This is a genomic window from Candidatus Pseudomonas adelgestsugas (assembly GCF_004124255.1).
In the GTDB taxonomy this organism is placed as follows: Bacteria; Pseudomonadota; Gammaproteobacteria; order Pseudomonadales; family Pseudomonadaceae; genus Aquipseudomonas; species Aquipseudomonas adelgestsugas.
The window spans coordinates 807402-865072 of the sequence record NZ_CP026512.1 but is presented as its reverse complement, the minus strand read 5'-3'; the positions used below and the strand labels follow the sequence as shown (position 1 = coordinate 865072).

The window sequence follows — 57671 nt, the reverse complement described above, 5'->3', positions numbered from 1 at the left end:
CGCGAATAAAGCATCGATGAAAATGCAGTACGCCCGTATCCAAGCGCTGATCAGCACTCTACGTAAGGCACTGTAACCTATAATTGCTATAGTGTTGACTAGCCTTACGCAGTCATAAGGCCGTACTCGTCTGTCTATCTCAAAATCAAAATTTTCAGGTGCACAAGCGAAAACGAATGCTAGATTACGATGTCTGAGTTTTTTGTCATTCCTATAAGGTTCTTAATATGGTCAAACCTACTTCCATTATCCGACTTAATGCTGATGACTCTGATTTTACGCATCATCTAGCCCATCTACTGAGGCGGGAAAGCGTATCTGACGACTTAATCAATCAGCGAGTACTTAATATTATTAAGGCTGTGCGTGAATGCGGTGATAAGGCGCTAATAGATTTCACCAGTCAGTTTGATAAACTTGACGTCAAGTCTATGTCGGACCTTATTATACTTCACGAACGCTTAGAGCTAGCTTTAATGCGTATTACTGCTCCTCAGCGCGACGCCTTGATGATAGCGGCAGCACGAGTGCGTAGCTACCACGAAAAACAAAAACAAAATTCTTGGAGTTATACTGAAGCGGACGGTACTATACTTGGCCAAAAGGTAACGCCGCTAGATAGCGCTGGACTATACGTACCAGGCGGTAAAGCGTCTTATCCTTCGTCAGTACTTATGAATGCGATCCCAGCCAAAGTAGCTGGCGTTGCCGAAGTAATCATGGTAGTACCGACGCCGCATGGTGAGATCAATGAGCTGATGCTAGCTGCCGCCTGCATCGCAGGTGTTGATCGTGTGTTTACGATCGGTGGTGCGCAAGCTATTGCAGCAATGGCTTACGGCACAGAAAGTGTGCCTAAGGTTGACAAGGTAGTGGGTCCTGGCAACATCTACGTCACTACCGCTAAGCGTCATGTATTCGGCCAGGTTGGTATTGATATGATCGCAGGACCTTCAGAAATCCTCGTGGTATGCGACGGCCAAACCAACCCGGCATGGATTGTCATGGATCTATTTTCTCAAGCTGAGCACGACGAAGACGCTCAAGCTATTCTAATCAGTCCAGACGCAGAGTTCCTAGATAAAGTTACTGCCATTATTAATGAGTTGTTGCCGACTATGGATCGCGCCGCAATTATCGAAAAGTCGATAAATGATCGTAGTGCGTTAATTTTAGTGCGTGACATAGAACAAGCTATTGAAGTGGTAAACTTGATCGCACCGGAGCATTTAGAGCTGTCCATTACTAATCCACAAACCTGGCTACCGCACATTCGCCATGCTGGTGCGATCTTCATGGGTCGTCACACTAGTGAAGCTTTAGGTGACTATTGTGCAGGCCCGAACCATGTGCTGCCAACGTCTGGCACTGCGCGTTTCTCGTCACCGCTTAGTGTTTATGACTTCCAGAAACGTTCGTCTATTATCTTCTGCTCACCACAAGGTGCTTCTGAACTAGGCAAAACAGCCTCTGTGCTAGCTCGTGGTGAATCTCTCAGCGCTCACGCACGTAGTGCTGAGTATCGTATACTTGATCTTCTTGACTCCAACAGCAAGGGAACTGAAATATGAGTAAATTTTGGAGTCAATTTGTCTATGACCTAGTACCCTACGTACCTGGTGAGCAACCGAAATTGACAAAACTCATCAAACTTAACACTAATGAAAACCCCTATGGCCCATCGCCCAAGGCACTTGCTGCGATGCATGCAGAGTTGAGCGATAACTTGCGCCTGTACCCTGACCCTAATGGTGATTTACTTAAGCAGGCAGTAGCTAAGCACTACGGAATAGATGCTAGCAAAATTTTTCTCGGTAATGGTTCCGACGAAGTTCTTGCGCATATTTTCCACAGCCTATTCCAGCATGACTTACCACTGCTATTTCCGGATATTAGCTATAGCTTCTATCCGGTTTATTGCGGCCTTTACGGTATCAAGTTCACTCTGGTGCCGCTAGACACGCAATTCCAGATTCGTGTAGCGGACTATACTACGCCTAATGGCGGGATCATTTTCCCCAATCCAAACTCGCCTACCGGCTGCGTGCTAGCCTTGGATGCAGTGGAGCAAATTCTTAAGGCTAGCCCTGATTCAGTAGTAGTAGTCGATGAAGCCTATATTGATTTCGGTGGTAAAACTGCCATTAGTTTAGCAGATTGCTACCCAAACTTACTGGTTACCCAAACTCTATCTAAATCACGCTCACTAGCTGGTTTACGTGTAGGGTTAGCCATAGGCCATCCTGACCTAATCAGAGCGCTAGAGCTGGTTAAGAATAGCTTCAATTCTTATCCACTGGATAGTCTGGCGATTGCTGGGGCAGCAGCTTCATTTAAAGACCGTGAATACTTTGAGAAAACCTGCCAACTAGTGATTAAAAGCCGTAACAAGATGGTTACACAGCTTGAAGGTAAAGGCTTTGAAGTATTACCAACAGCAGCTAACTTTATTTTTGCTCGTCATTTAAAATATGACGCAGCATGGCTAGTAACTAAGTTACGTGAGAGAGAGGTTATTGTACGGCACTTTAAGCAAGAGCGGATTGCCCAATTCTTACGGATTAGCATTGGTACACCAGAGCAGAATCAGGCATTAATTGATGCGCTAGAAGAGCTATAAAGATTTGCGTGATTTATTATCTGACAACCGTAGGTTTAAACCAATCACCAACACTACATAAAATCTAACCTCTCATTGAAAATATAATCATCTGGGCTGGTTACCAGTACCAGCCTGGAAACAACTAATTTAAAACACCATGGTTAATGATACGATTTACTAAGATTATATACCTTACCAAGGTCATCTCTAAGATAAGATGTTCCTATCTATATTTACAATTAAAACTAAAAAATAAAAACAAAATCTAGACTATCAATAGTCAATTAATGCCTTGTAGAAATTCGCTAAAGCAGACTCTTGACAAGATAAATTCTAATAAAATACAAGGTTTGACGCCAGAAGAACCTGTACTAGTTGTACTGTAATTACCTAAAGTAGCAATATAGCTAGACAGCAATTAATAGTGCAATGTTTACATAAATATCCATAACCAAAGGTTGTCAAACCTAATCAGTAAAATGCTATAGAAAGCATTTAGATATCTAAAGAAATCTAGCGTCAAGATAGTTAGTTAAATGAACTGAACAGGTTCGTATATCTTTCTATGTTAGCACTAAAGACCTTACTACCAGTATCGCTAAAATCCTGGATTACCGATTATGGATTATGATTTTTTGGTAGACGCTCTTTCAGCCTAGAATGTATATAGGCTTTAGACTGTTCTTGCGGCATGTACAAAAAAAATTTTGTATCCATAATCGGTAGTTTATTGTATATCACGCTAATCTAGCTGACCAGATTTCGTATAATGCCGGTCATAAACAATATTTTTAGTATAATCGACCTGTTAGAAGGTACTCATTAATAGTTGTAGTTGACAACTACGATACTTCACCTTGAACTCTAATGAAGCACTAGAAGCTCTGCAAGAGTCCTTAGCTACTATCGTTCAGGCTGTAAGGAGCGTTCTAGAGCAATCACCTTCTGAACTGGCTTCTGATATCGCTGAGCGTGGTTTAGTACTGACCGGTGGTTGGTGGCCTTACTGCGTGACCTAGACAAGCTTTTAGCCCAAGAAACCAGCCTACCAGTGATTGTCGCCGAAGACCCGCTGACATGCGTAGCTCGTGGCGGTGGTCGTGCACTCGAGATGATGGATAAACACACTATGGACCTGCTCTCTAGCGAATAAAATCGCTCAATATGCAAGTGTTTCGCACGTAGGTTGCACTTTACAAAGCAGCTTATTTAGTGCTTATCCTATTGAATGAAAAATATTGGCCCAGGAGGAAGCGACTTATTAATTTGCTTTTTGCTAAAAACTCGTCATTGAGCATACGTTTATTAGTGCTGGTAATGCTTTTAATCACACTAATGTTTATCGATGCCCGCTTTACACTGCTTAAGCCAGTACGCAACCAAATGGCGCTGGTGCTTATGCAAACTTACTGGATAACTGACCTACCGCAACGTCTCTACCACAGCGTGGCTAACTAGTTTAGCAGTCGTACTGAGCTGGTTGCTGAAAATGCAAAACTCAAGACAGAAAACCTGCTACTACAGGGGCGTATACAAAAGCTTGCAGCCATTACCGAGCAGAACGTTCAGCTGCTCGAGTTGATTAAATCCTCCGCACTCGTCAACAAAAAAAGTCGAAGTGGCCGAGTTAATTGGGATAGATCCGAATCCATTCACCCATTGCATTATGCATTAATAATGGTGAACAAAATAGTGTAGTGCTTGGGCAGCCGGTGCTCGATGCTCGTGGCCTAATAGGCCAAGTAGTTGAGTTGATGCCTTATACTTCACTGGTGCTATTGCTGACGGATACTACTCATAGTATTCCAGTACAAGTTAATCGCAATGGTTTGCGTGCGATTGCTAGCGGTACCGGTAATCCGGAACGCCTAGAGCTACGACATGTAGCTGACACTGCCGACACCCAGGAAGGCGACCTGCTAGTTAGCTCGAGTTTAGGTCAACAATTCCCGGCTAGCAACCCAGTTGCAACTGTCAATGAAGTAATCCACTATTCCAGTCAGCCATTCGCTATTATTCGCGCTATACTAACTGCCGTCATAAACAGTAGCCGTTACCTGTTACTAGTATACAGTGACAACTGTACTATAGAAAAACGCATCAACTACGCATCCTAGGTAAATGGAATAGAAGACCAGCCAAATAACACTTGCGCAAAACATTCCGATCATAGCGCTGCAACCGATATTGGTTGGCCCGCCTGCATCTACTATCATACCGACAGCTCGGCCAGCTGCGGTAACCCAAGCAACTAAACAGTTGAGGGAAAGTTAATGGCATATACTAATGCGCGAAACAGCTACATTGTCTGGCTAAACTTTGTCATTGGATTATTGCTCAGCGTGTCACCGCTACCGCAATTTATGGAAATCCTACGACCACTTTGGCTTGCTTTGTTGTTGGCTTTCTGGTCTTTGATTATGCCGCATACAGTCGGATTAATTACAGCAATGTGCCTAGGCTTAGCTGAAGACATACTCTACGGCACGCTTCTTGGTCAAAATGCATTACTTCTTACCATAGCTATTTTCTTGATGCAGTCGTTACAGCAGCGCTTACGTATGTTCTTTATGTGGCAGCAGTGTTTAATGATTTTAGTAATCTTCGGTTTGATGCAGTTAGTGCAATTTTGGCTCAGTGCCTTAACTGGTAATCGCCAGCCAACCTTGGCGCTGATGTTGCCAGCATTAATCAGTGCATTGCTATGGCCATGCATAAGTTTTAGTTTGCGTGGATTACGCCGTCGATATAAATTCAATTGAATTGATTGCGAGGCTTTGCCTGATTATATCGAACTCTACAAAAAGTCTGTAATTAATTTACTTGATCTGATCTTGGCGCTACTTAAATAGCACAAACCGCTTATACAAGATAGGTGTGCCTTGTACCGTTATTAGCATAACCATTCATGAAACTTCCTATGACCAATAAACTGCCATTGCCTGTGTCGAACGCCTAGCGTGCGATAAGGCAAAAGCTGGTTTTACTTGTATACACAAACATAGCGTGATAACTGTGTGCTGAGTACAGATATGGCTTTAATCATAGGCGGTCAACTCTTTAGTAAATTGATAATTTAAGTGAACGTTTTAGCGATGTTTCTGTCTAGCATGGCTATACCTAATGGACAATAGCAAACCCCTGAACAAGGCAAAAAACTATGCTATCTATAGGTTTAGTTATGTGTTTATCTTTGAGCTCAATAACGGCTGTTATGCTGCAAGTAATAGGTTTGTCTGTATGCAAGACCGCACAATCGCTTTATTAATTGATTCGTCATACCCCTGCTTGGTAACAGTTGACTAATTTTGTAGACTAGTTACTGTGTGCAATACAGAACTATAAATTTAGATATTATAGGTTGTGACTAATAATCTTTTATAAGACAATAACACTGTAGCTCTAGAAATTTAGCCAAAGCAATAAGTCGATAGTCACCTATAAGATTAAATCATAACAGCCAGTATAGGTAATTAGAATCACTACTGCTTAGTAGTGGAATTAGTGTGTATGGGCTAGGCAGTTAGTTATGGCCATTACATTACTATATACTAACATGCTACTATTACCAATAAAACAATAAGTAGACTGCACAGTAGAGTGAGATTATTAGTTTTGATATAGGCAAGCGATTTATATCGATGTGTAAGCCTATGCCTGCGCACCATAAGTTATATCAACTATACTAGTGTTAACTACCACATCAATTAACTGAATATTCTATAATTCAAGAAAAAATATTTCTCTTGCGCCGGTAAGAGTTTTTATTAAAATCTCATTTAAGATAAATATAGAGGTTGCACCGCAAGACTGTTAACTGTTAAAGATTAAGCTTATGAATAGCATTATTAGTGCATTGTTATAAGTGATGCTATCATTCTTTTTTGTTTAACTAAAAATCTATAGCTGTCACACAAGTAGTAGATAACCGATTACAACTAATGATCTATGTCAAGAATGGAGCTTTGAATCAGGTCGTAAACATCCGCTATAAGCAGTGCTTTATTTTACCGCGTAAAGTAAAAGTTTAAATAAACTAGTATTTAACAAAAACAATAAAATCTAGATTATGTCTTATCGGATCACACCACAATACTCCATTGTCGACTTATTGTGTGATGATATTGGAAATACGTAGTTCTGCAGTTATATCAAAGGATATGTTATGGATAATTGACGTATAAATGCCGTTTAGGCACAACAGTATAAACATAGAATGGCTAAATATAAAAGCTAGCCTGCCTGATTATACTGCTAACTCGGTCTGTTAATAACACTAAAAAATACCATCCAGGCAAGCTAGCTTTTATATTACACTTATATAGCTTTCAAAGCTAGTACTACGCAGGAAAATACGTTTTTTATATAAATATCTATTCTCTGGAGTTAGTCATGCGTAAAGATAAAAAACAGGTTATTGGCGACAAGATTCACGATAATCAAATTAAGTTATTCCTGAATTTTGAGCCAGCCGATATGACTTCGCCGTCCTTGCATAAGCTGATCAAGGCCTACCGCGGCCTTCGTGTCGACGATTTCGAGCGGTTTTTAGTTTTTTTCAAAGAGAACGGTTTAGACCTAGACGGCAAAAATAAGTATAACCAGACCTTCGTTGAGTTAGTCAAAGATCAACGCAACGCTGCAGCATACATTAAGTTGATTGACAATGCTCGCGATTGATAAGTTGTTTTGTTAAGAACCTTAATGTTTCTTGGATTAAGTAGCGCTATTACGCTTTATGCGTGTAACATGCTTAATGTACTTGACTAAAAGCATTGATTACACTAAATCAGTTACAGTAGCAGTGAGTTAGCTAATACAGTAAATAATGTCAGTACCATTTCATTATGATGGCAGTGAAACTGTTTCGTTAGGTCAGTATGGCCAGCATAATTAATAGTATCTGCTCGATCATCTTATTATGTCCTTTCCAAGAATCTTACATGCTAACCAAGTGTTATAAAATGCTTCCTAAAGGAAAGAAATACTTTTATAGCTCTGTACACAAAGTTAAGGTATAGCACTATGCTGATTAAAGCTCATGATACGCCTAAAGTACTTTTTTAGTTAGGCATACTAAAACGTATATCAATACCTAGTCATAAGTATTGATTGGCACAGTTTATTGTGCCAATCAAGGCTACAGCTAACCACAGCATGTAATTAACTTACACATTCTTGTGTAACCAGTACTAACATTACTTTACTGATTAGTATTTTTTCTGTGACATTATAATCTATAAAGCCCAACAACTGCTAGTTTGTTGCTTCGATCAGGTTCCTTAAAAAGAGTTTTGACAACACTCCATAATTCCTTCTCATGCCAGTAATACTTTAGCTGCCTCATTATGAGGAGGTATTTAATGCGCCTACAAAAATCTACAGCACTAAATTGATAACATGACTACCAGCAACTACTCGGTCCTTACGTACTTATGCTGGGTTGTCCATGGCTATGGTTACCATTTCTAAATATGTAATTCTTATAATTTCAATACATAACTCTTACCTAGCTAATTTGTTGATAAACGTATCCATAAACGCTTACAGTAATTAAACTTACAGGCACAGCGTGTACTAACATGCAACTAATTAATAACAAACAAGTTCAGCCCTATAGTATTTGGTGGAGGGTACTTTATCTTGCGTGTTGAGACTGCTCTTATAAACAGTAACAATACTTTTATAAACACTAAATTTTTTAATTACTTGCTATAACTGTTATGAAGTTATAAGCATTAGTTCTTTCGCGCTACCTTAAAGAAGTAAACCTCAAAAAAATATTATACTCAGTCTAGTAACTATCTAACTAATAAATTTCATTTAAAACTTGGAAAGTTTAGCAAAACTACTTAGGTGGTTAACGTAATAATAACTTCGCTAATTCAATCAGAAAAAAAATAACTAGCAAGTTTTCCTTAAAGCTGCATAAATGTCCACATTTATAATGGATGTATTTATGGGGGGGTAATATTAAGATATTAAAGATTGCTATAAAATATAATTAGAAGATCATTTATATGATCTGTAAAGATCTTAAAGAATATCAAGAATATGAGTATATCTCATAACTGTTATTAATGCTTCAGTCAAGCAAAAAGCACATACTAGAAATATGTGCATAACACTACTAATGTTACTATAAAGCTCCTCATTTGGTCATTATGCTAACCAAGTTACAGTATCGGTCACCTAAAGAAAGCTTTTATATACTGGAAGCTTCAATGGCACAACCTTTCAGTTTAGGCGCCTAAGTGCTGGTGCGCGTAATTATCGTGCATCTATAAAGTCAGCGCTTTAGTACATCAATATACCAGAAGGCCATGAATAGCCTGATCGCCACAAACAAAAAACCACACCATTAGAAAGCTGATGTTATTTTTAGCCAAACAAGTTATTTTTTTTGGCTTAGAATTCAACTAAGAACACTAAAGAACTAATGCATTGGACTTACAAAGGAATTCCCGCTTTAATCCGATACTGATTCTTCACCGGTGTTGCATACTGCGCAACTAAAAATGGCCGGTGCTCATTAGGACACTCACTCAAACGAAACTCCCATTCCGCTTTTGCCTTAGCCAACTCATCAGCAGGAAAGACCTCAGCAGCTGTTGGTACCTGCAATTGCGGATCGGCATCACGCCACTGCGCATACGCTAAATAATGTACTGGGAATAACCAATAACCGCCAAGAATCCGCCGATCTATCTCTATAGCTAATAACTTAGTATCTTCAAATTTCTCAATAATGGATGGTGCAAAGTTTACATGTACGCGACCTTTGTAGCCAGTAATACCCAATGCGATACTTACATCGTCTTCGCCATATGCTTTTCTGTATGTGCCAGTAGTGGCGCGAATATACAGCTCACGAGCCTTAGCAATGTCGCAAGGGTCATATTCATAGCTAATAGATACTGGCGTCAGGTTCAATGACTGTATAACTTCAGCAAACGGCTCATCTTTACGGCTAACGTGGAACATCTTGAGGATTGCTGACTCAGTACGATCATCCCCATCCTTTGCTCTACCTTCAGCCTGGGCGATCCAGATTGACTGGCAGTCGTTACGAATCGAATGATTGATATAAGTTGATAGAAGAATATAAGCCGCCATCTTCTCTTTTCGCCCAGTTATTGATCGGTGTACAATAAAGCTCTTATTTAGTCGCATAAGGTCGCTAACAAACGGTTTCTGTAGCAGATTATCACCTATAGCAATACGCGGTGTAGGCAGACCAAGGTGGTAAACACCATAGTTCACAAAAGCTGGGTCCATTACAATATCGCGGTGGTTAGCCAAAAACAAGTAAGCAGTGCCAAATTTTAGTTGTTCGACACCGGTATAAATTACACCATCAGTCGCTCGGTCAATGGTGTGGTCAACGTAATACTCTACTTTGTCTTGCAGCGTGGCTACAGTAGTTACGCCAGCAAATTCACGACGCAATTTACGGGCGATCATTGATTTAAGTAGCCAGCCTAAGGTACCGGCAAAGCGCGGAAAGCGAAAGTGAGTTAGAATATCTAGAAAGGCTTTATCACTGAACAGACGTGCTAACACTGCTGGAACTTCGCTATCGTTGTAAGGTCGAATGGTATCGAATTCGCCCATCATGCTCTCTTGTTAAAAAAATTATGGTAAGTAAAAGAAGTATTATTGGTAAGGTCACAATATTGGTTGTGTCATAAATGGTCATGCACATATACTAGTAATTATTATACGCACAAATCACCACGGATGCCGCGATAGTAACAACCACGTCATACAATATCTTTATAGTGACAAACAGGCTAAAGCAGCTCTAAATCTTTCTAATAGTTATTAATACTTAATTGCAACTACTAGGTGTGTTACCGGCTAATGATTTTTACCATGCACATATGATATTTATGACGCAGTACTAGATATCAGTGCCAAGAATAAATGATAAATATAATCATACAGCGAATGTAAGAACTAGAAAACCTGCTAACAAAAATCTTGAAGCGCTATCTGTTAGTAGCGGTATTTGTTCAGTTGTATAGGTAAACTACCAATTTTACTTGCTAGCTATGTCCACAAGCTAATTATAGCCACTATCAGCATGCACGCATTTCTAAGTGATGAATTAGATATTTTCACGACGTAATAGCCTGTCATGCTTCAGCTTAGTCAATATTAAATAATAATAGCGACTCTATTTACCCATATTCTATATCGTTGATGTAGCGTATTCCACTTACTTGCTAGATATGTGAGTCTGTTTATGAGCATAAAGTAAGCAGACGACTTTTGACTAAGTCAACTAGGATGTTTAGTGCTAGCTACTAAACGAATATTACTTTATAGATCAGTGCCAGATCCATTAATACTATTGAGTATTTTTTTGTGGGTCACGTATAGTGACGCATATCATGAATGAAGTACATCGATATGTAAGTGACAGCAATACCTTAGAAGACATATCAATCATGATTGATTTAATCAAGCTATACCAGGATATCTATCGCATTGTTGATTATATAATATCATGAGCTAATAACCCACATGGTTTTGCTCTGTTTTTATAGACACAGGTAATATTTGCTACGACTTATTTTGATAGATAGAATGCTTTGGCTATTGATGTTGATTGACTTATTCAAAGCCTTAAGGTTGTCGATCGGCATTACGGTTCTATTAGTAACAAACCAATAAATAACTATCTACGTTTACACTGATAATTAGGCTAATGAAGTAAATGGGTATAGTTATCATGAATCGCATCAAGGTATAAATTAATGTAGAAATTAAAATTTAAGTGTGCTCTAAGATGTTGTGCAGCAGATTAATGAAATGCTTATAGCTAATCTGCAGAGTGGGTCAACTTTTTTGTATCTTTGTGTGGCACTACCGTTAGTGGTGAAGTACAAAAATACATATTCAGCATGCTATTGAGCCAGAAAGTTTACATATGTTATCCAGTTTTACTAGTAAACACTTGATGAAATGAATAGTTAAGTTTTTTAAGGGTGGTAAACTAACATGGTCATGACATATGATAGCTTGCTGGCCTAAACTAAAAAGTAGAGCATTATAGATCTTATTAAATATTTAATCATGATCCGCTTATACACACTCTTGGGCTTTGTATGTTATCAATCTACTAATGAGTAGATTGATGTATGCTGTTAAGATGCAAATCTCATTAAAAGTACTAGTTTAGGACAGAGAGGGTATTTGCCTTGAATCAACCAAATTAACGAGAGCCTTCTCTTGTTTTACAAAATTATTAACTGCGTTTAGCACGATAAACGCAAAAACTATTATTTATGGCCTTGATCTCGCACATGCCAAAATGCTTTTCAATCAATATTTGATATTTGAGAAATTTATTAGCTACTAAGCGAAGTTCGCCGCCTCTTGCTATATGTTGTGCTGATTTTCGTAGTAAATTTTCAGTAGCTGAATAATTCGTATGCACCCCGATATGGAATGGTGGATTGCTAAGAATCGCATTTAAATTGATTGGTGCGGTATCGATACCGTCACCAACTAAGACTTCGGCGTCCAGACCATTAGCATCAATAGTTAGTCGACTGCTAGCGGCGGCAAAAGCATCTACGTCGAGCATTGTTACCGTATTATGTGGGTAAAGAAGTTTAACTGCAGACCCAAGCACGCCAGCGCCGCAACCAAAATCGAGCAAGTGCCCGCTAGGTAATTTATCTAGATGCTTAAGCATTAACTTAGTACCGTGATCTAAGCGACCATGACTGAACACCCCTGGTAGACTCACTACTTTAAGTAGCCCATTAGTCAGCGGTATGTTAAATACCCGTATCAGACTTGCTAGCTCAACAGCTGGCGGGGCGCCAGTTACGGTAACTTGCCATAATTGGCAATGCCGTGCGTTGTCTAGCTTACGTGGCTTTCCACAATGAATCATTTGTTTAAATGCACTTTTAATGCCACCTTGCTTCTCACCAACTAGAAAGAGTTCAGCGCCATCTAGGCGTGCAGCTACAGCGCTGATCAGATAGTCTGTGAGATCCTTAGATTTAGGCAGGAAAATCACCGCCGCATCAAACCCCCAATTGGGCACGTTCACGCCAAACTGGCTACGCTCTGGAAAACTTGCGTCAAGTATCGCCTGATCGCCAGCATGCCAGCTCCAGCCGTAGGCGTTTGGCAAACGACCAAGCAAATCGTCAGCAGGCAAACCTACCAGCAACAAGTGACCCTGAAAAAGCCTAGCCTGACGAAGCAGTACTTCACTGCGCTGATCCATGGTTTATTCCTTGAATATTGGCAAGGTTTATTAACTGATGACTAAGAATAGTGCGTCGCTAAAAAATTTAGCGCTTTGCGGATGCTGCAAATATTGAGAAACATAATGTTTAACCGAGAAATGTTGCCAGCCCAATAGAGAGTTACTATGAGGCTAACGGCTTGACGTTCAGAACATCAGAGCCGGACCGCTTAAATATAGCTACCGTAGCAATCCGCTAATGCCTACTTTTGATTAACTGCTATACGTTGTATTAATGATACTAGCTCTCGGCTTAAGAGACGCCAGTATCGCAGGCACCGATACAGTCACTAATGTACTCACGTTAGCTGGTGGCGTCAGTTCAGCGCGTTAACCTATACGAGCAATTTATCCGGTAACCAGCGCTGCATAAAGGTATAAATTAAAAATTATACAGAGCACTTAAGAGTACAACCAAAGGCTTCAACCTAATCCCGCTCTACCGTACCGCTAAGTTTGCTGCAGCTAAAAAGGACAAGATTTTCCCAACTTGAAAATCTAGCAGTCTGGCACTGCCAGTCTAGCATCTAGAATTGTTTGGCTTGCTGCTAAATGCCGCACCCAGCATCGCATTGAGAGTTTTTTTTCAAGCGCGTCGCACGGTCAAATAATACCATTATCGCGTGCTATTATAGCCAATGATGGCGTTCCTTGGCTATAAGTATTTGTTTATAGGTGTGCTTGTTGGCTTAGGTGACAACAATGTCAAAGTTACACGGAGGTCCATAGATGGATTTCATCCATATTGATACGCTAAATGTGTTACTCATAGCAATCACACAAACATATAGATCATATTTGTGTAAAATTAACAATTCCTCTATATACGGGTTTTTCTTTACTTAGTATAAGCTTAATTATGGCGTAGTCAGCCGCACTATTTAACGTGCTGTAATAAGCAGCAGCCAAAGTAACCAACCTTTTTGCTTGTATATTAGTTTTAAGGCCTTACGCGTCAACCTAGACAGCTAAAACCGCCTGCTAAAATAGGCCTGCAGCGAAGCTGATACGCGCAATCCACGTGACGCCGTTTACCGCAGCTATTTCATAACTAATGGCTAAAACTTTAAGGCTACGCTGTTTTTCCTGTTACCGTTTCTCAGGCAATTAACTAACGCGCTCAGCTAACAATTCAAGTTAATTACTGTTTAATAGTGTACATGATAACCATGCAGCTTAGCTAATAATGTATATGTGCCGATTGTATACGGATAAGGCCTTGATAAAGACTTTGACTTCTTCTTATGGGTACAACTCTGATCGCCATTGATGTGGCGCTGATCTTACTAGCATCAAGCTGCTTAGATGGATAACGCTATTTTATAAATGAGTGTAATCTATAATGAGAGCTTTATGTCTACTAACAATGCTAATCACTCAGTTTTATCAGTTATACCGATAGTGATATCATCTTAGACAGGCTAGCTACTGCAAAGTATCGCAGTCAGACTTAGACTGCGGTTCAAGGTTAGTATTCACGCAGTTTTGCAAATAATGCTTTTAGTTTATTTATCTGATATAGGCGTTATTCAAAGTGCAGGTCTACAAACAAAGATTGCTTAGTCATATACAGGAGTCGCATACATGTAAACATGTGTTTTATCTACCAAGACTCGCTATTGATTAATCAGATTAACTGCTTGGTTGCGCATGTCATAATCCTATTTGAGGGAACGAGTAACTTATAGGCTTCATAGAAAAATCCTTGCGCATATAGTCAATAGGTAAGATCTATGTTCGACTAACACTAGCTAGTGCGATTTGTGAATGCATTAACTTTTAAAAATTAACAGCTTTTAGGCTATGACTAAAATATTTAACAATCTAGTCTAACACCTAGAGTAACTTATGCTTTATATATTGATTTTTCATTGAAAATGAGGCTTATATTCGCAATAACATAAGCTTATCTAAGCAATCAAATCCCAGGCACGATCACCGTTTTCATCTTTAATCCGAGTCGGTAAACCCATTACGTCTAGAGCTTTAAGGAATGGCTCGGCAGGAAGCTCTTCGACGTTAGCCATGCGCTGCACATCCCATTCGCCACGTGCTACTAACAACGCCGCAGCCACTGGTGGTACTCCTGCAGTATAGGAGATACTTTGACTGTCAGTCTCAGCAAAAGCTTTTTCATGACACGCTACGTTATAGATAAACCTCTCACGCGGCAGACCATCTTTGGTGCCTTTTACTAGATCACCAATGCATGTTTTGCCAGTGTAGCTAGGGGCTAACGAAGACGGGTCTGGCAGTACAGCCTTAACTACTTTCAATGGCACTACTTCCATGCCTTCAGCTGTTTTAACTGGCTTTTCAGAGAGCAGGCCTAGGTTTTTCAATACGGTAAACACGTTAATATAATGTTCACCGAAGCTCATCCAGAAGCGTACATTAGGTACATTGAGATTTTTCGACAACGAGTGCACTTCATCGTGACCGGTCAAATATAGGTTCTGTGAACCAACTACCGGCAGGGCGGCAGTACGTTTAATTTCAAACATAGCGTTGCTAGTCCACTGGCTGTTCTGCCAACTCCACACCTGCCCGGTAAATTCACGAAAGTTAATTTCTGGGTCAAAATTAGTAGCGAAATATTTGCCATGGGAACCAGCATTGACGTCAAAAATGTCGATTGAATCGATGCGGTCGAAATACTGTTGTTGCGCTAACGCGGCATAAGCATTAACTACACCAGGGTCAAAGCCAACGCCAAGGATGGCGGTAATATTTTTTTGCTTGCACTCTTCTAAGTGATTCCATTCATTATTACCATACCAAGGTGGCGTCTCGCAGACCTTGCTAGGCTCTTCGTGGATAGCAGTATCCAAGTAAGCAACGCCAGTATTTATACACGCGCGTAGCACTGACATGTTAAGAAATGCAGAACCTACATTAATGACGATTTGCGACTCAGTCTCGCGGATCAATACCTTGGTTGCTTCTACATTCAAGGCGTTCAGTGCGAAGACCTGAATATCGGCAGGAACCTTAAAGCTACCCTTAGCTTTAACGCTGTCAATAATGAGTTGGCATTTAGAGATATTACGTGATGCGATAGCAATGCGACCAAGTTCGTCATTGTGCTGAGCGCACTTGTGAGCCACTACCTTAGCGACACCTCCTGCACCAATGATAAGAACGTTCTTTTTCAATTACTTTATCTCTCCTTTATCTACTACCTTACGAAAGACTTGACAGGTAGTCGTCATAACTAAATTCACAAACTAACTCGACTGTACCATCTAGTTGTTTAACTACGATGGATGGCATTTTCAAGCCATTGAACCAGTTTTTTTTGACTATGGTGTAGCCTGCAGTGTCGATAAACGATAGCCGATCACCAATAGCCAGCGGACAATTAAATTGATACTCGCCAAAGATGTCCCCAGCTAAACAAGATTTACCGCATACCATGTAAGTGTATTTACCTTTGCTCTGTGCCAATACAGCGTTGAGGCGATAAATCAATAGATCCGGTAGGTGGGCTTCAATAGAGCTGTCGACCACGGCAAGATTCTTGTTATTATATAGAGTATCAAGTACAGTTACTTCTAAGGAAGCGCTGTTAGTGATCGCAGCTTCGCCTGGTTCCAGATATACCTGCACGCTATACTTTTTGGAGAACGCTTTTAAGCGAGCACAGAATGTGTCCAACGCGTAATCTTTACCGGTAAAATGGATGCCGCCACCGAGACTGACCCACTGAACTTGATACAGCAACTTACTAAAGCATTTTTCGATAGCGCTAAGCATTTTGTCGAACAAACTGAAATCACTATTCTCACAGTTATTGTGAAACATCAAGCCTGATACCTGCTCGATCACGCTTTCAATCTTTACCGGATCCCATTCGCCCAGGCGGCTAAATGGGCGCGCTGAGTCGGATAGCAGGTAGGAGGAGCTGCTAATTTGCGGGTTTACGCGCAAACCGATAGCTTTACCTTCGCTACGCTCAGTAAAGCGATGTAGCTGGTTAATAGAGTTGAAAATGATCTTGTCACAGTTATCCAAACTCTCTTCAATTTCGTCATCAGCCCAAGCTACGCTATAGGCATGTGCTTCGCCTTTAAACTTCTGATGACCAAGCTTTAATTCATATAGCGACGACGACGTAGTACCATCCATATATTGTTGCATTAGATCGAATAATGACCATGTGGCAAAGCACTTAAGCGCCAGCAAAACCTTGGCGCCAGATTGTTCGCGCAAATAAGCAATCTTCTGCATATTGACAAGAAGTTTCTGTTTATCAATGAGATAGTACGGCGTTTTGATCATTTGTGAGATCCTACGGCAATACTTACCAAAAAGACATGTATTGTGTCTGCACCTTGGCGCAAATGAAAAGGTTGGCCAACGGATATTTCGGCGTAACTTTCAATCTAACCTACAAATATAGCAAAACGTGAGTATCAAGGGCTGCCTTAGATAAACTAAGCCATCTAAAGTTATAAGCAGTGAGAATACAAGTATGTACACTACATTGACTGAAACTTTTCGTTACCATTAACAGAACATTTATCTAAATAAGGTGACAGTCAAGCATAATAGCACCGATTCAGACTGTCTTAGCTTTATGCTACAGCCTTGCATCTGTAAGTGCTGATTCAGCACCAAATAAGTTCGGTTAGCATTAGCTGTAGTTAGCTCAGCGGGCTTTATAGAAGCCATATGTTCTCAGTCATTATGCACCAAGTAATCTGCATTACTTGAAAGTTTGCACTGTGTGGTACTTTATATTCATATATTATGCATGAAGCAATGTTATTATATGTGCATAATATGTAACTGAATTACAGTTGTAACCTGGTTAAAGTATAGTAGCAGCGAAGGGTGCTTTAGACATTGTACGCTGTACTTGATTAGCGTAGAGCTGTAAACTTTAGCAAGATGTTGAGTTTTTATACACTATAACAATATAGCTCCAGTTAACTAACGTAGAATTACTGTTAAGTATTACAATACACGACGTCTATTTTTGTGTACGTAGCAAGCCTGGATAGTTAGGTTATAGACCAAGATATCAGATAGTTGAGTAGTGACGTGGTAGCAAGAGGTAAGCTGAATCCGCAAGCGCTAAGGTAGCTGCTCAAACAAAAGACGTATGATTTTGCTGGTAGTTGAAAGAGTTATCTAGCTACTCTACTGCTGGCAGTAGAAACACTGTGAATGATTTAATTAATGTAACGTGTCAATGGTAAACGATAATTAGCTGCATGCGTATCAGTTGCTACATAACATGAAGCTGTATGGATTCTAGTATCATAAGTCATTTTAATAATTGGACTAACTCAGCAATTTTGCCTGCATACTATTCTTCAATCTTAAACGGTCCGTCTTGTGAAATTTGTTCATAAACGGCAGTTAATTATAGGGTATAATACCTGATAAGTAGATCATAAGTGCATATACGATCAATGGTCAAATATTTTTTGTATGAATGCCGAACCAGCGATTTATATAACTCAACTTGAATGCGCATAACCGCTTTAGCACACGAATACTTTCGTCATAAGCATTGAGATCGCTGGTGTATTCGCCGTGCATACCGATTTAATACCAAATTGGCCAGTCGCTGACCAATCAACTTACCAGCAAGCTCTTGAACCGCATAACGACGCACTCTGCTATCGGTGTCGGTCACACCCACCAAGACATATGCTTGGCGTATGACTGAATGATTGAGTGACTGAATAAACAGTTCTCTTAAAGTGATTTATATCTGGTATATCCGTAATTTCCATGACGCACAATTTAGCGCTTTGCTTAACGAACAGTATTTCAACTATCTGTATATGCCCAAAAGCATATTACTGCTAGCTTAGCTTAATCTGCTGCGTAGCAATATAGATTGGATATAAACTTTTGCCTAGTATGGGCAAACAGCGATCAACTCAAAACTATCAAATAAGATGATCTGCACCACATGATGTTCATCATCTAAACTTATTTTAGATATTGATTTAACTCATATGAAATTATCTACTACACTAGATGGCTACTTCAAGCCAAGTAGAGCTTACATATTAACCTTTAATTGTATCCACTAGCATATGATAAATTTAATAATAACTAGAAGCCAAATGCTTAATCGTAAACAATTTGTTTCTTATATTTTTCAACTAGTAAAACGTTAGATTCTGCTTTATTGCTACGCCAATAAACTTATTACGCTGCAATATTGCGATTGGAAATTTACTTTTAGCGGAAAATGTAATTTATATATATAGACAGAGAATTTATTTCTATTAGAAACGGCCTTAGGTGTCACCACTACACTATATTCAACCACAACGTTGAGCATTAGTTTAAAGAATGAGCAAACGATTTATATATAGTGTGTAGCTTTTGTTGCATTGGCCGTTGTTGAAACCACGGCATCAACGTATTTAGGCACATAAAATACTAAATATAATTCTTGTTTTGCCTGTTGAACTGACTGCACGCTAATAGCTTTAGTGTAAGCCACTTAAAGATAATGAAAGATTTTGTATATAATCTGTGTAAGTCTATAAATTATTGTAAAGCTGAAACTGTTGAGCATTTATAGTATATTCATAAAAATATCCTCTACGCGTAAAATGATGTCAGCACAATCAAACATGTACAGAAAATTGTACTGGGTGCTAGGGTTATTTAGTCTAAAGTTTTTTGTTCATAAGTCATAAATCGAGATTTTTAGTTTGCCATCTGGTAGCAGCTTAAGCTTTTTTGATCACCACTTCCTTAATAAGCGTAAACAGGAAGTGATTAAACAAGTTGATTACGCCATACTTGGTATAGCAAGTCATCATTGGATAAGTCTATGTTTAAATACTTAGCTATATTGCTGAGTATTATTAGCTAATCTAGTGTTAGACATATTACGTATTATGCTATTACCTACATACTACACGCTAATAGATGTCGATACATTCAAACAGGCTAACAGATTACCAAGGTGGCAATCTTAGTAAGATTTACTTTGTTATAAGCGACAAGGACGTATACGTCATCCAGACCAACGTAGTCGTGACCATGCTGGTCAATGTGCTTACACAAGTCTGGAGTGGCGAGCGTGAAAGATGCCAGCACTCCGCCTTTAATCCCATAAACACCACCAAAATGTCTATCAACTAGCTTTCAGTCAAGCACCCATGAACTACTACAAATCTAAATTGCATACTAATTAATGTTTGTGCTGTTCATTTACATTAATAAAGCAATCAACTCTCATGCGGCATTACCATATATATTTTTAATAAAAGTCTTATTGATGCAGCTGCTACCAGATCTAGATCTTGGTAGGGTTTGCTAATTTAATATTATGTTATGTTTCATAAATTATAAATGATCTAAACATGAGCAGTTCTCGTGATCATCTGCAATAAAATTAGCTTGCTTCGTTGTGATGCTTTATAAACAATGAACTGTATAAACATACCTATGGAGTTGCAAATTATGGTAATCACTCACTCACTTGGGTTTCCACGTATTGGACGCGATCGAGAGTTAAAAAAAGCGCAGGAAGCTTTTTGGATAGGTGAGCTCGATGAAGCAGGTCTACGTGCCGTAGGCCATAACCTACGCAAAACCCACTGGGACTTGCAGAAAAACGCTGGTATTGAGCTGCTACCAGTAGGAGATTTTGCTTGGTATGACCAGGTACTAACTCACTCACTAATGCTTGGTGTCATTCCCGAGCGGTTCAAACCAGTTAACGAGAAAGTCAACCTACAAACCATGTTTAGCATGGCCCGTGGTATTAGTGATAGATATTGCGACATTGCCCATGCACAGGAAATGACTAAGTGGTTTGACACTAACTACCACTACTTAGTACCTGAATTCAGCGCCGACCAACAGTTCCATCTAAGTTGGGACCAACTGTTCGAAGAAGTACGGGAAGCTCGCGATTTAGGTCACAACGTTAAGCCGGTAGTGATTGGACCACTGACATACTTGTGGCTTGGCAAAACTAAAAACAAAGACGTTAATAAACTTGACTTACTTAACCGCTTACTGCCGTTATACGGACACATTTTTCAGCGCCTTGCTGATTTAGGCGTGGAGTGGGTACAGATAGATGAGCCAATCCTAGTGCTTGACCTGCCGCAAAAATGGAAAAATGCTTTTGAATGTGCCTACAACATAATTAAGCATAACCCTCTTAAAAAGCTAGTTGCTACTTATTTTGGTGGTCTAGAAGACAACCTTAGTCTAGCGGCTAACTTGCCGGTTGACGGTTTACATATCGATTTAGTGCGCGCACCTGATCAATACTTAACCATCCTCGACTACCTGCCATCCTATAAAGTGCTATCATTAGGTGTGGTTAATGGTCGCAACGTCTGGCGATGCGACCTAGAAAAAACTCTGGCTATCTTGCGATATTCTTACAAGAAACTGGAAAATCGTTTATGGGTAGCGCCGTCCTGCTCACTATTGCATAGCCCGGTTGACCTGGAGCGTGAAGATAAGCTGGATTGCGAGCTAAAAAGTTGGCTAGCGTTTGCCGTACAGAAATGTTCGGAAATAGTGTTGCTGGCTCAAGCTATTAACCAGCCTGATGCGCCTAACGTAGTTGCTGCGCTTGCCGAAAGTCGCACTACGCAAGAGGCCCGTACAAAATCTACACGTATACATAAACCGGCCGTACAAGCTCGTATCGCTGCCATTACCGCAAAAGATAGCCAACGTCACACGTTGTTTTCCCAGCGTATAAACAAACAACATATTAGCTTGAATTTACCACTGCTACCAACCACCACTATTGGTTCATTCCCGCAAACCGCTTCGATCCGTTTAACCCGTCAGTCATACAAAGCCGGTAAGTTGAGCGAAGAGGAATACGTCGAAGCTATGCACAGCGAGATAAAGCATGCTGTTGAAGTGCAAGAAAACCTTGGGCTGGATGTGCTGGTACACGGTGAAGCTGAACGTAATGACATGGTTGAATACTTTGCAGAACAACTAGATGGCTACGTGTTTACCAGCTTTGGTTGGGTGCAAAGCTATGGTTCGCGCTGTGTGAAACCAGCGATAATATTTAGTGATCTTAGCCGGCCTAAGGCCATGACCATAGAGTGGATTTGCTACGCCCAAAGCCTGACTAGCAAGGTGATGAAGGGCATGCTTACAGGTCCGGTGACTATGCTAATGTGGTCATTCCCGCGTGAAGACTTGAGCCTTGAAGTACAGGCACGGCAACTTGCCTTGGCGATTCGCGACGAAGTTCTAGATCTAGAAGCCGCCGGTATTAAGATTGTACAGATTGATGAAGCCGCCTTTCGTGAAGGCTTGCCATTACGTAAAGCGAAGTGGCAGTACTACCTGGATTGGGCAACCGAAGCGTTCCGCTTGTGCGCCTCAGGCGTGCGTGACGAAACCCAGATCCACACCCACATGTGCTATAGTGAGTTTAATGATGTTATTAAGTCTATTGCAGCAATGGACGCCGACGTCATTACTATCGAGACATCGCGCTCAGATATGGAGTTACTAGATGCGTTTAAAGCCTTCACTTATCCTAATGAAATCGGTCCTGGAGTGTATGATATTCATTCCCCGCGCGTTCCAGATGCCTCAGAAATAACTAACTTGCTGCGTAAGGCAACTAAGCGGATTCCAGTTGAGCGCCTATGGGTCAACCCAGATTGTGGTCTAAAGACTCGGGACTGGCCAGAGACGAAAGCTGCGTTGAGTCATATGGTTACTGCTGCACGGCAATTACGTTGCGAACTAACATAACTACGGATAATTATAGCAACCAGAGCAATTACTCAGATTAACCATACACCAACTCACCTAACTAACACTAAACGGCTGCTAAGACGTAGACAGCAATCAGATCACAAAGGCTCCTTCGTGACTCAACGCCAGACAAGATCAAAAGTACCAGGAGCGTTTTACCCAAAGGTAATACAACACATTATTGCTAAGCTTGAAGGCATCCTTGTTTTAATTTTATGGCTTGCGCATTATTCTAGATACCTAGAAACCTTCTATACCATTTTAGCAAAAATCTATCCTAGCCCAGACATAAGATTCGTGTTGTTACTATAACTCTTGTGATATCTGCGTAGCTTTATATTACTCGATAGAATGCAACTCTAGTTCTTGGGACTAGAGTTGCATTATAGGTAGTTTGTTATTTAAAGTCATAAACACCATAATGCGTGGTCATAAATTCATAATTAAAATTATGAAAAAGAAGCTATATCTAGCATCATATGTAAGCTAGCTAAGGCCTGTCTGAATAAAATGCACTTGAGACTACATAAAGTAAGTAGTTTTTTGATTTAGCGCTTTTCTCCAGGACTATGCATCTTAATTGGCTAATACATAAATCTGTTAGATACCTGATGCTGGCGGCTATTTGGTTATTACGTTTACGATTGAAACAATACTCTTTTATTAAAAACACTATAAATCAATGATTTTTACGTGCTATAGGCTAGTGATAGCTTAGTATAAGATTATTGCTTTATACCCTTTAATAACTTTTACCAAAGTAAACTCAGGTGACAGCTAAACTCTGATAGAGTTTAGCTCAAAACAACTATGTATTTTATCATTTCTTGCTGATTTAGACCAAAACTAAAATATATAACGTCTCTTAAAGAAGCGTACTGCTTTCCTCAACTAGGCATTTCTACTAGAAACATTAAGTTGCTGGAGTTAACAACTTCACTGATGCATTTACTGTTACTATGACGAGCATTGAGCAAGACTCACAAGTTAAGTACGTGCGATTAATGGTAAGCGCTACTGATTTAGTATCTGCTAACTTACTCAAGTTATACATTGTAACTGAACAACCTAAGCCTCGAGATATACATCGCAAATAATATAAGTAAATTCATATTTAATTAATCGCGTTTATATCTGATGTAGTTACAAGCATATTAGTCAAGAGTGCCAATTGAGAACTGTGCGTTATCTAAAAGGCATTACGTTATTGTTCTTTAAACACGAAAGGCTTGCGCTTAATGACTGAAATGACCAGATTACATCGCTGAACGAGAGCTGTCGACAGCCAGGTCTATCTAATACTACTGGACAATGATTATACGCTAATTTCTTATTCTATGAAAACCGTTACTATTAACACTAACTACAGGAATATTTGGCAGTTATGGAAAAGCATTTATTTATAGATTTATTGTGATTCAAGTTAAGTATCTGGATGTATAAACCACGCAACTTTGAAGTTAAATAACGTAAGGCTGTGCTGCATATTAACTACTAACCTATGCAAGTACAATGCGGTGTCTATTTGCATAAAAAGCAAGCAAAATGCATACTGCTGTCTGGTGTCATTATAATAGTCAATACCGCTGTATTTTTTGTTAATCTTATGGCTAAAGGTAGCGTTATCATTGTTCATAAGTATGACGCTCTGTAGTATATGGAAGTGTAGCCTATAAAGCACTATCCTAGTGTTATGAACAAGATGTTTAGCGCAAAAAAAACCATATTTACTGATCGTAGTCTGGGCAGCATAAAAAGTATCTATACAAATCCATGTACCAGCTTTAAGGGGAAACCATTTTCTTTATTTCATCGTATATATAGCTGCTACAATACATTCGGTTAAATCCATTAAATTATTCAAACCAAGCATCGTGAACAAATAACCACCACTGTATAATCTATATGATTATATAAATCATGCATATATCACCATTTTGATAAACAGACTTGTCGTTACCACCATAATTGTCATTATGATTATTGGCTTAAAAAAGTTTGCTAATGAGTGTTGCCTACCATGGAAATCAACCAGACATTTAACATAATCAAGGATCTGTTCGAACGATATGAAACTATTCGGGGGTGTCTTTGACTACAGTCAAAAACATGAGCGTTTAACCGAAATTAATCGCGAGCTTGAAGATCCAAATGTATGGAATAAACCTGAATACGCTCAGGAACTTGGGCGTGAGCGCGCTTTACTAGCGCAAATCGTTGATACCCTCGACGAATTACACATCGGTCTATGTGATTGCCGTGACTTGTTAGAAATGGCCATCACAGAAAATGATGAAGGCGCCGCCGGTGATGTTAGTACCTATTTAGCAAGTCTTGAAGAAAGTCTTGCTAAGCTTGAGTTCAACCGTATGTTTAGCCATGAAATAGACTCGAACAATGCCTACCTCAACATCCAGGCCGGTTCAGGTGGTACAGAGGCACAGGACTGGGCTAACATTTTGTTGTGCATGTACCTGCGCTGGGCTGATAAACGTGGTTTCGACGCCACTATTATGGAGTTATCGGCTGGTGAAGTCGCAGGCATCAAAGGTGTAACCGTACATATTAAGGGTGAATACGCCTTTGGTTGGCTGCGTACAGAGATCGGTGTGCACCGCTTGGTACGCAAGAGTCCGTTTGATTCTGGCAACCGTCGTCATACTTCATTCTCTGCGGTATTCGTTTCACCAGAAGTCGACGATAAAGTAGAACTAGAGATTAATCTAGCTGATCTGCGAATTGACACCTATCGTTCCTCTGGCGCTGGCGGTCAGCACGTAAACACCACAGACTCAGCTGTACGTATTACCCACGTACCTACCAATACCGTAGTAAGCTGCCAAAACGAACGTTCCCAACATGCTAATAAAGATACTGCTATGAAAATGCTACGGGCTAAGTTATACGAGCAAGAAATGCAGAAACGTAACGCAGCTTTGCAGGCACTGGAAGGCACTAAATCGGATATTGGCTGGGGTCACCAAATACGTTCTTATGTGCTTGATGCATCACGGATCAAAGATCTACGCACTAACATTGAACGTAGCGACTGTAACAAAGTGCTTGACGGTGATATTGACGAATACTTAGAAGCTAGCCTTAAATTAGGCCTTTAACAAACCTTCTAGAAGCGGAGTTGCCTGCGATATACAGGTAAAGGCCAGACAAAACTTATCATTGATGGAATTTCGAAAGACATGAGCGACCAACAACTCGACTCGCAAGACATACAGAAGGAAGAAAATTCCTTGATCGCTTTACGCAAGGAAAAGCTTGCTGCCGTGCGCGCCAAGGGCAATGTTTTTCCAAATAACTTTCGTCGTAATAACTACTGCAATACCTTACATAATCAGTATGCGGATAAAACAAAAGAAGAACTAGCAGACGCTGCTATCCAGGTTAAAGTAGCAGGTCGCATTATGCTTAACCGTGGCTCGTTTATAGTGATTCAAGATATGACTGGTCGTATTCAAATATACGTAAACCGTAAAACCTTGCCAGAAGAAACCCTGATCTCGGTAAAAAAATGGGACATAGGCGATATTATTGCAGCCGAAGGCACAATAGCACGCTCTAGAAAAGGCGACCTGTACGTTAAAATAACTAGCGTAAGCCTGCTGACTAAGTCGCTACGCCCGCTGCCGGATAAACACCACGGCCTCACTGACACCGAACAGCGCTACCGCCAGCGATACGTTGACCTGATCGTCAATGAAGACGCACGTCAAACCTTCCGCGTGCGGTCGAAAGTGATTGCATACATACGTAATTTCCTAATGCAGCGTGACTTCCTAGAAGTTGAAACGCCTATGTTGCATACCATTCCCAGTGGCGCTGCAGCTAAGCCATTCAAAACCCACCATAACGCGCTGAACATGGAAATGTCCCTACGTATCGCGCCAGAGCTGTACCTCAAGCGCCTAGTTGTTGGTGGTTTTGAAAAAGTATTCGAGATTAACCGTAACTTCCGTAACGAAGGCATTTCACCACGTCACAACCCTGAATTTACTATGTTAGAATTCTACCAGGCCTTCACTGACTATGAAGATAACATGGACCTAACCGAAGAACTTTTCCGTGAACTGGCTCAGCTGGTCCTAGGCAGTACTGATGTACCATACGGCGATAAAGTATTTCACTTTGGTGAGCCTTTCGTGCGTCTTTCAGTGTTTGACTCAATCCTAAAGTACAACCCAGACTTGACAGCAGATGACTTGACCGATATCAATAAGGCTCGCGCTATAGCTAAGAAAGTATGCACCAGTTTGTTTGGCTTCGAAAGTCTAGGCAAGTTACAGGTGATAATTTTTGAAAAGCTAGTAGAGCATAAGCTGGAACAACCGCACTTTATTACTCAGTACCCGTTTGAAGTATCGCCGCTAGCCCGTCGCAACAATGACAATCCTAACCTTACAAACCGCTTTGAGTTATTTATTGGCGGACGTGAAATTGCTAACGCTTATTCAGAGCTTAACGACGCAGAAGACCAGGCAGAGCGCTTGATGGCCCAGGTAATCGAAAAAGATGCTGGTAATGATGAAGCAATGCATTACGATGCCGACTTCATTCGCGCTTTAGAATATGGCATGCCACCAACTGCCGGTGAAGGTATTGGTATTGACCGTCTAGTGATGTTATTAACCAATTCACCATCAATTCGCGACGTAATCCTGTTCCCACATATGCGGCCACAAGCGTAACTACAGTTAAATTTGAAACCGACACCATAAAATGAACTTTTAAATGTAACGTACATCAGAGCATATTTGAAAGTTCTGCATCTATACCTATTAAGGAATGCGTGTAGTGGACTGCATAATGGCTTTTAGAATCGTATTAACCTGATTTTACTAGCATGGCCTTAGCTAACAAGCGATATAAGACAAAGCGCTAGAAAGTGATAAAGGCGAATCACGTGGATAGTCACTTAAACAGTGACCGTTCTTCTGCGCGCATATTGATAGAACCGAAATAGTGCTAGGCTAAGGTCGATTCTGATATCGCTCATCTCTATGATTAGCAATTAGTACAACAAGCTGCGTTGCTAGCTATTGGATGCAAAATTGCGCTACCTACTGTCACACACTATGCAGTGTAGTATGTAATTTAGCTAGCCAATTGAAACAATATAGCTCATAGTCCAAATACGCTTGCGTATTCGTTTGTCTAACACTTACCTCAAATATCTACACGTGCTAAAGACTGAGCTGCTTAAGCATAGGGCAACTATCTATAAAACAGATAGTCAACCGTTTATAAAACCAAGCTATACTTTTAAGCGCACCCATAACTATGATGCACGCATAGCTATAAGTAACACTAACTTTAGGCGGCTTATATAGTGCAGATTGACAATATATCTTGTCACATCTTTGATGTGTTAGAGTAGTTCAAATTTTATTTGCAGGATTCAGCTTAGCTAGACAAGTCCAATCCTCATCAATAATAAAAAATTGAGGAATATAATAGATGCGTATCATGTTGATGGGAGCTCCAGGAGCCGGTAAGGGTACTCAGGCAAAGTTTATTACTGAAAAATTTAGCATTCCACAGGTTTCCACTGGAGATATACTGCGTGCTGCGGTAACAACAGGTACAGAGATAGGTTTAACTGTTAAGAACATGATTGAAAGCGGAGGCCTGGTTTCTGATAACACAATAATCAATCTGGTTCAAGAACGTATCAGCCGAGAAGACTGTAAAAACGGTTTTCTATTTGATGGCTTCCCACGCACTGTGCCCCAGGCAAAAGCCATGATAAAAGTAGGGATAGAGTTAGATGCTATAGTTGAAATCGCAGTTGAAGATAAAGAAATTATTCAACGTATCGCTGGTCGTCGCGTTCACGAAACCTCAGGGCGCGTATATCACACGATATACAACCCGCCAAAGGTTGAAGGCAAAGACGATGTAACTGGTGAAAATCTAGTGCAGCGTAAGGATGACACAGAAAAAACGATACGTTATCGCCTATCGGTATATTATTCGCAGACTAAACCTCTGGTTGATTTCTATCATAGATTATCTGTCGCCCATGGTAAGCCAAAGTATAGCCAAATTTTAGGTGTTGGCTCGGTAGAAATCATCGCCAGTAAAATGTTACAAGCACTAAGCTAATCAAACAATCAACCGCGTGCATAAAAGCTTGTAAAGCTAACTATCACTGTGGGCCATGATACATTTTTATTTGGATAAACTAACTGATGAGTACCTTGCTGGCCATAGATACAGCGACTGAAGCCTGTTCTGTAGCCTTGCTGCAAAATGGTAAGGTAACCAGCCACTATGAAGTAGTGCCACGACTGCATTCGCAAAAGCTACTGCCTATGATTAAAAAGCTCCTAGAGGAGACTGGAACAAAACTGTCTACTGTTGACGCTATTGCTTTTGGCCGTGGCCCTGGCGCATTCACTGGCGTGCGCCTTACTATCGGCGTAGTACAGGGTTTAGCTTTTGCGCTGAAGTGCCCAGTATTGCCGGTCTCTAATCTTGCAGTGTTAGCTCAACGTGCACTGCGTGAGTACGGTGCTACGCAAGTAGCAGCAGCTATTGATGCACGAATGGATGAAGTCTATTGGGGTTGCTACCGTGAGATGGCTGGTGAAATGTGTTTAGTTGGTGCTGAAGTAGTGCAGTCACCAGAATTCTTGGTACTCTCTGATAACACTACTAGTGACTGGTTTGGAGCTGGCACTGGCTGGAGTTATAGTAAACGCATTTTAGTTAAAATATGTGGTCATGATGACGCCATGTTACCACATGCTATAGACCTACTGACACTGGCACGCTTTGCTTTTAAGCGTGGCGAAGAGATTCCAGCAGATCAAGCTGCACCAACTTATCTACGCAATAAAGTTACGCAAGCCAAACCTTCATACGAGATACTCTAATATCAAAATAACTACATTGTTAGGATATAACTCTCAAATCGTTAATCTTCTTCGAATATAAATGATATTTATAGCTATAATTAGATTAATTACGTACTAATAATTGCGTTACTGCAATGCTATTGCAAATGTTAAATTTGCATTTATACGTATATACAGCTTTTCTAACAACGCTACCTATTTCAGCATAAGCCTCTTAAGATGAAAGCCATGATAAACGAGTCCATGGAAAATTTACTAAAATTCATTGAAGTCTAGCTTCAATCGCAGTCCAGTGAACCATAGTTATTTGTATAATATGTGTATCAGCAGTAACTTGCCAAGATTAGCAATATGGCATTATTAACTTCTACTCCATAAACAAAAGTAAAAGCACTATTAACTTTACTCCATGACTACTGCTAGATTTTTAAAATAGGATATACAAGCGATTAGTCTTGATATTTAGACTTGATGTGTTACCTGACCAAAGTGATTGCCTGCAATAAAGTCAAAACACATTATCTAGAATGCCTGTATTACACTACTAATATACACTCCAGAGACTATCTAACTATATAGCTCTAAGTCTTAGAAGGCGTTGAAGATAGCATTGCTTTTATGTTAAACTTTAGTATGTAACTCTACAGTGCCCCACTGTAGTTATGCCTGAAGATTTGTATAATCTTCACTTCACTTCTAAAATCCATGCAAACATTAGTCATAGTAACAACCAAGGAAGCGAATATTTCTCTTACATTAGAACAAAGTTGCTTAAGCTTACTAAGCCAGTATACCTATAATTACAGGCAAGCTTCTCGCTGCAATATCTAGGTAAGATAGCGGATATTATGAATGGTCCTAAACATCTACCAGTAGCAGTTAACATCAGTCACCTAGAACTGCTTCAACTTGATTAACGCTAGCTATTTAGCTAAACTTTAATATTTGTAATTATGCTGTATGCTTAATTAAAAAACGCTACATTTATCACCATAACTAACACCGATAGCTAAGTTGTCCATTAGTGCCCCACCATATTAACTGTGCGTGAGTTAGAAATCTAATACTTTTTCCTTAAATTATATAAGTTGAAACAATCTCTTGCTAGCTTTAATGGTGATCTACATACACATAAGTGTTCATTTATACCTCAGTTAACTATCTGACTATATAATTAAAGTTAATTTTTCACAAAAATATTATGGAGCGCTGTTCTAGTTACCAATCATTGCCAGACCTCGCACTGAAGTCCTATTTGCAGTAAATAGGGTTCTTCTATTACTAATCAGGTGGTCAAGCATAGGCTAGATAAGGATCAGCTAGTGGTGCCTAGTAAACTAGTAAAAATTTAATTCTTTCTGTTGCGATACCAGTTTGTTTTTATATTAAAGAAGAACGACCAGTAATAGCAAATATAGTTCGAATTTATTAATCAGCAGGAATGATGACACAGATAAAATGATCTCAGTCTTTTTTTACGTCGTACTCATATCCAGCAAAGATCTACGACAGTAATCTGGCATGCTAGCTAGGTTTGACTACCTAGTACGGTAAGCGACCAATTCTTTAGCAGCAATAGCACCAGATATATCTCCGAGATATTCGACTAACTATCTGGTTAAGGCCTGTACTACAATACAGTTCACCTAAATTAGTGCTTAGATATTATGCAAGTCTTAGTATTTATGGATCAGCAATACAATCAACAGCTAGACAAGCAATACCTGATATTTTTTATTAGTTAGCGTTTAGTACTACGTAAATACCTAATTATTATTTTTTAGATGCTGTTATTTGTCTACCATTAATATTTTTAAGCGTATAGATTAATGAGCTAACTATCAATGACCAGTCGCATTCGAGTCGAAGCTTTAGTTAATGATTTTCAGGCACGCGCTGAGCACTTAGCTGCAAAACTTGGCTTACCTTTGCAACTACATGAGGCTGACTTTTCCCTGCAAGTTAGCAAAAATGGTTTGCAATTACAAAAGCTAGGCTATGAAAAGCTTGGACCGGTACACGTAGATTTTGTAAATGGTGGCGTGGCGCATAGACGTTTATATGGTGGTGGAAGTGGACAGATGATTGCTAAGGCTATCGGTGTTAATAAAATCTTACACCCACGTATACTGGATGGCACAGCAGGAATGGGCAAGGATGCATTTTTACTGGCTAGTCTAGGTTGTGAAATAATTTTAATTGAGCGTCAACCGCTGATCGGTGCATTACTCGAAGATGGCCTAGCACGCGGTGCAAGTGATTCTAAGGTAGCACCGATTATAGCACGCATGAGACTGCTTAAGTGTAACTCGATTGAGGTAATGCTCAATTGGAAAAGCGAGTTACCACAGGTGATCTACCTTGATCCAATGTTTCCGCATCGCAAAAAAACAGCCTTAATGAAGAAAGATATGCGTTTATTCCGTCCAATAGTAGGTGACGACGAGGATGCGCCAGCTTTATTAGCGGCAGCATTAGCGCTTGCAATCTACCGCGTGGTAGTGAAGCGCCCGCGTAAAGCTTCATGCATTGAAGGACCAAAACGTAGCTATGCGCTGGTTGGCAAGTCCAACCGGTATGATGTATATCATAAAAAAACACTCAAATCTTGAACCTACGCTAGGCTAAGAGCCTCATTTATAGGCAACACAAAACTGTATGGTTTATGGGCTAGTATGAACAATCTCACTACTTCATATGCATGAGCTTTCGCAAGCTTACATAATCAGTTACCAACCAAGCTATGCAGCAAACATAAAGTCGCCATGCTATTAAAGCGGGTAAAAGTTTTTTTCTACCATAAAACTTTAGATATTACAGGGTTATACTCAATAGTATTGTCTGTTCATAGTTAACCATCAAACAGTTTTGAAATATATCACCAGCAATTATTCCTAGCACTGCACCACAGCTGCTGCTATAATTAATATTCTTTATAGGTACAGTAGTCATAAATCGTTAGTTTTAATACATTAATATCATAGTTTATCGGCATCTAATGTAGCTACAGCACAAATATTGCTCAAAATTAAATTTTAATCACTTCATGATTACTTGATATTACTATCAAGTCTTTGATTTGTTAAAGGCTATTAATATTTAAAGGATTATCGTATAATAACTTTAATACAAAACTATATTTTCTAAATAGCTATTTAGCATAGCTAGCACTTTTCCTTTATATTACGTCACCTGTCATTTTTTAGTTCTCATGCTGGCGTATTATAGTTACGAAAAGAGACTTCAATCTCACTATCTACTCTCGGCCATTGCGGTATAACTGCAACCATCGGTACATAGATATGCAAAATAAAAGCCGCGCTAGCGAAAGCGTACAACTGTCATAAACTAAACTCAACTTTCATACTAGCAGTCAAATCAATAAACGCCAAATAGAGGATAATAGGCAAGTTAAAGCTAAACTCAATATTTTGAATAAAACTTAACTCGCTACACGATACTATAGTGTGACATGGATATAGTGATCGCTAAACGTACATCTCCAGCATAGTTAAAACAGGTAATTTAAGCTAGATAAACCTTATTTATCATAATGATTTATTGCAAATAGAGAGTGCTACGCAGCCTAATAAAACTAGGTTTATATTATTTTCAGATCAATCAACTAGTATTAGCAGCACTGTAGGAGTAAGCCCAAACAACGTCCTGCCTAGTTATAGTTATGAACTATTATTTATGGCTGACTAGAAATTGTATACCCTTATAGATCGAGTTGCCTTCAGCGACAGGAAAATACTTGTATTTTTATCAAACTGATAGCACTGCGTAACCGTTTTAGTGTTGTCATCTATTATAGAGGTATGCAAATAGCGCGTTGTCATTCTAGCACATATAGACTAACTATATAGCTAGTACTAGAAAACGGCCACTATTAATTTGGTGGTTTATAGCTAACATACATATACCACTACGAGGACTAGCAAGTATTATTATTGAATTAGTCTAACAAAGCGGTGCATATACATATAGTACTCAAAAAAGTAATTCTTGATGAATGTCAATTATTCTAAATAAGTGTTGCGTAATCTCTAGATTATATTGTTTCTAATAATCGAAACTAGTAGTGATTAAACTCTTTTACACCTAAAAAATGAGGCATGGCGCTACATTTCTAAAAGCATTGCAATATGTCTCACTCAGCTTACATATAAGAAGTTGATAGCAACTGGCAAGCACGAACGCATCCTCTAGTTCTTACATCCCAGTACATAACATGTCACTTTTATGGATCGTAATTCGATACGCTCCATATAAATTCTTAAGCTTTAATACTAGCTACGTAAAAGATCAGCGATATTCGCTGGATACCTTACTGCCGCAGATATTCATAGACGATTGCTTAACAATACTTTTTACACAACCTTTAGAAAAAGTTTAGTATGTACCAAGAACTATTGTATCTATATTATTCCTAAGGATTACGCCTCCAGCATTGCAATTTAGCTGCAGCTCTAGCTTGCATGACGAAAAAAAATCTAGATTAGATTGTATAACATCAAACTAGCACGCTTATAAGACATGCCATTAGAAATGGTGCAGCTGGCAGCAAAGGACGGAAAATGCTACAAGTCTCTACCGCGAGTTTTTTAAACGCTACTAGAAGCGCATACAACTTTTTTGTTCAGAGTAACCTCAAGATGACCAATAAAATACTCGAAGAGTAATTTGCACACTTGCACAAACATTTTTTATTAAAACATTAAACTATATAATATATCAGGTCAATCGGTAGCAGTAAAACCAGTGACGATAAATTAATCCAGCTACTCACCTAAGTATTAGCTATCGCGCTATTGATAAGATTCTTATTCGTATCAACATTATCTTAGTAATAGAGATAGTGATTCCAGTAGTATTAGCGATGACTTTTGCTTATCGTATGCGCTGTCTCAAAGTATTAGTCTGTAAAAAAATTTTCCTTTGCGCGCTTATATTAACCATATAAATACTATGATAACCATAGAAATAATGGTGATCATATGTAGTAGGATGACGACGGACTATAAAATAACTAGTGTTTATCTAGGTTAGTACTGAATCTCTGATAATTACACAGTAAGTATCAAGCACTACGGTTCGCTTTATACTGATTGCTACAGTATAGTCTAGCACAGGCAGATATACTCACTATATCTTTTAGGTGGCTGCTATTTGCATAGCTTACTTATATAAAAGTACCCCTACAGCATTGTATATGCTACATAGAGTGTAGAATATTTAATAAAATAAATGTTTAACGCTAGCATAAAAAATGTAATCGTGCTAGGCAGCCGATTCAAATAGAATTTTGAAATTGTAAATCAAAGCTGTTAACAATGAATTTGGCAAGCCTCACGGTTATCTGTAATTTTATTAAGTCTATGATAGGAAAGTTAGCTGACTCTGTTACTTATTGATTTGTATACTGATACAAACCACATAAACGCGTGCCAAATGTACCTTTCTTAGCTCCATGGAGAATTACCTGATAGATAGGCATAAATTCCAGTATTGCTACGAACTAGAGTACTCTGAACAATGAGTTCAGCACACTGGTTATCAATATTTATAATGCGAGAAAAGACGTAGGCTAACTAAACCATAACTGCTATATTTGCGCAGCGGCACCAACCTTGTTCGTAACGTACTTAGCGATCCGTAGAAACTTAGCGTAACTCTCTTCACATCTCTAGGGTCGCTTTGAAGGTACCGGTTACTCCACTTTTGTACAGCATTTGGTAGCTAAATAACTAATACATTACTAATCTTACACTTGTAGTTCTAACCTTATTAAGCCAAGTCAACGCAATTAGTCTATGACGACAAACAACTAAGCTGAGATAGCCTAGTAAACATTCAGTATACTACTAATATAATAAACTAAATACACTGGCATAGGTAGATAAAGTAAATGGTACCGGTCTACCAATATATTATATCATATCTTTAATTAATTAAGTTAAGCTTATAGCTTTGCAATAGTCAGCATAATTTGCTACTCCATTGTGGATATCAAGCTCCTAAACATAGGCATGCGTTATGACCTCGGTAATTTGTGTCATGTAATTTATCTTAGCCATAACAAATATCTTGGCTGTCATATCTGACGCATGCTTTGCTATCAATTTAGCAAAGCGCTTGGCAACTAGCACATAGTGCTTAACGTTAAGAAATGTTGCGGCACACCTTGTTTAACCATAACCAGCATCGTTAACTTACGCTACATCTGTTCTTGTGCTGTATCAGCAATTAATTTAGGAACTCTAGCGCATTCAGTAAAAATGACGTTTCAAGGTCAGACTAGCACACTATTACACTCTGTATTGAGAGGCAAGCTACAAATAATACAAATAAACATTAAGTAAGCAACCTAATCATGGTCTGATAATAAATTTCTGTCAGTACATCGAGGTCGCTAGCCAGAATACGCTCATTGACCTGGTGAATTGTCGCGTTAACTGGGCCAAGTTCTATAACTTGAGCACCTAGAGTCGCAATAAAGCGCCCGTCGGAAGTACCACCGCTAGTGGATATCTTAGTCTCGCGTCCGGTAATAGCTTTGATGCTGGCAGATACGGCACCGAGCAATACGCCAGGTTTTGTAAGAAATGGCAATCCAGACAGTACCCACTCTATATGCCAGTCTAGACTATGTTTGTCGAGAATTTGCGCAACACGCTTTTGCAAACCTTCCATGGTAGATTCAGTAGAAAAGCGGAAGTTGAACATCACAGTGAGGTGACCTGGGATTACATTAGTAACACAGGTACTAGAATGAAGATTAGAGATCTGCAAGCTGGTCGGCTGGAAAAAGGTGTTACCGTCATCCCAATGCTCGGCAACTAGTTCTGCAAGGGCAGGGACTGCCATATGGATTGGGTTTTTTGCTAAATGCGGATAAGCCACGTGACCTTGCACACCATGCAATGTAAGGGTGGCACTAAGAGAACCACGGCGGCCGTTCTTGACTACGTCGCCAACTAGCGTAGCGCTAGATGGTTCACCAATTATGCACCAGTCTAGACGCTTTTTACGCGCTGCTAAACGCTCAACTACGGCCTTAGTGCCGTATTGTGCAGGACCTTCCTCATCGCTGGTGATCAAAAAGGCTACCAAACCATTATGATCAGGGTAATCGGTAACAAAACGCTGTGAAGCTACTAGCATTGCTGCTAGGCTACCTTTCATGTCTGCAGCTCCACGGCCGCAAAGCATGCCATTCTCATCAATCAGCGCATTAAACGGGTCGTATTGCCAGGCTTGTACGGGGCCAGTAGGTACCACATCAGTATGTCCGGCAAAACATAGCACTGGACCGTCGTTCTGACCATGAGTAGCCCAGAAGTTATCCACAGCTTCAATACGCATTGACTCAAGCGTAAAACCAACATCGCCTAAGCGCTGCATCATCAGCTTCTGGCAATTAGCATCGATAGGAGTAATCGACGGGCGCCGGATCAGGTCGATAGCAAGTTGAATGGTCAACGAAAAAGTAGCGTGGGCCATTATCTAAGTAACTCCAGAAACATATTACAGCATAAGTTTCTAGTAAAATACAAGGCGTAGAACAGCTATTTCTATAAAATAGCTATCAATTCTTGTATAATTACACAAAAGGCAACTGTTTTATAAACATAGATGGCGCTGGTCAGCGTATTAGCGCATCACGTAAGTTTTAACTCAGCCGTTACCGGATTAACCTTAAGATAAATTTAGTAGCGACGACAGGAACGCTATAATCAGAGCGCAACTTAAAGTTGCGCTACCTAACCAGTAACTTCACGATCTAGAAGCAGGTATCACATGACTCAATAAATTATATACTAGGTAGATATTAAGTGCTGCGCTTTATACAAAACAGCAAGACGGGCATCTATTCTCAGGCTTAAGAAATTGCTATCCATAAAATCTATGATTACACCGTATTTTCAGTGTACAAACACACTAAATACTGATAGTAACACATATATCGTTTTGCCTTGATGATAGCAAAAAAAATAATACTCACCAAGTAAATAATATGTATAGCGCTTTCTAGAGATTTGCGCTGGCTACACGTGGTGGCTTACAGGAATATCATCTCACATCCTAAACATAACCAATGCCAATAATTGAATCACAAAAAAATTAATAGTAGTGGATTAGCGCTGCTATTATTGGCATAGGCCACAATAAAGCGATAACGGTACAAAAAGTTTACATAGTACCATTATCTAATACAGCTGATCCATAAAAGCATATTAATGCTAGTTGCATGATCACCTCAGTATTATTTGTTGTATATAAGACTTGTAATACTATACTTTAATAAGTACATCACGTTTGAGTTAAATTAGCTACACGTAATAATCTAAATCAATTACTCGGGTACCGCTTTTAGCGGTTGCTTGATCCGTAATAATTACGCACTATTTTTCACATAGCTGGATACTTGGCATTATTGTAGATTATTGGAAACTTAAAATTAAGGTAACCAGATGGTTAACAATAGCATTGTTGGACGGTTAACCTATATACGTTAGTTCATTATAACAATCATGCCATAGATAAACAATTTCTAGTAGAAATCTCTATATTTCTTTTCACTATCTAGAATTTGTGCCAATATTTCTTGGCTTAGAAAGTTTCTGTGAGTTCACAGGTTTTTTGTCAGCAAAATGACAAATATGCCCAAAGCGCGTCAAAGTGCTAGTAAAGTACTGACTGTCACGCTAAGCTATACGTAATAGCTGGCCGCAGTCATAGCTAATCTATACTATGACATACTTAGCACAGCAATATGATATAATCAAGGCTAAACCGATATAGTAAGCCAAGTCTAAAATAAAAGACAACTAGCACGAGTACCAATAAACATAAGCTGGCACGTATGATTGCTGAATCGCAATTTATACCAAAAAACGTCACTCGGTCGTTAAAGTTGATTTTTGCTAGAGTATCGTTATGAGCGTCACTACTAAACATCTACGAAAACTCAGTAACTGATTTTTCGTGACTGATCAAAACCTTAATCACACAATAGTTTTCTTCATTGGCAGTTCAGATTGCTTGCAATCGTATACAAGCATGTAGGTATGCAGAGTTTAGTCTAAAGTCAACATTTTGTTGCTATTCTTGATAGCTAACTATTTAGCTAGCTAACTTAAGACAGCAAGACAAATCTTTAATAAAAAAGTTTTTTCATGTCTAACCACCAATCAAGGCATTATGATCAGAACTTCAAGCGTGTTTTTTTTGCAGAGCATAACTCTGCTGTTTGACTCACATACGTAAAATGCTGAGTGCACTAGATTGTGTGTTTATACTGTTCCATGTCTAAGATAATCATGATTTATCATGGCATGCACAGGCAGAAATATCTTGCTATCTTATAGACACTATCTATAAAAATGCTATCAGTGAGTTAATGACGTATATGATCTGTACGATTTACCTCATGATCGCTAGGTTATAAGTATATCTCATCATCGGTCATGTATTAATCTTTCTACAGGAACTCATGTTATTGAAAAGTAAGCATGTAAAAATAAAAGATCTATTCAAGCTAACCAGAAGATAGCAAATAAGCGGTTAATCTATGTCTAGCAGCCAGTGCACAATGTTAATGTTACCAGTGCTCTGGCTATACAAGCAAAAGTATAAATTTATATGATGCTATAGATATTTATAAGCTCTATAAAGCGTAACACGACAAACATGATAACCTATGACAAGCGTATTACTCCTTAAAATTTACCATTCACCGAGCACATTAGAACATATAGCTAAAAACGAACACTAATCAACGAAAGTCTGTCTAAATTCTTTATTTATAGCTTAACGCTTCGAACTTGTCGCTATGTAACTTATAACGTACGCCACCTTTTAGGTGGCTAGCAAGATCTAGCTGTTTAATTTAGAATGTCTGCATACGCAAAATAACCATTAATTGCATGCACTGAACAAATCTAAAGTTGTAAACCTACAATCTATGTGATAGTTGAATATTTTCAAGTTATATACTACAATCGCACAGTACATGTGGTGACAAACTTAGTAAGTCATAACAATATGGCGTTAATAATATATCACGTAACACAGCAAGTATGATAAACCTACATCGACGAAAGCGTCGCTAAATTGTCTGTTGTCAGTTCAACAAGATCCATATCACTACCACAGGTAGCACCTACCTGTGGTAATTAACTAAGTACAAGTCAATTGTGCAAAATTTGCCGTACTAAAATTAGCTATTTGGCTTAGAGGATAGATTTGATGTCGCACTGCGATTACTAGTTTTTCCAGTATTTATAGCCTACCACAATAGCATTGCCCTATATGTTTGCTGCCGACAACCAAAATATCTTTGCATAGATATGCGATAATTGCTTGTAGAAGATCTTTGTCGACGGTAGAGAGATGAAAATAGACAGTACTAGTAGGTTTCGCGTACGACTACTTATAAGTAGCTACTTTAAAGTTTAGTGGCAAAGCAACACAAAGCTATGTCGTCAATATTATAAACCTAGGCGCACAGGCTAATCACACTGATAATTGATAGTGTACTTCTTAAAAACATAGTAACACCTAGGCTAACAACTTTATTATGGTTATATGGCATGCTATACTTCGCTAAAGAGTATAGAGCTTGTGACCAGTACAACAAACACGTAGTGGTCGCCATTCAGAATCTACACATTACAGCTGACATTAATGTCCAGCTACCAGACCAGGGTTAAGCACGTTATTATTATTTATCAGCAACACTTACCGTGTGAGTGTGTAGCTAGTTGTAGCTATGCTAGCATAGCTAATGTGCTATTGTCGAGATAGCTAGTAACAATCTAATAGCTCACATTTAATAAATGCTTAAGATTACATACTAAAAGATTCAGAATATACGCTATAGCGTAAGTAAAGATAATATATTCGCTATTACCTATACTTAGAACTCGTATAAGTTCACCGTAACCTGAAAGAGATAATCTAAGCTTTAGTGGTACCTGGTAAATACTCAGTTGTGCGCATGCAACGCTTTATTTAGTTCAATAGCCGATTTATAGGTTTTGCACTCTACAACACCAGTCTCTGAATTACGACGAAACAACAAGTCTGGTTGACCAGCTAACTCACGTGCCTTAACTACTTTGACCAGTTCATTCTGCTGATCCAACAACGCAACCTTGGTCCCAGCAGTGATATACAAACCGGATTCTACAGTATTACGGTCGCCTAGCGGGATACCGATACCAGCGTTGGCACCTATCAGGCAGCCTTCACCAACTGTAATCACAATGTTACCGCCGCCAGACAGGGTACCCATAGTAGAGCAGCCGCCGCCAAGATCTGAACCATTATGGACAAATACGCCAGCAGAAACGCGTCCCTCGATCATATTTGGACCCTCAGTGCCGGCGTTAAAGTTTACAAAACCTTCGTGCATCACGGTAGTACCTTCGCCAACATAGGCACCCAGGCGGATACGTGCAGCATCAGCGATACGTACGCCGGCCGGTACTACGTAGTCAGTCATTTTTGGAAGCTTGTCTACCGAGAACACTTCTAGCAGTTCACCACACAAGCGCGCTTCCAGTTGGCGTTCGGCTAACTCAGTGATATTTATTGCACCATGGTTAGTCCATGCTACATTCGGCAACTGTAGAAACATATCAGCCAGGCTTAAACCGTGTGGCTGAACGAGGCGATGGGAAAGCAAGTGTAGCTTGAGATATGCCTCAGGCGTAGAGGTTAACGCAGTGTCTTTGGCTAGTATAGTAGCGACCAATGGGGTACGGCTTTTAGCTAGGCGACTTAACAAGGTAGCTTGGGCTGCGTCAATGCTTTGGAGTGCTTCAGTCAACTGCAGCGACTGACTTGCACTGAAATTAATAGCCTGATTACCTTCAGTATAACCTAAAATCGGCGCTATAGCGCCAATAATTTTAGTAGATGGATTGAGTAACGGTTGTGCATAAAATACTTCTAGCCAAGCACCTTCACGATTTTGAGTGCCAATGCCAAAACCAAGGCTAAATAGAGAATTGGACATGCTATTACCTCTAAAAAATGAAATGATTGGCTTAACTGAGTGTCGACTAAATAAATATCTAGTTGAAGCAAAATCACGGTTTTTTATCAACATTGAGCAACAGCCGCTTAAGTGTCAATAGTTGTAAAGTATCAATTCAATAGCTTACGGCTGATTAAGATAGGCTACGCATTCGTCTTGAAGTTTGCGAGAAGCTGTACTGCTCCACGGTTTCAAACCACCTACCAACCTTTCTAGTTACGCGATATGGTAGAATATGTACTACTAATGCTAGCTATTTTATGGTCGTGCAGCCAGCAATGTTCGTTGCGCATTATAAGCAGCTAGTATGGCACATCAACGACTGGTTGCTACTTTATTAGTATAATTTAGTATAATAATAAACCGATTGCTCGGAAATTCGCGTTATGCAAACTACCATATTACCGCCATTACCCTCTAGACACTATTTAGTGTGTCGCATCTTATCTGGCGGTATTATTTCTCTGTCTGTATCCTTGTAGTACAGATCGACGTTGTGGTTTTTACTAGTTAGGCGTTACACTTAGGCTATAGCTATATTGTAGCGCCTAGATCCAGCACCGTCTCCATCTCTGTTTTGACCGCTATTATTTTTTTGATGATTAGCTAATGCCAAAATACGAGTTGTAACGCTTATGCAGATCGATGCCGACATTATCTATGTTGTTAGTGTTACTCACCAAAGTCAAGACTAACTACATCATTTCTTAGGATGATATTTAAACTTTAGTTTTTCTAGCTTTTACTGTAACGGGCGTCAGTCTGATTTTGATACTAGTAGCGGTTGACGATACAGTCGTTAGTGTGGAGTGATCTGGCTAGCATGGCTACTTCTGTATTTAGATAAATACGCGTAACTTGAAGCAGCATAGCAACCATATATGTTTGATGTTACTAATGCAGTATGCCTGCAGCGACATAAGTTTTTTGCTTTTGTTAAGCTAACTACCGAAATTATTATGCCCATAACAAATTTTAAAATAAACACTAGCCGCTTATATGGTAATGCTATCTGAGTGTCATGGCAATTTTTATTGTATTAGTAGTATTGCGCTTTATTTTAGATATGGAGCGTCTGGCGTGTTTCTAGCAAAACTACAATGGCTGCATAACAAAATGAGCTGACGTGAGTTCCGAAGGGCCAATTCTTACTGGCTGCTGACAGTATACGCAGAGCTATGATATTAATAGGTATTAATATTAGTATCTTGGCTGATAGCCAGCCTAACCTTTGTTTTCTCCAAACGCAACTAGCTGATATTTAGCACTACTGGCGTGATTTTGCTGTCGCTAGTAGTAACCACACGCGTTGCCTTACTGTTGCCATGAAGCAGATTTTTGAAAAAATCCTATGAAAGATAAACTACAACGCAATCAGCCAAACCTTGCAAAGGTTTCTATAGCGTTACCATATGTCCAGAAGATTGAGAAACTTTTAGAAATCTAAATCTACTTGATGTCGTTTAAGGTGCGCTAGTCAATGAGATCAAAGACGCAGTTAATAACAGAATATTAACGATCAGTTAGAGTGTGTAGCATATTCTAGCTGAAGCTCAAACATTGACACAACAAACAGACTTACTGTAGCGCAAAACGCACCTCAAGGCACAGTTGGCTGAACACTTAAAGTTATGCAGCTTTAGCCATAATTACCAGATTAGTGATTATGTTTTCGTAAGACATTTAAGGATCTTGATATGAGTGAGGCAAATTTAGATGCAACAAAATCTATTGCGCTGTTTAAGTTTAAACAATTCCAAGATGAGCTATATAGCTTTTTCTATCGCTTTATCTCGTTCCAAAATACGCTTATTAGCACTGTTTATCCGTTACTGATTACGGAATTAGAAAGTTCGTAATGCATGATAAATTTACTGTAATAAATTATAACTAACAAGTGATTACCAATTATTGGCTGCAAAACTAGTCATAGACTACCTCTTTCTAGAAGTCATCATAAGCATATACATCATAGACAGCTTTTGTCCCAATTGATATTGGGCTCAGGATTATGATATTTGGATCAATATCATAATTTTATATTGGAACTATTACAATATAATTACGCATAATTAAGTTAAATCATTATCTCTATCTAAGGGCATCGCCAGTTAGCCTTGGCGATATGTTTTATAGTATAGATCATAGATGACCAGTAACGCAATACCGCATTATAATCATGATGTAATACTGGTGAGCTGGGTTTGAAGCTATATTGTTCAGCAGTAGCCAGTGCTGCTGCAGGAGATTTTTTTAAACATGTTAGCATCGCTAGTTATGTAGTCTAAGTGCAGACTACGTAGTTAATGTGTTTGGCCTAAACCATGAGTATGGTGCCTTTAATGTATGTCATAGACCTGGTTCTAAATTACCAATAGAATATCTTTGTCACAGTTTACTAATGATCTAGCTAAGTACACAGAGTGTCTTTCGTATATTTCTAAGACTACCAGGAGATTTCTCTAAATCAAACTAGTTTTTTTACACTCTAAAACGCTATTTATGTTATTATACATATGACGTCGTGCTGAATCTAAATGTATAAGATAGTTAAACGCATAGCTACTCACTAGAGTTTAAAGTTTTTTTAAATTAGTAAACCTATGTCTAGTTTGGGGTATTATTTATAAGTATATATATACTAACATAAATGTAATAAAATGAGCTAGAATCAGTTACTGCGCAATGGCATCTTGCAAACATCAGAATAACGCTCAGTGATACTGCGTACAATTATTAGCACCAGCACCAAAGAAAATGTTTTCTACTCGCTCACCAATAGTCAACATCTTGTTATTGTGTTCCATAATAAGTAGAGCTCAAGGAAAGTCTTGCCGATACGCGCTATCAAACTAGAACGCGTCTAGCACAATGTGCTCTAGCGATATCACCTAGAGTCAGATACCATGGAAAGAATTACCTGTAACATAAACGTAAAATACTTAAGTTAGCCGAACACTAAGCGTTAGATTATAGTCGTTGGTTCTTTAAGTTTTACTGCGTAGAATCAGTAGCATTACATAACACATAAAGACAATCTAAGTAAGTTATTATCTATAATGAGTCTGCAAAATTTTGTCTTACTCGATAGCTGGATAAATATTTGCACTAGGTAGTCAGTAACAATGATTACTGCACTAACCATACAAATTTGGTAGCTGTCCACACTAACTGGTAGCGCTAGCGAAAAACTTAGGCATAAACAGCGCTGATTTCTGAGTGATCGCTATGTTGATTCCGACTAATGTCGTTAGGTTGATTATAAGTAAATTTGCTTCGGCTTAAGTAGCCTAGCCAGTAGCTTACCAGCCAAAATTTTTTTTGATACCTGGATGTATTGCAATTTACGCAGATGCTTGATTGGTTTCAGCGTATGGATGTAGTGTCGATAGTATCGATATATATGTAGAATAGGCCAGATTATATCTGCTGGACAATAAAACTAGACGCCAACAGGCAGTAGCAAATACTGATTTTGCATTTAAATAGCTCAATAGTCAGGCTATTGCTATAGATATAGTTGCAGCATATTATCATCAATTAAGTTATGGTTTTTACGTAGCTGGAAGACGGTACCTGCGCATACACTGTTTTAGTTCCTAACCGCCTAACTATGAATATTATAATTTTCAGTATCATAAGTATAAGTGCAGCGGTGTCAGGTTTTCTAGCGCCATGATCATGCTTTCAAGATACTAAATAATTAACTTGCTGAGCCGAACAATGCACATGACCACATTATAATACTATTGTATAAAACTTTCGATGCTAGTTTTATGCATCTTTGATTGCAAACCACTACAAAATAGCTTTATGGTACTGCTAATTAAACAACTGGCGTTCTTCTGAACGTTAGTCGAATATGTACAAATATAGCACAATTTTACTTAAACTCTTAAAATGAAGGTATTATAACCTTTTCTGTTTATAACCAATAGGCCTATTAACTATAGCACGTAAGTTCATAATATTGGCACCAAGCGATCTTCAGACTAGATATTACGTAGTCTGCTAAAAAACTTTTGAAGTTAAGACGCCGGATTGTATCCTAGTACTATCATACTTGTAGTATCTAACTTGTTGTTCAATATACTTAGCCAGGAAGAAATCCTTGCTAGGTCCTCAGGTATGCTCTGTGATAATAATTTACAGTATGCGCTAGCATAAGGCTTTGAAAGCTAATGTCAGTGTGGTTCACTGTTTTAGTGATAACGATATGGATGTGAGTTTTGGCGCATACCTCTTTAGTACACTTATTCGTCGAGCAAATACTCGAAAATATACTTCTAAGCTAGCATGCATAGAAACATCAGAAATACCCGATAAAGTTGTCAAAAAAATCCTATGATTAGAACTGTATAGCAAAATTAGCAGAACGATATCGTAGTAAAAAGTGTAGCTCGCTGCTAAATAAACCTAAGACCTACGATCAAGACGCTGGCAGTATCTTTACTGCAAATGAACTGAACTAGTTACTTAAGCCTTTTACAGTATATTGTCGATAAAACAGGCGCCATCTTAATCAACTGATGAACGCCTTAAACCGCTATGAAAACGTTGGTCTAGCACTATGCAAACCTGACGGACGGTCTTCTTTCAGAAAAAACTATTGAGTTTTGACTTTAGTACTAAGTTCAATATGTAATTGGCTATCATCGAAGATGATTAGCTCTACCTTAGATGCTGAGTGACTTTCTTTTTTAAGTAAATTACAGTATAGATTAGTATTATAAAGTAACTTTTTTATTACTCAGAGATACGTGAAATCGTATCGTCTGTACGCAAAGTAAAGATCTCGTAACCAGTGTCAGTGACCAGCAGCGTATGCTCCCACTGTGCTGAGAGCTTACGGTCCTTAGTGATAGCCGTCCAGCCATCACTAAGGACCCTGGTGCCTGCTTTACCCTGGTTAATCATCGGTTCGATGGTAAAGGTCATACCTGCCTTTAGCTCCATGCCGCTGCCAGCGCAGCCGTAGTGTAAAACCTGCGGATCTTCATGAAATACCTTACCAATACCATGGCCGCAGAATTCACGGACGACTGAGAAACCATTTTTTTCGGCATGACTCTGAATTACTTCACCTATATCACCAAGGCAGCAACCAGGTTTGACGATTTTAATGGCCTTATACATGCATTCCTGAGCAATCTGGGACAAACGCTCAGCCCAGATTGGCACGTTACCAACGTGAAACATACGACTAGTATCGCCGTGATAACTATCTTTAATCACAGTGATGTCGATGTTCAGAGTATCGCCATCCTTCAGCAGTTTATTGCTAGGGATCCCATGGCATACTACGTGGTTAATGGAGGTGCAAATTGACTTAGGGAAGCCCTTGTAGTTAAGTGGAGCAGGGATGGCTTGTTGTACATTGACTATATAATCGTGGCATATATGGTCGAGGGCCCCAGTAGTGATACCTGGCTTGACGTATTCGGCAATCATTTCTAGCACATCAGCGGCCAGTTTACCAGCAATACGCATGCCTAAAATATCTTTAGCTGTTTTCAAAGTAACGGTAGTCATATAAACTCTTTACTTAGCGCTACGCGCTGAAATCCGTACAGTTTACTACTGTATGACACAGGATTGTAAAGTTAACACAAGCCACCCCCGAAAAACTTAGTTTGTACTAGACGTTGGCAGCAAATCATGAGCCATCTAGCGATGGCTTTCTTCAAATAAGAATGAGTATTTCATTGTATTGCATTGCACCTATAGAAAAATTAGCGCGATTAAGTATATCAATTGTTATGGATGAATAAAGAATCTACACCAACATCCAACTATTTTTTATCACTTACTTATGCTTCACTGTATATGAGTACATAGCTCAAAGCTTTTTTATTGCCATATTATAGCTGATAAAGCTATGCCATGCAGCCAGTGATTGCAAAACTTTATTAAGCGCCACATCATACTAACTAATTCCTGCTAAGGAGAAGTATTTATCCTGTGAATGCGCAACACCAATCAATAATTATATTGCTGACAGCTTGTTAGTCAGTTCAAAATATCTGGTAAGCTTTAAGGCGCTGTTTGTATTTTTTTAAATACAAATGACATGCTTATCGATAATTTAGACAAGTAAGCCGCTAAACCATCAACACAAACCCAGTATTTACTTACAATATAAACGCAGAGTCGCTAGACTCAATGTTGAAGCTGCCAAAGCTAACCTCATCGAAAATACCCAGCGTCTTGCTCTGAAGAAAGCTAAAATTAGTACCAATTAACACTTTAAGTTAGCTGTGTTATGTACAAACCTTTTATCGAAAATTAGATATTTTCAATTTATTGTTTGCCAGGCTGTCGCTTGACTCTGCATGCAGTAATTCTTAGATATTTAGTATTCAGTGGCGAATAGCACAGCATCTCGTTATCTATCTATTTTAATAATAAAACCTTGCTCTATTACGCATATGGTTAGCAATACGCCATATTAATCTGAAATTATAGCTGATAAGCAATTACGCCATACCTAAAATAACTTGTAACTTTTAAACAGTTTTAGGATTCTTAATTGCACCGCTGACGCTAAACGCAGCAGTATACTAATTGGCGATCATCACTCGCTGCTGCTAAACAACTAATGTTGCATTATGTCCTTGAAGTATTTGTGTAGCTCATGGGTGGCTTACTAGTTTTGATATATCCAAGATGCACTTAGTGGCAACTTTATTGCTACCCCTTCGTCATATAGATCAGTGTTCTGTAGGACGTTTAGAGTGACGGCCAGTTTTGCTTCAAATTTAGACCTAACATGTAGCCTCACCTATATTATAAGTATTGTCGAATTTTAATGGCTGAAGTAGCTCCAAATACACCGCGCGATATATTTTAATGCATAATTTAAACATGACTTAATGGTTGAGCTACAACACGTGATCCAATGCCTTAACATAAAACTAATCAGACTTTGTTGTTAATGAATGTTGATTAGCTTTTTACTAGTTAGTCTATGACTGTATCCAGTAAGTCTATTGTAGTTGTGCTATCGGATATATCTTATATTAAACAAGAATAAAGATTCTTGCTGTTCATAACTGGGCGATATCGATTGCGAGAAACTGCCTACTAAACGTATAAAAAACCACATACATTTATGGCAGTTTGATGTACTACAAGATATCAATGCAGTAAATTGCTAAGACAATTAGTCTTTAAGTCAAGAAAAAATTGCGTTTAAATGGTAGAAGTATAACTCCAAGTCTAACCCAGGTTAGCAACCATAGATGGTTACCAGCAATATAAAAAATATTTTTTCGCAAAAAATTGCAGATTGATATTTTGTTTAGATTAGGCAAACCAGTAACAACCATTGTTACATTCTTGCAGTAAATTAATGTATGGATATAGGCGTTACTGAATAGATTGATTGGTGCTTTATTTGAAATCCAGCAGCAAGCTGATCAACTTTGTATATGTATTTATTCTAAACAAAACTAGTTTATGCTGGCTAACCTGCCGATAGTAGTAAAACTGTCAGGACTTTAACTTCCATGGCTACGATACTATTATCGTGACAATTAGTAATGTATTGAAGCTGTAGCAATCTTGACTAACTGGCATTTCTTGACCTCGACAATCTTTAACTGCTTGCATACCAGTGACTGGTCAGGCTTGATTTTAGTGATGCACCATAACCAACTATGCCTCATATCGACTAGAAAGTGATAGCTTGAAATTTACAACCACCTCGAATAATGTTTAGAGCTAAATTAAAATTTACATAAGAAGCAGGACTAGAACAGTGATTCTAGCTTATTGATATTGTATTGCACTTATAAAGTTATAAACCTAGTTTATAACTTTATAAGTGCAATAGTGAAAAGTATTCAAGAGCGATAAACACTATTAACTATAACACCAGGTCTTCCAATAGAAGTAAAGTTTACTAAATAAAATAAATGAATTTGGTTGACTACTTCAGCACGCCAAATTGCTTATAACTGTAGCTCTCGGCAATCATAGCATTCGCAGCAATAACTTATAACTACACTTAATTAGTGGAAAGCTATAACAGCACAAGTCAAGAATTTGATCCTTGATGAATCGAGCTTTCTTTATAATCGCCACAGCGATGAAATTATTGTGGCGGATTTAATCACTCATACTGCTTCAGCCTTGTCGCACAACTGCTTTGTTAACATATTACCACGCACTTTTTCCAACTTCATCATCAACCAGCATCATCATGGAGCTCATAAATATTCTATTTTCTACTTTATTTAAACTACTTTGCATACTTTGCCATGCGGTATGTTAGTGCTCTATCTTAGGTTGATACCATTAACCTAATGGTTACATACCAATCATAATGGTATTAGGCGATTAGATAGTTAATCATTGGCTACTGCGTTCTTCAGTATCCTCTAAAAAGACTGGCTGCTGATAAACTACAAGCGCTGCTGCTTGATACGTAGATTATCGTCCATACCGTCAAGCAATTGACATCTCCATAGCATACGTGTCCAGATGTCCTGGAATACTTGCTTAAATAAGATATTTAGATATCCAAATAAATTTTTGATTAATCCTTACATCAGTATCTAGTTATGCGCCCTAAGTTAGATTGCGCAACAAAAAATATCGATTCACAGCCTGGCGCTTGCGTCGCAAACACAACTAACATTACATGTTAAGCTGAGTATAGCAATGCGTTTTAGAGGTGCCTAAGCTCCAATTCACCATTTAGAAACTTAGTATCAGGTTATATCTGTTTAGAACTTATCTTTCCATGCCCTCAGGCTAGTAAATACCTCAACTCCAAAACGGTTATTAAAGCTGCTCCATTCGTCAGCTTTTTGTTTAACGGATATTTCTGCAGTACGTAAAAAAGGATTAGTACGTTTTTCTAGTGCCAAATTAGACGGCAGCGTCACTTTACCGCGAGCTAGTAATTTTTTGACATTTGTGACACGTTCAGCAATATCAGCATTATCTGGCTCCACTGCCTGGGCAAACTTCAGATTACTTTGTGTGTACTCATGAGCACAGTATACTAATGTATTGGCTGGCAGAGTAGCCAGTCGCTGTAACGACGAGTACATTTGTTCTGGTGTGCCTTCGAGTAGACGCCCGCAGCCGGCAGCAAATAGGGTATCGCCACAAAAAAGCACGCCTTGATGATAATAAGCAATATGACCCAGAGTATGGCCTGGTAAACTATAAATGTCGAAATCCCAGCCGAGTATGGAAATACGATCATTATTCTGTATTGCGACATCCCACGTCGGAATCTTCTCGTTTGCTGGGCAATAGACTTTAGCGCCAGTTATGATTTTAAGTTGTTCAACACCACCGACATGATCATAATGATAGTGGGTAATTAAAATATCGCGCAGCATCCAGGCTGGATTTTGCGCAAGCCATGCCAGTACTGGAGATGCAACGCCTGGGTCAACTACTGCGCAGTGTTTAGTTTTTAGGTTTTTTAATAACCAGAGGTAGTTATCGGTGAAAGCGGGTAGGGCACTGATCTGTATCATCACTTCGATTCGCTAATCTCAACATATTTATACATCTTATATCAGTAACGTCTAAGCGAGTTGGAGAATGTAATGACTGATAAAGCGTTCGCCCAGGTCAATCCTGAGTGGCTGGCTCTAATTAGCGCAGCCCATGAATGGCTGGCTGGGCCGATCGGGAAATTTTTATTAGATGAAGAGAGGCGTATGCTCGAAGATGAGTTAAGCCGATTTTTTGGTAGCTACCTAGTGCACTATGGCCCGTCCTCACAGACGCTACCTGTTACAGCGCAAGTGCAACATAACGTTTACCTGGGGGCACCATTACCTGGAGTCGAAATTGTTTGCGAGGAACAGGCCTGGCCGTTAAGGGAAAATGCTGCCGACGTAGTGCTATTGCAGCATGGCCTTGATTTCTGTATATCGCCCCATGGCTTGCTGCGTGAAGCCGCAAGCAGTGTGCGCCCTGGCGGCCATTTACTCATTATCGGCATTAACCCATGGAGCAGTTGGGGCTTACGCCATTTGTTTGCTCATGATGGTATGCGTCAAGCGCGATGCATCTCGCCGTCGCGGGTAGGCGACTGGCTGAACCTGCTGAACTTTGCGTTAGAGAAATGTCGCTTCGGGTGCTATCGTCCACCGCTTGAATCAACTAAATGGCAATACCGTTTAGTTGGCTGGGAACGCAGATTGAGCGTCTGGCAATTGTGTGGTGGCGGTTTTTATTTACTGGTGGCCAGAAAAATCGGGGGCGGGCTACGACCAGTGCATCAAGTACTGCGCCAACCAATAGCTAATCTAGTGCCAATACTGATGCCGATACCAAAGGTAAATCGCAAACAGAACTTGCTGTGAATCACATTTGATTGCTTTCAAAGTTTTTTAGCCTCCAGGATACTTTCTATCACTGATTAATATCGCGTTTTGATGGATTGTAATAAATGACCGATACCGTAAAACTTTTTACTGACGGTGCCTGCAAGGGAAACCCTGGCCCCGGTGGCTGGGGCGCCTTGCTTGTATGCAAGGGCGTGGAGATGGAACTGTGGGGTGGCGCAGTCAACACGACCAATAACCGTATGGAGCTGATGGGTACCATTCGTGGCCTAGAAAAACTCAAGCGTCGCTGTGATGTACTATTAGTGACTGACTCACAGTATGTGATGAAGGGCACTAATGAGTGGATAGCCAACTGGAAGAAACGTGGCTGGAAAACCGTAACTAAAGAGCCAGTAAAGAATGCTGACCTGTGGCAATTGCTGGATGAGCAGTGCAATCGTCATAATGTTATATGGAAATGGGTTCGTGGACACATCGGATATCTAGGCAACGAACGCGCAGATCAGTTAGCTAACCGTGGCGTGGATGAATTGCTTTGCTATAAGCAAAAATAAGCCAGTTGACGTGTTAATATCGCACCATTTGAAATACATCTACGTTAAGAGTTAAACCATGATAACTAGCCGATCTGTTGTGCTTGATACTGAAACCACTGGCATGCCGGTGACTAATGGTCACCGGATTATTGAAATAGGTTGCATAGAATTGATGGATCGCCGTCTTACTGGACGTCACTTTCACGTTTACCTGCAACCGGATCGTGATAGTGATCAGTGCGCAATTAACATTCACGGCATCACCGATAAATTTCTCAAGGGCAAGCCACGCTTTGCCGAAGTAGCCGACGAGTTTTTCAACTTTCTCAATGGAGCTCAGCTGATCATACATAACGCAGCGTTTGACGTTAGCTTTATTAATAACGAATTTGCACTGATAGGTCAGACTGACCGTGCAGATATTTCCCGGCACTGCTTGATCCTAGATACTTTGATAATGGCTCGTGAGCGCCACCCAGGCCAGGCTAACAGCCTGGATGCTTTGTGCAAACGCTATGGAGTCAATAACTCTAGCCGCGAGTTACATGGCGCTTTGCTTGACTCAGAAATCCTTGCCAACGTTTACCTAACTATGACAAGTGGGCAGACCAGCTTATCCCTCTCTGGCAATACCTCAGATAGCGACTACTCTACTAAAGGCTCAAGCAACCATCCTTCAGAAATCCAGCGGCTGCCTAAAGATCGTCTCCCAACTCCTATAATTTATGCCAGTAAGCAGGAGTTAGCCGAACATTCAGCACGACTGGAGGCAATTTCCAAGTCGGCTGGTACGATGGCGTTATGGACACAGCTAACGCAGAAATCACTTAATTAACTGTGGTTAAAAGACCTTGTGAAGTTGATAAATCAGCGCTCACAACTAGTTCTACCTATCATCAGCAAAATATTGATTCGCCAAAAGGCAGACAGCATTACTGGTTGCCTGCTTAAAAGCATGTAGCTAGAAAACTAAAACAAGATACTGAAACTATATTGTCTACATTCGGTTACGCTGAAAGCAACAATAAAATTTCACTAATACTCTATAACAGAAGATTAAATCTAGTTCAACGAACTGCGCTAGTATCCTTGGTCTATTCGAAAATACTACGTTGCCTTTCAAGGCCGTAGTTGCAGTATGATACTAAATCTAATGCCTACTGGGGCACATACCTAAGCCAATAACTGCAGTGTAGGATTATAGCACTAACTACGATATAGTAGGCATTCCAACAGTTATTATTAGCAAAAAAACACGTTGCGATTTAGATTTATTAATATCAGCGCTGAAGATGTTATCTTCGTTCTGTCACGCCAAACAATGGGCAGAAAATGAAAGCTTAACAGCAATTACGTATTCTTTGTAATGAAAAACAAGTAGACAGCTAAAAAGCTTATATAGCACTCCAAAGTATGCGCAATAACTTTAATGGATCGACACAACCATGCCATACTTGTTGCCAGGAATACAACAAGCTTGTAGGTGATCAACTAAAATCCAGGTGAACGAATTCAGCACAAGTCTATCCTTGCAAAAAAAATTAAAATAAACCATGAGCTCATAGCCGATTTTCGTAAGTGAAGATGATGATTAGCTGCTAACTCAACTTACAATAATCTGTACTACAGCAGCCTAGCTTATTAAATACTAAATAAGCACTTCATAGAACTACCGAGTTATTATATATCAACGAAGTCGTAAACTTTATTTTTTTAGCGCTTATTAGTTAGCCTACGCCAACATAGTACTACTGAGAACTGTTAATTTTTTATCTGGCAACTATTATTAGCTATTAATATTGGTTAACTGATTAAGGTGGATTAAACAATATATTTGCATGGTGTAAGGCACTGCTTTAACAGTGCAGCACATAATCTTTATATTAATCGCCAAGTCTACATACCAGTAAAACCTTCAGTGAAGGCTGGATGTTTTATATAGCAGTGAGTAGCAAGTTTTTTGTAAGAGCTCGAGCTAACGATAAAGAAGACCTAGCTCTATTCCTTTCGCTTGTACTTTTCTAAAAGATAAATGCTTGAGTAGTTTTTTGTGAATAATACCGTATCATCAAATGATGTGTTATATATTATTCCGCAATCTAACTGTTCTATGTTTATCCAGTTAAAGAATCACATAGATATAAATTCATAGTTGGCCAGTACTGGTGTAGCGCATATGTGAGCAAGCCTGGGTATGAATAATCATTCAATGTTGTCGCCTCGTGCTACTTACAATCTGTATTCGTCAATTATATTTATTAATATACCTTATATACTAATAACTAGTGGTCGTACTTATGTAGTACGGGTAACGTGTTTAATGAGGGGGACATGTTAAAATAGACTGCCTTTTTGATAAGCATTTTTGATGTTTCTTGGTTTGCTGAAAAGCAAACATGACTGCAATAATGCATATATCTTCTCATACCCCAAAACATGATCAGTCCAGGTGATTAATCACAGCGTTTTAAGTAGTTAAAATAAGGATGTTCCCTACCTTCTATGACTTATGCACATAATATGTATAATATTAAATGTAGATATACTCGAACCGACAAATGACGTGTACCTTTTGGTTTCCATGTATAGTTACAATTTAAAAGTTTAAAAAACCACTATCAGTACTCAAGATTACATCTTCACCAACAAACTAAGTAAACATGCCACATACTATAAGCATACGGCCAATTATATTTTAGTGATTACACGAAGTCATCTAAGAATGAGTAAGCTTTTTTTCGATGCATCTGTGATAAGTCTTATAATTTGAACTTAGAAGTAATACGAGATAATCTCGTTGACAGTAGTAATAATTTTCACATTAAACTAAGTGTGTAGCTTTACTTGTATATAGCCATAACACTACCGTTAAGCCGTGGGCAAAGCTGCTTGTTACACAGCTACATAAAATTTATCGCTACCATATGTAATCCATCTGAGATGCTATAGATCTTTTCAATCCATAAATAGGCGTAATATGTACAGTGTAGACACATGGTCTTACGTGTGTCTTCCGATTTTATCAATGATATATCGCTGTGAATCACTCACCAGCATTGCAAAGCCATAATTAAAACTTGCTAAGCGTATGGCACAGTTAGCCAGTATAAAGGTGGACCTACCCATGGTTAGTAGACCTGTTTAATACAGTGACTACAATTTTTTTAAATAGCTCCTACAGATGAACTGTATTCAAAATATTTTAGGCTAAAATCAGAGGAATGAATTTATGCTGCAATATTAACATTAACACATGACTGCTATAGCAGTCTGGCAAAAACGCGCAGAAGTTGTCAAGTAGTCTACAGTACATGCCTTACTGGACAATGCAAAGGTATCTGACAGATATCAGATTAAGTTAATTATCTATATTTTTCAGTTAGATTAAATACTCCTACTCAGTAAACGATCAGCTAAATTATAGCGAATATTTATATCCATTAGGTATAATTATTATATCATGCTGGTAAGTTATTTACCAAAAAACTATGATATGCCTAGATTTTAATTATTTTGCATCAAACTTAACGACGACGAAAAAGCGGCAACGGCTCATATGTAGCAGATTGGTACATTACCGAGAAATCTTTAAAGCTTTTTAGTGCTTCATATGGGTCTTTATCAGCACGCAAAGCAAAAGCATCGAAACCACAACGGTGCAAATAAAACAACTGATCACGCAGTATGTCGCCAATTGCTCGTAGCTCACCTTTAAAGGCGTAACGATCACGCAGCAGGCGTGCGTTAGAGTAGTTGCGTCCATCAGTGAAAACAGGAAAATTTAGAGCAATAACCTGGAATTGCTCCACGTCACAACTGATTACTTCAGCTTCTTCATCGGCGTCTAACCATACACCTAGACTCCCATAACGAGCCTTCAGGGTATTAGCGTATTCACACCACATAGCTAACGGCACGATAAGGTTATCGCAACTAGAAATACTATCAAAGCTAGCGCCTTTTGGCAGCAAGTGCCAGTTTTCATTGAAAACTGTGTTATTCTTAATGATTCGTTGCATAGACGCGCTCCTTGAATAAATCTATACCGATACGGCGATAGGTGTCGATAAAACGCTCATCTTCAGTGCGCTGCTCAATGTATACGTCGATTAGCTTACTGATTACCCCAGGCATGGCTTCCTGGGCAAAAGATGGACCAAGGATCTTACCCAGGCTTGCATCTCGACTAGCACTTCCACCAAGGGATACTTGGTAAAATTCTTCACCTTTTTTGTCTACGCCCAGGATACCAATGTGACCAACGTGGTGGTGACCACATGCATTCATGCAACCGGAAATATTTAAGTCCAATTCACCGATGTCAAATAGGTAGTCCAGATCATCAAAACGGCGTTGAATTGACTCAGCAATAGGTATTGATTTTGCATTGGCAAGTGAACAAAAATCGCCACCAGGGCAACATATAATATCGGTCAGTAGGCCGATATTAGGCGTGGCGAAACCACCTTCACGCAACTCGCCCCACAAAGCAAACAGTTCGCTCTGTTCAACATCTGCAAGGATGATATTTTGTTCGTGAGAAGTGCGCAGTTGGCCAAAACTATAGCGGTCAGCCAGATCAGCGGCAGCGTCTAACTGTTTATCAATGATATCGCCAGGAGCCACACCGGTAGGTTTAAGCGACATGGTTACTGCCACGTAGCCAGACTTTTTATGAGTTAGAGTGTTACGGATGCGCCAACTAGCGAAATCTGGATATTGTTTATCGATGGAGGCAAATTCCGTATCCTGATTCGTCAGTATCTTGTACTGAGGGTTGATAAAGTGCTTAGCTACTCGATGCACTTCAGCTTCGGTTAAGGTAGTATAGCCGCCACGCAAATGTTCCATTTCAGCATCGACTTTCTGAGCAAATACATTAGGCGTTAGCGCCTTAACCAAAATTTTAATCCGTGCTTTATACTTGTTGTCACGACGACCATAACGGTTATAAACCCGTAAGATAGCATCGAGATAGCTCAACAGTTCCTGCCACGGCAAGAACTCGTTGATAAATACGCCAATCACTGGAGTACGGCCTAGGCCACCACCCACTAGTACACGGAACCCAAGCTCTCCAGACGCGTTATGTACTGGCTCTAGACCAATGTCATGTACCTCTATTACTGCACGATCCGTGGTTGAGCCATTAATGGCAATTTTAAATTTACGTGGTAAGTAAGCGAATTCAGGGTGGCAGGTGGTCCACTGGCGTACAATTTCGCACCATGGCCGCGGGTCAATTAATTCATCATAGGCAACACCGGCGAATTGGTCTGTAGTTA

General features: G+C 39.4%; 25 protein-coding genes and 2 pseudogenes (2 of these 27 cut by a window edge). 16 read left to right on the top strand and 11 right to left on the bottom strand.

The annotated features are described in order from the left end of the window. The 7 genes and pseudogenes from hisG to C3B55_RS02275 all read left to right on the top strand — a co-directional run. Positions 1-76, top strand: the 3' end of a protein-coding gene (hisG, locus tag C3B55_RS02305; RefSeq protein ID WP_129211112.1) for an ATP phosphoribosyltransferase. Its footprint begins 542 nt before the window's first position; 76 of the gene's 618 nt are visible here — the last part of the coding sequence; its start codon lies beyond the left edge, outside the window; it ends in the stop codon at positions 74-76. Between the two features lie 151 nt (positions 77-227). Beyond that, positions 228-1571: a histidinol dehydrogenase gene (gene hisD, locus C3B55_RS02300; RefSeq protein ID WP_129211110.1), complete on the top strand. Its 1344-nt coding sequence runs from the start codon at positions 228-230 to the stop codon at positions 1569-1571. After that, positions 1568-2620 (top strand): histidinol-phosphate transaminase, encoded by a 1053-nt coding sequence (gene hisC, locus C3B55_RS02295; RefSeq protein ID WP_129211108.1) that lies wholly within the window; start codon positions 1568-1570, stop codon positions 2618-2620. Before hisD ends, hisC begins: the two co-directional genes overlap by 4 nt. 827 nt (positions 2621-3447) lie before the next feature. After that, a pseudogene (locus tag C3B55_RS02290) lies at positions 3448-3755 on the top strand (rod shape-determining protein); the annotation flags it as partial. A gap of 164 nt (positions 3756-3919) precedes the next feature. Further along, a pseudogene (gene mreC / locus C3B55_RS02285) lies at positions 3920-4714 on the top strand (rod shape-determining protein MreC); the annotation flags it as partial. A 161-nt stretch (positions 4715-4875) separates the two neighbouring features. Further along, complete coding sequence (gene mreD, locus C3B55_RS02280; protein WP_129211106.1) at positions 4876-5364, top strand: rod shape-determining protein MreD; 489 nt, start codon at positions 4876-4878, stop codon at positions 5362-5364. Positions 5365-6994: 1630 nt separating this feature from the next. Then, positions 6995-7282: a PA4642 family protein gene (locus C3B55_RS02275; RefSeq protein ID WP_129211104.1), complete on the top strand. Its 288-nt coding sequence runs from the start codon at positions 6995-6997 to the stop codon at positions 7280-7282. Positions 7283-9052: 1770 nt separating this feature from the next. Here C3B55_RS02275 and C3B55_RS02270 read toward each other — a convergent pair. The 5 genes from C3B55_RS02270 to C3B55_RS04580 all read right to left on the bottom strand — a co-directional run bounded on the left by C3B55_RS02270 (position 9053) and on the right by C3B55_RS04580 (position 19952). Further along, positions 9053-10216: a 1-acyl-sn-glycerol-3-phosphate acyltransferase gene (locus C3B55_RS02270; protein ID WP_457912697.1), complete on the bottom strand. Its 1164-nt coding sequence runs from the start codon at positions 10214-10216 to the stop codon at positions 9053-9055. Positions 10217-11855: 1639 nt separating this feature from the next. Next, a complete protein-coding gene (locus C3B55_RS02265) occupies positions 11856-12854 on the bottom strand; it encodes a class I SAM-dependent methyltransferase (RefSeq protein WP_129211100.1) in 999 nt (332 codons plus the stop codon). 1931 nt (positions 12855-14785) lie between these two features. Further along, positions 14786-16030, bottom strand: a complete 1245-nt coding sequence (locus tag C3B55_RS02260) for a saccharopine dehydrogenase family protein (RefSeq protein WP_129211098.1) — start codon at positions 16028-16030, stop codon at positions 14786-14788. A gap of 28 nt (positions 16031-16058) precedes the next feature. Then, positions 16059-17156 carry a carboxynorspermidine decarboxylase gene (locus C3B55_RS02255; RefSeq protein ID WP_129211096.1) on the bottom strand — a complete coding sequence of 366 codons (1098 nt, stop codon included), beginning with the start codon at positions 17154-17156 and terminating at the stop codon, positions 16059-16061. Between the two features lie 2646 nt (positions 17157-19802). Then, complete coding sequence (locus C3B55_RS04580) at positions 19803-19952, bottom strand: hypothetical protein (RefSeq protein WP_157978054.1); 150 nt, start codon at positions 19950-19952, stop codon at positions 19803-19805. A 366-nt stretch (positions 19953-20318) separates the two neighbouring features. On the opposite strand from C3B55_RS04580, the gene metE reads away from it, so the two are divergent. The 6 genes from metE (at position 20319) to C3B55_RS02225 (ending at position 32094) form a co-directional block, all read left to right on the top strand. Further along, positions 20319-22607 (top strand): 5-methyltetrahydropteroyltriglutamate--homocysteine S-methyltransferase, encoded by a 2289-nt coding sequence (metE, locus tag C3B55_RS02250; protein ID WP_129211094.1) that lies wholly within the window; start codon positions 20319-20321, stop codon positions 22605-22607. A 2023-nt stretch (positions 22608-24630) separates the two neighbouring features. Beyond that, positions 24631-25726 (top strand): peptide chain release factor 2 gene (prfB, locus tag C3B55_RS02245; RefSeq protein WP_129211092.1). Its coding sequence is split into 2 segments (ribosomal slippage): positions 24631-24702 and positions 24704-25726, totalling 1095 coding nucleotides; the frame shifts between segments, so codons are not numbered across the junction. Between the two features lie 81 nt (positions 25727-25807). Next, positions 25808-27310 (top strand): lysine--tRNA ligase, encoded by a 1503-nt coding sequence (gene lysS, locus C3B55_RS02240; RefSeq protein ID WP_129211090.1) that lies wholly within the window; start codon positions 25808-25810, stop codon positions 27308-27310. 769 nt (positions 27311-28079) lie between these two features. After that, positions 28080-28727 carry an adenylate kinase gene (adk, locus tag C3B55_RS02235; RefSeq protein WP_129211088.1) on the top strand — a complete coding sequence of 216 codons (648 nt, stop codon included), beginning with the start codon at positions 28080-28082 and terminating at the stop codon, positions 28725-28727. Between the two features lie 86 nt (positions 28728-28813). Beyond that, the gene (tsaB, locus tag C3B55_RS02230) at positions 28814-29500 is read left to right on the top strand and encodes a tRNA (adenosine(37)-N6)-threonylcarbamoyltransferase complex dimerization subunit type 1 TsaB (RefSeq protein ID WP_129211086.1); all 687 of its coding nucleotides are present in this window, start codon (positions 28814-28816) and stop codon (positions 29498-29500) included. 1826 nt (positions 29501-31326) lie between these two features. Further along, the gene (locus C3B55_RS02225) at positions 31327-32094 is read left to right on the top strand and encodes a class I SAM-dependent methyltransferase (RefSeq protein WP_129211084.1); all 768 of its coding nucleotides are present in this window, start codon (positions 31327-31329) and stop codon (positions 32092-32094) included. Between the two features lie 3745 nt (positions 32095-35839). Here the strand turns inward: C3B55_RS02225 and dapE are convergent. From dapE to gloB, 4 genes are all read right to left on the bottom strand, one after another. Then, on the bottom strand, positions 35840-36988 hold the full coding sequence (gene dapE, locus C3B55_RS02220; protein WP_129211083.1) for a succinyl-diaminopimelate desuccinylase: 1149 nt from the start codon (positions 36986-36988) through the stop codon (positions 35840-35842). A gap of 3487 nt (positions 36989-40475) precedes the next feature. Continuing rightward, positions 40476-41510 (bottom strand): 2,3,4,5-tetrahydropyridine-2,6-dicarboxylate N-succinyltransferase, encoded by a 1035-nt coding sequence (dapD, locus tag C3B55_RS02215; RefSeq protein ID WP_129211081.1) that lies wholly within the window; start codon positions 41508-41510, stop codon positions 40476-40478. Between the two features lie 4767 nt (positions 41511-46277). Next, on the bottom strand, positions 46278-47063 hold the full coding sequence (gene map, locus C3B55_RS02210) for a type I methionyl aminopeptidase (protein WP_129211079.1): 786 nt from the start codon (positions 47061-47063) through the stop codon (positions 46278-46280). 3197 nt (positions 47064-50260) lie between these two features. After that, positions 50261-51028 (bottom strand): hydroxyacylglutathione hydrolase, encoded by a 768-nt coding sequence (gene gloB, locus C3B55_RS02205; protein WP_129211077.1) that lies wholly within the window; start codon positions 51026-51028, stop codon positions 50261-50263. A gap of 72 nt (positions 51029-51100) precedes the next feature. Between gloB and C3B55_RS02200 the strand changes: the two genes are divergently transcribed. The 3 genes from C3B55_RS02200 to dnaQ all read left to right on the top strand — a co-directional run bounded on the left by C3B55_RS02200 (position 51101) and on the right by dnaQ (position 53221). Next, entirely contained in the window at positions 51101-51865 is a 765-nt protein-coding gene (locus tag C3B55_RS02200) for a class I SAM-dependent methyltransferase (RefSeq protein ID WP_129211075.1), read from the top strand. An 86-nt stretch (positions 51866-51951) separates the two neighbouring features. After that, on the top strand, positions 51952-52404 hold the full coding sequence (rnhA, locus tag C3B55_RS02195; RefSeq protein ID WP_129211073.1) for a ribonuclease HI: 453 nt from the start codon (positions 51952-51954) through the stop codon (positions 52402-52404). A gap of 61 nt (positions 52405-52465) precedes the next feature. Next, positions 52466-53221: a DNA polymerase III subunit epsilon gene (gene dnaQ / locus C3B55_RS02190; protein ID WP_129211889.1), complete on the top strand. Its 756-nt coding sequence runs from the start codon at positions 52466-52468 to the stop codon at positions 53219-53221. Positions 53222-55910: 2689 nt separating this feature from the next. On the opposite strand, the gene C3B55_RS02185 is transcribed toward dnaQ, so the two are convergent. Then, complete coding sequence (locus C3B55_RS02185; protein WP_129211071.1) at positions 55911-56405, bottom strand: DUF934 domain-containing protein; 495 nt, start codon at positions 56403-56405, stop codon at positions 55911-55913. Beyond that, positions 56389-57671 carry the 3' portion of a nitrite/sulfite reductase gene (locus C3B55_RS02180; RefSeq protein ID WP_129211069.1) on the bottom strand. Its footprint extends 376 nt past the window's final position, so the window shows 1283 of its 1659 coding nt (coding positions 377-1659); its start codon lies beyond the right edge, outside the window — the gene reads right to left on this strand; the stop codon is at positions 56389-56391. The genes C3B55_RS02185 and C3B55_RS02180 overlap by 17 nt, the downstream gene beginning before the upstream one ends.

Coding starts and splice junctions, on each gene's coding strand:
- hisD (WP_129211110.1), top strand. CDS start 228: ATGGTCAAACCTACTTCCATTATCCGACTTAATGCTGATGACTCTGAT.
- hisC (WP_129211108.1), top strand. CDS start 1,568: ATGAGTAAATTTTGGAGTCAATTTGTCTATGACCTAGTACCCTACGTA.
- mreD (WP_129211106.1), top strand. CDS start 4,876: ATGGCATATACTAATGCGCGAAACAGCTACATTGTCTGGCTAAACTTT.
- C3B55_RS02275 (WP_129211104.1), top strand. CDS start 6,995: ATGCGTAAAGATAAAAAACAGGTTATTGGCGACAAGATTCACGATAAT.
- C3B55_RS02270 (WP_457912697.1), bottom strand. CDS start 10,216: ATGGGCGAATTCGATACCATTCGACCTTACAACGATAGCGAAGTTCCA.
- C3B55_RS02265 (WP_129211100.1), bottom strand. CDS start 12,854: ATGGATCAGCGCAGTGAAGTACTGCTTCGTCAGGCTAGGCTTTTTCAG.
- C3B55_RS02255 (WP_129211096.1), bottom strand. CDS start 17,156: ATGATCAAAACGCCGTACTATCTCATTGATAAACAGAAACTTCTTGTC.
- metE (WP_129211094.1), top strand. CDS start 20,319: ATGGTAATCACTCACTCACTTGGGTTTCCACGTATTGGACGCGATCGA.
- lysS (WP_129211090.1), top strand. CDS start 25,808: ATGAGCGACCAACAACTCGACTCGCAAGACATACAGAAGGAAGAAAAT.
- adk (WP_129211088.1), top strand. CDS start 28,080: ATGCGTATCATGTTGATGGGAGCTCCAGGAGCCGGTAAGGGTACTCAG.
- tsaB (WP_129211086.1), top strand. CDS start 28,814: ATGAGTACCTTGCTGGCCATAGATACAGCGACTGAAGCCTGTTCTGTA.
- C3B55_RS02225 (WP_129211084.1), top strand. CDS start 31,327: ATGACCAGTCGCATTCGAGTCGAAGCTTTAGTTAATGATTTTCAGGCA.
- dapE (WP_129211083.1), bottom strand. CDS start 36,988: ATGGCCCACGCTACTTTTTCGTTGACCATTCAACTTGCTATCGACCTG.
- dapD (WP_129211081.1), bottom strand. CDS start 41,510: ATGTCCAATTCTCTATTTAGCCTTGGTTTTGGCATTGGCACTCAAAAT.
- map (WP_129211079.1), bottom strand. CDS start 47,063: ATGACTACCGTTACTTTGAAAACAGCTAAAGATATTTTAGGCATGCGT.
- gloB (WP_129211077.1), bottom strand. CDS start 51,028: ATGATACAGATCAGTGCCCTACCCGCTTTCACCGATAACTACCTCTGG.
- C3B55_RS02200 (WP_129211075.1), top strand. CDS start 51,101: ATGACTGATAAAGCGTTCGCCCAGGTCAATCCTGAGTGGCTGGCTCTA.
- rnhA (WP_129211073.1), top strand. CDS start 51,952: ATGACCGATACCGTAAAACTTTTTACTGACGGTGCCTGCAAGGGAAAC.
- C3B55_RS02185 (WP_129211071.1), bottom strand. CDS start 56,405: ATGCAACGAATCATTAAGAATAACACAGTTTTCAATGAAAACTGGCAC.